The sequence below is a fragment of the Rhizobium sp. PDO1-076 genome, assembly GCF_000247475.1.
Taxonomy (GTDB): Bacteria; Pseudomonadota; Alphaproteobacteria; order Rhizobiales; family Rhizobiaceae; genus Allorhizobium.
This window is the reverse complement of the sequence record NZ_AHZC01000333.1, coordinates 1-57,240: the sequence shown is the minus strand read 5'-3', so window position 1 is coordinate 57,240 and position 57,240 is coordinate 1. Positions and strand designations below refer to the sequence as shown.

The window sequence follows — 57,240 nt, the reverse complement described above, 5'->3', positions numbered from 1 at the left end:
AGCGGCAACTCGCTTGGCATCTGACCACAGGCGATTGCACCGACCGCAGGAGTTAGGACAAGGCGGGTTTGCATGGCAATAGCCAAGTTCCGCGCCGCCGCGACGAGCAGCACAACGGTTCGCCCCTCATTCCGCGTCCTGGATCGATTGCAGCAGCGTCTCGCGAGCCGACTTCAGATGCCGCCGGCAAGCCTCCTCAATCTTCTTTGCATCCCGTGAAAACAGCGCGTCGATATAGTCGGTATGCTCTTCCAGAGCCCGTGCGTTGCGGGCTCGCGCATTGGTCTTGTTCCACTGGTAATGGTAATGGAAGACGATCGAAATGATGTCGTAGAAATCGATGATGAACCGATTGCTCGACGCTTTTTGCACCAGCAGATGGAAACGCTCGTCGAGTTCGGAGAATTCGGAATAGCGTTTGTCGATATCCGCCAGCAGTTCGCGATGCTGGGCCTCGACCTCTTTCAACTCGGCCCAGGCAGGATGATCCTCAGCCAGATGGCCAAATCGCGCCGCCGAGCGCAGTTCGAACATCTCGCGGACTTCCGTCAGCTCCAACGCAAATTCGCGGGTAAACCCCTTCAGCACCCAGTGGCTGTTCGGCCGTTTCTCGATCAGCCCGAAGCGGCTGAAGCGGATCAGGAACTCGCGAACGCTCGTCGTCCCCGTGCCGATCTCGCGTGCCAGTTCCAGCTCGTTGATCTGCATGCCAGGTTGCGCGCCGCCGGCAAGAATGCGGCGCATGAAGCTGCGCTCGATGATTTCCGACAAGGAATCCGTTTCCTCCGACGGAAAATAATCGCTCTTACTCGGCCGCCGCAAAACCGTTTTCGCCCGCTTGTCCCAGACGATCAGGCCTGTTTCGCCAAGCCGCGTCAGCACGGCGCGCACGGTTGTCCGACTGACACCGAGAGCGCCGCCGAGTTCCGGTTCGGACGGCAGGGAGTCAGTCTCCTCGATCAGTTTCAGTGTGCGGTTATACGCATCCTTGAAGACGGTATTTTGCTTGGCCATCTGTCTGCCGTATCTGGGTTGGTTGTACCGCCGAATCCGTATCCGGGGCCCCTGCCCCGATCTACCCTTGATCGGCACCAAAGAGAACCATCAAGCGCAAAGGCTTGAAAATTCTGAACTTCCCGAAATTTCGATCATCTCCCGTTGCCTCGCCGGTGCGGTTTTCTGCTTTGTCCGCATCATGGCCATTGACGTCAATCTGTCTATTGTAGATAAAAGACAAAAGCAATGATCCGACTTGAAGGTCGGGCTTTAGGGAGAGAGAACGGGTGAGCAAGACTGCCTGCATTCTGCTGTCTGCAGACGACAATGTCGCTGTCACGACAATCGCAATCGAAGCCGGCGAAGTGCTTCCCGGCGGCGCGGTGGCGCACATCAGGATCGACCCCGGCCACAAGGTTGCTGTCCGCGCCATTCGCAAGGGTGAGCCCGTGGTGAAATACGCCCAGGCCATCGGCCGCGCGACCATCGATATCGCCGCCGGCGATCATGTCCACTCCCACAACCTTGCATTTGACGAGGACCGACTGTCGGTCACCGGCCTTGCCCAGCCCGAGGCCGCAACCCCGGCCGACAAAGCCCGCACCTTCATGGGCTACCGCCGCGCCGATGGTCGCGCCGCGACCCGCAATTTCGTCGGCATCATCGCCAGCGTCAACTGTTCCACCACCGTCTGTCGGGCCATTGCCGAAGCGGCCAATCGCACCATCCTGCCGCATTACGACGGCATCGACGGGTTCGTGCCGATCGTCCATGACCAAGGCTGCGGCATGAGTTCGACCGGCGACGGCATGCGCACGCTTCATCGCACGCTGGCAGGCTACACCCGCCATGTGAATTTCGCCGGCGTGCTGATGGTCGGCCTCGGTTGCGAGGTCAACCAACTCACGCTCTATGGCCAGAGCGGCGCAGGCGCAGGAAAACGCCATTTCAACATCCAGGATGCTGGCGGTTCGCGCCGCGCGGTGGAAAATGCGCTGGGCATCCTGCGCGAGATTGCCGCCGAAGTCGGCACCGCCCGCCGCGAGCCGATTTCGGTCAGCGAGATCATCGTCGGCTTGCAATGCGGCGGCTCGGACGGCCTGTCCGGGATCACGGCCAACCCGGCGCTGGGCGTCGCGGTTGATCTGCTCGCCGGTGCGGGTGGCACGGCCATCCTGTCGGAAACCTCGGAAATCTACGGGGCCGAGCATCTGCTGCGCAGCCGCGCGGTGAATGACGCCGTCGCCGTCAAGCTCGATGGACTGATTTCCTGGTGGGAGGCCTATGTCGCCCAGCACGGCGCTTCGCTCGACAACAACCCTTCGCCCGGCAACAAGAAGGGCGGCCTGACCACCATTCTGGAAAAGTCGCTCGGTGCCGTGGCCAAGGGCGGCCGCTCGCCGCTGACCGCCGTCTACAACTACGCCGAACGCGTCACCGAACACGGCCTCGTCTTCATGGACACGCCCGGCTACGATCCGGTATCGGCGACAGGCCAGGTTGCCGGCGGGGCCAATGTCATCGCCTTCACCACCGGCCGCGGCAGCTGTTTCGGCAGCCGACCCGTGCCGTCGATCAAGCTGACCAGCAACACAGCACTCTACCGTGCGATGGAAGAGGACATGGACATCGACTGCGGCGTCATCGCCACCGGCGAGGGCTCGGTATCCGGCCTCGGCCGCGAGATCTTCGACCTGATCATCGACACCGCCTCGGGCCAGAAGACCAAGAGCGAGCTGTTCGGGTACGGCGACAACGAATTCGTGCCCTGGCATCTCGGCGCCACGCTCTGATTTGTAAAACAGAAACCCGGAAGAGAAGCATGAAGACCAGACGCATCGGCAAAACGACCCTGGAGGTCACCGAATACAGTTTCGGGACGGCGCCGCTCGGCGGCCTATATCGCCCTTGCCCGCGCGAAGCTGGCCTGGCTACGCTCCAGGCAGCATGGGACCACGGCATCCGCTACTTCGACACCGCACCGCATTACGGCTTCGGCCAGGCCGAACGTTATGTCGGCGATTTCCTGCGCGACAAGCCGGAGGACAGCTATGTACTCTCCACCAAGGTCGGGCGCCTTCTAGCGCCAGTGCCCCGCGACCAGGTGCCCAATGTCGGCTTCGTCGACGCGCTGCCGTTCAAGCTGGTCTATGACTACAGCTATGACGGCATCATGCGATCGGTCGATTTCAGCTATGCACGGCTCGGCCTCAACCGCATCGACATGCTCTATGTCCACGACATCGGCGTCTACACCCACGGCCGCGAGGTCAACGACCGTTATGTGAAGCAGCTGCGCGACGGCGGCTATAAGGCGCTCGACGCACTCAAATCCTCCGGCGCCATCAAGGCCTTCGGCCTTGGCGTCAACGAAGTGCCGTCCTGCCTGGATATGATGGCCGATATCGATATCGACGTCATCCTGATGGCCGGCCGCTACTCGCTGCTCGACCGCTCGGCTGTCGAGGAACTGCTGCCGCTCTGCGAGAAACGCGGCACCTCGATCACCGCAGGCGGCGTCTTCAATTCCGGCATCCTGGCGACCGGTGCTGTCGCCGGCGCCCATTTCGACTACGCGCCGGCGACCGAGGAGATCCTCACCAAGGTCAGCGCCATGGAAGAGGTGGCGAAAGCCGCAGGCAAGCCGCTCGCGCAGTATGCGCTCCAGTTCCCGCTGCATCACGCGGCCGTCGCCTCCGTCATCATCGGGACCGCGAAACCGGAAAGCCTGAACCGCAACATGGCGCTGACCGAGGAAGAACTGCCCGCTTCCGCCTTCGCGCCCTTCGAGCCTCACACCCTGGTCGCCCCGCCGCTCGGCGATGCGCCGGTCCGCGAATAGGAGTATGCCATGCTGAAGGGAATTCATCCTCTGCTTGGACCGGAACTGCTTCACGCAATAGCCACCATGGGCCATGGCGACGAAATCGTCATCGCCGATGGCAATTTCCCCGCAAGCACGATCGGACCGCCCGTTGTACGGGCCGATGGCCTAGGCGCCGTGGCGGTCCTTGAGGCCATCCTCGCGCATATGCCGCTCGACCAGTTCGTCGATGAGGCAGCCTGGTACATGCAAATCGTCGGCGATCCGGTCACCGTACCGGAAATCTGCCAGGAGTTTGACGACATGGTCAAACGTCTCAGCGGCGACTTCAAGCTGACGTCGCTCGAGCGCTTCGCCTTTTATGAGCGCGCCGCCAATGCGGCCTTCATCGTCGCTACGACGGAACTCAGGATCTATGGCAATATCATCCTGAAAAAGGGCGTCGTCTATCCGGAGGAAATCCACCGGGTCTAGCCGCAGGCTTGCGCGGGCACCTGCCCGAACGCCTGCAAAACAAGGCATTTGACGCAAAGGGAGCGTGTGTTTTCTGCCTGCTTGATTTCTCCAGAATGCTGGAGTAGCGTGCCTCGGTAAAATGTTTTTTATCGATAAAAGATCGTCTCGGTCGCGTTCTGCGGGACGATCTCACTGGAGGAACAGGACGCAAATTGAGAGGAGAACCACATGTCTATTCTGAAGAGCATGACGCGCCGCGCCCTGATCGGGGTCGCCGGTGCTGCAATGATGGTATCGGCAATGCCGGCCGCGTCCTTCGCGCAGGACGTTACCATCCCGATCATCGTCAAGGACACCACATCCTTCTACTGGCAGATCGTGCTTGCCGGCGCTCGCGCCGCTGGCAAGGATCTCGGCGTCACCGTTCCGGAACTCGGCGCGCAGTCGGAATCCGACATCAACGGCCAGATCAGCATTCTTGAAAACGCCGTCGCCGGCAAGCCGGCTGCCGTCGTCATTTCGCCGACCGAATTCAAGGCGCTCGGCAAGCCGATCGATGAAGCCGCCAAGTCCGTTCCGATCATCGGCATCGACTCCAGCGCCGACTCCAAGGCATTCACCTCCTTCTTGACCACCGACAACGTCCAGGGCGGCCGCATTGCCGCCGACGGTCTTGCCGCGGCTATCAAGGAAGCCACAGGCAAGGAAGAAGGCGAAATCGCCGTCATCACCAGCCTGCCGGGCGTCGGTTCGCTCGACCAGCGCCATGATGGTTTCATGGAGCAGCTCAAGGCCAAATATCCGGGCCTGACGGTCGTTGCCGACAAATATGCCGACGGCCAGGCAACCACCGGTCTCAACATGATGACCGACCTGATCACCGCCAACCCGAACCTTGTCGGCGTCTTCGCCTCCAACCTGATCATGGCGCAGGGCGTTGGCCAGGCGATCGCTGAAAACAAGCTCGGCGACAAGATCAAGGTGATCGGCTTCGACTCGGACGAAAAGACGGTCGGTTTCCTCAAGGAAGGCGTGCTCGCAGGCCTCGTCGTGCAGGATCCCTACCGGATGGGCTACGATGGCGTGAAGACCGCGCTTGCCGTCTCCAAGGGCGAGAAGGTCGAAACCTTCGTCGACACCGGCGCCAATCTGGTGACCAAGGCCAACATGGCCGAGCCGAAGATCGACGCCCTTCTGAACCCGAAGGTCAACTGATCCGAACGTCCGTCACGCGCGGCTCTAGCCGCGCGTGACTTTCATGCAGGGACGGCAAGGCTTTGGGAGAAGGTCAGCCTGCCCTTGAGACAACCGCGATCGCGGGAGGAAACGATGACGGGACTGCACGATCTCAGCCACAGGCACGACGACACGCCGGAGCTTCTGGAGACTGACCGGATTCCACCGGGAACGCCGATCCTCGAGCTTGTCGGCCTGCAGAAGAAATACGGCGCCGTCGAAGCCCTGAAACCCGCGACCATCACCTTCCTGGCAGGCGAGATCCACGCCATCGTCGGTGAAAACGGCGCCGGAAAATCCACCCTTATCAAGCTTCTGACCGGCGTCATCCCCCGCACGTCCGGCGAGATCCGCTGGTGCGGCAAGCCCGTGCCGCTCGCCGATCCCAACGAGGCGATCCAGCGTGGCATCAATGCCGTGCATCAGGAAGTCGTGCTCTGCCCCCACCTGTCCGTCGCTGCCAACATGTTTCTCGGCGACGAGATGTCGTCCGGCGGCCTGATGCGCAAGGGCGCCATGACCACGGCAGCCCAGAATGTCCTGGACGACCTCGGCTTCAACCTGCCGGCCGGTGAAACGCTCGCCAATCTCACCATCGGCCAGCAGCAGCTGGTCGCCACCGCCCGTGCCGCCATGCGCGGTATCCGCTTCCTCATCTTCGACGAGCCGACGGCCTACCTGACCCGCCAGGAATCGGCCCAGCTCTTCCGCCTCATCCGCCGCCTGCAATCCGAAGGCGTCACCATCGTCTATATCAGCCACCGCATGGAAGAAGTCTTCGAACTCGCAGACCGCGTCTCGGTCCTGCGCGACGGCACCCATGTCGGCACCCGCCTGATTGGCGAGACAAATGACGCCGAACTGATTTCCCTGATGATCAACCGCACGATCGAGCAGATCTACCACAAGGAAAAGCTGCCGATCGGCGCGACCATCCTGGAAACGAAAAACCTCAGCGGTCCCGGTTTCAACGATGTGTCGATTACGGTGCGCGCAGGCGAGATCGTCGGTCTCTATGGCCTGATCGGTGCTGGCCGCAGCGAATTTGCCCTTGGCCTCTACGGTCGCCATCCCTGTACGGGCGGGGAAGTCTATTGGGACGGCAACAAGGTTACCATCAACAGCGAACGCAAGGCCATGGATCTCGGCATCGCGCTTGCCCCGGAAAGCCGCCGTGACCAGGGGCTCTGCCTCAATCTGCCGATCGGCCTGAATATCAACCTGCCGGTCTTCAAGCGCCTGAGCCGCGGCCTGACCATCAGTCGCAAGCTCGAGACCACCAATGCCGACAAGCAGATCAACGACCTGAAGATCAAGACGCCGACCCGTGCGGTCCTCGCGTCCGCCATGTCCGGCGGCAACCAGCAGAAGATCGTCATAGGCAAATGGCTGAGCCACGGCGCCCGCCTGTTCATCTTCGACGAGCCAACCGTCGGCGTCGACGTCGGCACCAAGGCGGAGATCTACCGCCTTTTCGCGGAACTCCTGAAACAGGGGGCGGGCATCATCCTGATCTCCTCCTACCTGCCGGAAGTCTATGAACTCGCCGACCGCCTGCATGTCTTCAGGCAGGGCAGGCTGGTCGCCAGCCATGATTACCGGGCCGCCTCGCATGAGGACGTGCTGACCGAAGCGATCGGCGTGTAAACCGCTTTCCATCCGGCATTGCCAGACGAACGACATCAAAAAAGACGACAGGGAGAACGACAATGAGCCTGGACACCACCGAAACGAAGGTTGCGCCGAAAAGGGGCATGAGCATCCTGTTCAGTCTGACCTTGCTCGGCCTCCTGTTGTTCCTCTGGTTGCTGCTGGCTTTCTCGACCAACAGCTTCTGGACACCCAACAACATCAGCAACCTGCTGCGCCAAGGCGCAATGACGGCGATTCTCGCCGTGGGCCAGACCTTCGTCATCATCACCGCCGGCATCGACCTCTCGGTCGGTGCAGTGGTCGGTTTCGCCAGCGTCATTCTGGCCTGGCTGCTCGCCGCCGGGGTACCGCTCTGGATCGCCATGGGCATCACTCTGCTCGTCGGCGTGGCGATCGGCATGTTCCATGCTTTCGGCATCGTGCGCATGGGCCTTCCGCCCTTCATCATCACGCTGGCGACACTGACCTCGCTGCGTGGCATCGGCCTGCTGATCACCAATGGCTCGACCATCTCGATCTCGAACGACGCTTTCACCAATTTTGCCCGCGCCGATTTCCTCGGCGTGCCAAGCCTGTTCTGGATGGTGATCGTGGTTGCCATCCCGGCCTATGTCTTCCTGCATCTAAGCCGCTGGGGCCGCTATCTGTTCGCCGTCGGCTCCAACAGGGAGGCTGCCCGACTGTCCGGCGTCAACGTCAACCGAACGATCTATCTCGCCTATATCCTGTCTTCCACCTGTGCTGCCTTCGTCGGGATTCTACTTGCCTCGCGCATCGGCATCGGCAACGCCACCCAGGCCGAAGGCTGGGAACTGCAGGCCATCGCCTCATCGGTCATCGGCGGCACCAGCCTGTTCGGCGCGGTTGGTTCGGTCCAGGGTCCGCTGCTCGGCGCCTTCATTCTGGCAACCATCAACAACGGCGCCAACCTGCTGAACGTCAACTCGTTCTGGCAGCGCATCATCACCGGTGCCCTGATCATCCTGATCGTCTATTTCGACCAGTTGCGCCGCCGCGGCAGTCGCTGATCGCCATACGCCCGGGAGCGGGTGTCCCCGCTCTCGTTTCTGACCAACATCCCGGGTCTTCCGGAAGGACATGCCATGAAAGCCGCGCTCTGCCTCGAACCGGGTCGCCTCGAAATCGTTGATCGGCCGTCGCCGCAGACGCCAGCTCCGGGCTTTGCCCGCCTTGCGGTCAGCCATGTCGGCATCTGCGGCACCGACTACCACATTTACGAGGGCAAACACCCCTTCCTCGCCTATCCCCGCGTCATGGGGCACGAAATTTCGGCAACCGTCGTCGAAGCCGGCGCGGGCGTCGATCTGGCGCCGGGCACAGCCGTCATCGTCAACCCCTACATCGCCTGCGGCACCTGCATTGCCTGCCGCAAGGGAAAGCCGAATTGCTGCACGGCCATCAGTGTGCTTGGCGTGCACTCCGACGGCGCCATGTGCGAAGAAATCATCGTGCCTGCGGGCAATCTGTATCCGGCAGGCGATCTCTCCCTTGAGGCTGCAGCAACAGTCGAGTTTCTCGCCATCGGCGCGCATGCTGTACGCCGCGCGGCGATGCCGGCCCCTGGATCTGAGCCGATCCGCGCACTGGTAATCGGTGCCGGCCCTATTGGCCTTGGCACGGCAATCTTTGCCCGCATCGCCGGCCAGGAGGTGACCTTGCTCGACACCAGCCCCGAACGGCTGTCCATGGCCGCCGAACGTCTGGGCTTCAACTCGGGCATCCTTGCCGGCGATGGCGCCAGCGCCGCGGTTGCCGCAGAGACGCAGGGTGACGGCTTCGATGTCGTCTATGACGCCACCGGCTATCGCGGTTCGATGGAAAAAGCCTTCGCCTACGTCGCCCATGGCGGCAGCCTGGTTTTCGTCAGCGTCGTGAAGGAAGAGATCAGTTTTTCCGACCCGGAATTCCACAAGCGTGAAATGACCCTGATCGGCAGTCGCAACGCGACCAGGATCGATTTCGATCATGTCCGGGATTCAATCGCCAAGGGTCTGGTGCCGATCGACCAATTGATTACCCACCGCACGACGCTCGACAAGGTCTCAGTCGATCTGCCGCGTTGGGCGAAGGAAAAGACGGGGCTGATCAAGGCAATCATCCGCATCGGCAACGGCTAGAACAGACAAAACCACCTGCAAAATAGGCGGCACCGGAGAAACCGGTACCGCCTTTTCGTTTTATGCCCGAAGGAAAGTGCTGATGGCCTCGATCTCGCCCTGCGAGATCTCGTGTCCGCCCGGATGCAGCACGGTCTGGACGATGGCGCCCTGCCCCTCAAGATAAGCGGCAAGCGCTTCCGTCAGCGGCAGCGGGCAGATCGGATCCCGCTGGCCCGCCGTGATCAGAACATTGCGGCCGGCAAGGCCTGGCTGCGCGGCCGGCGTCCACGGGATCAGCGGATGCATCAGCACGGCCCGATCAAACAGATCAGGCGCCTTAAACATCACCGAAGCCAGGATGTTGGCACCGTTGGAATAACCAAGCGCCTGGAACGCACGGTCCGGATACCGTTCCTTGTATGCCGCGACAAAGGCGATCATTGCATCGGTGCGCTTGGCGAGATCGGGCATGTCATAGACGCCCTCGCCGGTGCGACGAAAGAAGCGATTGGCGCCATATTCGGAAACATCGCCGCGTGGCGAGATAATCCCGGCCTTCGGCTGGATGCGAGCGATCAAGCCCGGAAACTGGTGCTCGTCGCCACCCGTGCCATGAAAGGTAAAGACCACCGGGGCATCGCCCTCGGGCGCCTGATGAAGATGTTCATAGCTATCGATGGACATGGAAGATCCTCGTGCTGGAGAAATGGTGGACGTTTTGGTGCCGGCCCTGGTCGGGCCGGCAAAGGCAAATCAATCCTTGATCGGTGGCAGATGAGCCTCGATCTGCGAGCGATACTGGGTGTAGCGGGTAGGCAGCTTCAAGGCCTCGCCAAGATGCGCGGTATCCTCGTCACGGTTGAAGCCTGGCTCGTTCGTGGCGATTTCGAACAGCACACCACCTAGTGTGCGGAAATAGATCGCCCAGAAGTAGTCGCGGTCGATCACCGGCGTGACCTGATAGCCCGTATCAAGCAGCGCCTTGCGCACTTCGAGCTGGGCTGCACGGTCATCCACGGCAAAGGCAACGTGGTGGACCGAACCGGCACCGGACTGAGCATGCTTGGCACCCGGCAGCACTTCCAGGTCGACATAGTCGGCCCCGTTGCCGCCCGGAATGGCGTAGCGCACCATCTCGCCCTGCTTGTCGATCTCCTGGTAACCCATGAACTTCAGCAGTTCACCGGTCGCACCTTCGTCACGCAGCCGCATGGTGACGCCGCGAAAGCCATGGATGCCTTCGGACGAAGCCACCGGGCCACGATCAAACGGAATGCGCTGATCGCCATCAACTTCCGCCAGCGAGAAACCATCGCCATCCGGACCGGCAAAGCGCAGGCGGTTTTCGCCAAACAGGGTGTAAGGCGCCAGTTCAGCCACGCCCTGGCTGCTCAGGCGCTCCTGCCAGAAAGGCAGCGTGCCCTTCGGAACGGAGAAGACGGTATCGGCGACTTCGCCGCTGCCGCGCTTGCCAGCACCCATGTTGGCGAAGGGGAAATAGGTCATCACCGAGCCGGCATTGCCGACTTCATCACCGTAATAGAGGTGATAGACATCCGGTGAATCGAAGTTGACCGTCTTCTTGACGCGGCGAAGGCCAAGCGTCTTGGTGAAGAAGTCATTGTTGGTCTGGGCATCGGCGGCCATCGAGGTGACGTGATGCAGTCCTTTGATCTGGGTAATCATGGTTTTGATCCTTCCCGTCCAAACGGTTCGTGTTCAGTGTTGAAGCGAATATGGGGGATGGATAATTTTCATAGAATAGGCATAATTCGGCAAAGACTATTGCGATTTACGTAAAGGTTGTCTCGTGGGCGAACTGGAATCCATCCGCACCTTCCTGACGGTTGCCGAAGAACGCAGCTTCAGCGCAGCGGCACGGCTGCTCAACAGCACGCCTGCATCGATCACCCGCACGGTCGCAGCACTCGAAGACCGGCTCGGCATCCAGCTGCTTTTGCGCACGACCCGGAAGGTCTCGCTGACGTCTGCAGGTGCCGCTTATGCCGCCCGCGTGGCACCCTTGGCCGAAGGGCTGGCGCGCGCCACCGAAGAGACCAAGGACCTGCAGAAGGTGACGGCCGGATCGCTGAAGATTTCGGCACCGATGTCACTCGGGATGAAAGTCCTGCCCGCCGTTCTTGGCCAGTTCGGCATCATTCACCCGCAGACCCAGGTCGCAATCGACCTTTCCGACCGCTTCGTCGATATCGTCGAGGACGATTACGATCTGGCGATCCGCATTTCGGGACCACCTAGCGACAAGTCGACGATCTGGCGCAAGATCTGCCCTGTGCCGCGTCTTCTGGTCGCTTCGAAGCAGTTCCTCGAGACCCATGGCACGCCGCAGGTCCCCGAAGATCTGGTCAAGCTCGAATGCCTCAGTTACCAGGAGCATTCGATGAGCGAAATCTGGGAGTTGAGCCGGGCCGGCACCACGCGCAGCATCGAGGCGCGCGGCCGCTTTACCGTCAACAATGGCGATTTTCTCACCCAGCTCGCGGTCGCCGGCGAAGGCATTGCCCTGCTGCCGCATTTCATCGTCGAGGAATTCCTTGACACGGGCAGGCTCGTCCAGGTCCTCGAGGGCTGGTCGACACCGGAAATCTGGCTCACTCTCTACTATCCGCCCTATGAACACCTGCCGCTGAGGGTCGCGACCTTCTCGGACTTCTTCGAGGCCTATATCCGGGAAAACTGGGGTGGCGCCTGAGCGACCAAGCGCCCGCCCATCATCCGCCGACCTCCGCCCCGGCCAGAAGCCAGCCGTCGGACAAAGGGTGATCGGCACGAAGCGGCAGAGAAACCACCTGCCCGTTCCGTGCCGATGCATAGATCGCGGTCATCAGTTCGACAGAGTGATATCCCTCCTCCAGCGACGGCAGATAGAGATCGGCTCCTCCGGTGAGGCGGGCATGCATGTCGCTGAACTGACCGGCAAACCGATGCGGTATTTCTGCAACGGACGCCACAACGGCATCGATCACGGCCTGCCGCGCCGGATCGCTTGCCTCGAACGTCCAGGGTCCAGCACCGATCTGATAGGGATTGGTGCTCGATGTCAGGGTCACATGTTCGAACGTGGCCCTGAAACGCGAAGCATTTCCAGCAGCCCCCAAGGTGATCGACGACGTCACAAGCGCGCCTTCGGCAGTGCGCATGCTGATCGCCGCACAATCCTCCGTTTCGATCGGGTTGACCCGTGTGTCGAGAAATGCCGCCACCTGCACGATATTGCCAACCAAATGGCATACCAGGTTATGCGCATGACAGGCATGACTGACGATCGCGCCGCCCAACTCGCCTGTCCACGTGCCGCGCCAGCGCTCGGCATAATAGTCCGGCCCGCGCTGCCAGTGGGTCTCCAGCGCAAGAACATAGGGCCGGCCCAGCAGCCCGCGCATCTTCAGTTCATGTGCCGCGCGGTAACCTGCACCGTATCGGTACTGGAACACCGGGAACACCTGCCGCCCCACCTGTGCGGCCAATTCGACGATCCGGCGCACATCCGACAAGGACCCGGACAACGGCTTCTCGCAGACCACGTGTTTGCCAGCCTTCAGCGCGGCAAGCGTCATCGGCGCGTGCAGCAATGGTGGCAGGCAGATATCCACGATATCCACTTCCGGATCGGCGAAAACCTCCTCTATGTCGGTGACCGGACGGCTGCCGGGCGCCTGCGCTGATCCTTCCTGCGCGCGGGCAGCGTTGAGATCGCAGACATAGCGAACCTCGAAAAGGTCGGGCAATGCGGCATAGCCGGTCAAATGATCCTTGCCGATCCCCGCGCCGACGACCGCCACTCGAATGCGTTTTCTCATTGGCCTGCTCCCGTTTCCGCCATTCTTTGCGCCTGAAGCGCCAGATCCGTTGCCAGAAATGCGTGGGCCTGGGGCATGGCGGTTTCCGTACCCTGCTCGAGATCGCGTGCCAGCCGCCCGAAGAATGGTGTTCCGGCACCCGCCGCATCGACGCGAGAGACCCCCGCCTTGTCGACCACGAAGACATGATCGGTCCCAGGCTGGCCGGCAATGTCGATATATTTGCGAAGCTCGATATAACCTTCGGTGCCCACGATGGTCATCCGCCCGTCGCCCCAGGTCGGCAGGCCATCCGGTGTCAACCAGTCGACACGCGCATAGCCACGTCCGCCATTCCCGGCCAGAATGACTTCGCCAAAGTCCTGAAAATCCGGTCGATCGGGATTGGCGACATTGCCGATATGCGCCGTTACCACATTGGCCTGCGTGGATCCGGTAAAGTGCAGGAACTGGTCGAACTGATGCGCGCAGATATCGGTGAGGATCCCACCGAAGCGGCCCCTGTCCCAGAACCACGGCTGCCGCAGATGCGCATTCAGCCGGTGCGGGCCGAGCCCGACGGTCTGCACCACCTTGCCGATCCGCCCCTCGGCGATTATTTGGTCCGCAACGGTCACGCTCTGCACCAGCAACCTTTCGGAGAAACACACCGTCCACCGCCGTCCGGTCTCGGCAACCGTCTTTCGGATATCCGCCAATTGCTGCTGCGAGGTGCAACCCGGCTTGTCGACGAGCACATCCTTGCCATGCCTCATCGCATCCATCGCGGTGCCCGCGCGTTCGCTGTTGATCCCGGCGCAGAGAACGAGATTGATGCTCTCGTCCTCAAGGATCGCCTCGACCGACATTTCCGGCACGCCGGGATAGGACTGGCGAAAAACGTGCCGCAGGGTCTCCGGCGTTTCTCCACCGGTGGACCAACCGACAACGACCCCACCGACGTTCAGCATTCCGTTCAGCATGCCGTAGATATGGTTGTGATCAATGCCGATCACCCCGATGCGTATCGCGAAAGCCATCTGTTCTACCGCTCCAGTTTGATGCCGCGGGCGCGTAGCATCGATTGAATGTTGACCACCGAGCCGGTCTCGATCGACGCATTGGCCGCAATACCAGTCAGGATCGACCAGGCGCCGCCGATATGGTCGGAAGCGCGATCAAAGCGATCCAGCTCCATGCCGTCCGGATCGAAGATATAACCGAGCATGACCGGGTCGGCGCCGCCATGATGGCCCTTGGCCTTGGGCACCTCGACCAGCCGCGGCGCTTCTCCTGCCAGATGCAGTTCCGTCGTGATCGCATCCTCGTCGGCATGCGCTCGTTCGCCGCCGAACACGCCATGCACTTCCACATGCCGATGGGTGATGTCGCCCTTGGTACCCTGGAACTTGATCTCCAGTCCCTCCCAAGGCGAATAGGCCGTCAGCGTATAGTTTGCGGTGACGCCGGACGCGTAGCGGATATGGGCCTGCATCGTGTCCTCGATCCCGATCTCCTCGTCGAAGACGCAAAGATCGCGGAAATAGCCGTCCTCACCCTCGGCATCCAGATAGAGTTCCTTCAGGCTCGGATCCGCCGCCAGATCGAGTTCGAAATCGCATCTGTCCGCCACCGGACAGAGATGGCAGCGCGGCCCGCGTCCCGAAAGCCCCAGATCGACGGCTGTCTCCGGCCGATAGAAGGCACGGCGGCCGGACGCCAGAACCTCGATCGGCACCGTGCCCAGCCACCAGTTGAGCAGGTCGAAATGATGGGTCGACTTGTGCACCAGGAGCCCGCCGGAATTCTCCTTCTGCCGGTGCCAGCGGCGGAAATAGTCCGCCCCGTGCACCCGGTCGAGATGCCAGCGAAAATCGACCGCCGTCACGGTTCCGATCGCCCCCGACGCGATCAGTTCCTTGATCTGCGTGCGCGCCGGCGAATAGCGATAGTTGAAGGTGACCTTGACCTGGCGCCCGGTGCGCTTTTGCGCATCGACGATCATCTTCAGCCGGGTAAGATCTATCGTCAGCGGCTTTTCGCAGATCACGTCGCAACCGGCCTCGAATGCCCGCACGATATAGTCCGCGTGCAGGAAATCAGGTGTGGCCACGACGACCGTGTCCGGCCTCTGCTCGGTGAGCAGCCGGTCGAAATCACCGGCGAGATAGGTTGCGACACCATTCGTACCGGGTTTTGACGCAGCCTTGGCGGCCTCGTTCAGGCGATGGACATTGCTGTCGCAGACGGCGACGATCTCATGCCTGTCGGCATAATCCTCAACGACGGAATCGCGAAACATCTTGTGCCGCGAACCGCATCCTACAATCGCGATCTTCACTGGGCCTGGCTCTCGTGCTGGACGGCTTCGACGCGCTGGCCGTTGCTGTCGAAATAATGGAGGTCTGAAAGGTTGAAGCCGATCGTCACCGGATCGCCCATGCGATAGGCCGTGCGGCCGTTGTCGCTGACCAGCAGCGTCTGGCCGGAGGACAGGGCGATATGCAGCAATGTTTCGCTGCCGAGATATTCGACCAGCTTGATCGTGCCTTCCGCAGTCACCTCACCGCCGCCGACCTGCACCGATGCCGGGCGCACGCAGAGCGTCAGCGCCGGATCGGCGGTCGGCAGGTCGGGGATCACGAACGCCGGCATACCGGCAATTCTCGCCGTCGCAACACCATTGCTATGGGCGATGGTGGCCTGCAGCATGTTGATCTTCGGCGAACCGATGAAGCCGGCAACGAAAAGGTTCTGCGGCCTTGTATAGAGTTCCTGCGGCGTGCCGACCTGCTCGATCTTGCCGCCCCGGAGCACGACGATCCGGGTCGCCATGGTCATCGCTTCCACTTGATCATGCGTCACATAGATCATCGTCGTGCCGAGCCTTGCATAAAGCGAGGCCAGTTCGGCGCGCATCTGGACGCGCAGTTCGGCATCAAGGTTGGACAGCGGCTCATCGAACAGGAAGAGCTGCGGCTCGCGCACGATGGCCCGCCCGATCGCCACGCGTTGCTTCTGCCCGCCGGACAGCTGGCGTGGCTTGCGCTCCATCAGATGTTCGATCTGCAGGATACGGGCCGCCTCCGCCACCCGACGCTCGACCTCGTTCCGCGCCATCTTGAAATTCTGCAGACCGAAGGCGAGGTTCTTTCGTACGCTCATATGCGGATAGAGTGCATAGGACTGGAACACCATCGACAGCTCGCGCTTGGAAGCCGGCAGGTCGTTGACCACCTTGCTGCCGATAGACACCGTTCCCTCGGAGATCTCCTCGAGACCGGCGATCATGCGCAGCAATGTCGACTTGCCGCAGCCGGAGGGCCCGACGAGCACAAGGAACTCGCCGTCGTGGATATCCAGGTTGAGCCCCTGGATGATGGAGAGCGCTCCATAGCGCTTTCCGACGTTTCGAAGCGTCAATCCTGCCATGCGTCTGTTCCCTACTTCATTCCGGAGGTGGCGATGCCACGAACGATCATTTTCTGGAACAGGACGAAGAAGATCACGACCGGAACCAGCGAAAGCACCGACATCGCGAACATCTGGCCATAGGCGGACTTGCCTTCCTGATCGAGGAAGAGGCGAAGCGCCAGCGGCACGGTGTAGCTCTTGATGTCATTGAGATAGATCAGCGGCGCGAGGAAGTCCTCCCACACCCAGATCAGCGAGAAGATCGCCGCCGTCCCCATTGCCGGCAGCGACAAGGGCAGGATGATCGCCCAGTAGATCTTGAAGGGCGAGCAGCCGTCGATCATCGCCGCCTCGTCGAGTTCGCGTGGCAATTGCCGGAAGAACTGCACCATCAGGAAGATGAAGAAGGCGTCCGACGCGAGGAAGCGCGGCACTACCAGCGGCAGATAGGTGTCGACCCAGCCGAGCCTCAAGAACTGCACATATTGCGGGATGAGAACGACATGATACGGGATCATCAGGGTCATCATCATCAGGGCGAAGAAGAAGCTGCGCCCGGTAAATTGCAGCCGGGCAAAGGCGTAAGCCGCAAACGAACAGGACACCAGGTTGCCGATCACCGAAAGGCCGGTGACGATCGCCGAATTGACATAGAAGACCGTGAATGACTTCGGCAGCGCGTTCCAGCCCTCGGTATAGTTGTCGAAGCGGAATTCGGACGGCCAGAGTGTCAGGCTGCCGAAGATCTCGTTCTCCGGCTTGAACGACGAGGCGAGCAGCCAGAACAGCGGATAGAGCATCACGCAGGACACGCCGATCAGGAAGACATGCTTCAGGATGCGGCCATTGCGCTCGCGCCGGTCACGCCGCAGCTTCAGCGCGTGGGCGACCCTTGCCGCCTCGTCCACCTGGATCGCGAGGTCGAGATCAGTCGCGCTCGTTTTCATAATGCACCCAATATTTCGAGGTGAAGAAGGCCACCGCCGTGAAGACCGCGATGATGATCAGCAGCACCCAAGCCAGCGCCGAGGCATAGCCCATGCGGAAGAACTTGAACGCCTCGTTGAACAGGTAAACCGTGTAGAACAGCAGGCTGTCGGCCGGCGCACCTGTTCCGTTTGAGATGATGAAGGCGCTGGAAAACGTCTTGAAGGCGTCGATGGTCTGCAGCACCAGATTGAAGAAGATCACCGGAGCCAGCAGCGGCAGGGTGATCCGGGTGAACTGGCGCCAGCGCGGCGTCCCGTCGATTTCCGCCGCCTCGTAGAGGTCGCGCGGAATACCCCTGAGACCGGCGAGAAAGATCAGCATGGGCGAGCCGAACTGCCACATGGCAAGGATCACCAGCGTATAGAGCGAGGTATTTGGATTGGTGATCCACGATGCGCCCTGAATACCGAAGGTCGCCATGATCTGGTTGACCACGCCGTCTGCGGCAAACAGTTGACGCCACAGGATAGCGATCGCGATCGACGCGCCCAGCAGCGAGGGCAGGTAGAAGATCGCCCGGTAAAGCCCGATCGTGCGCAGACCCTTGTCGAGCAGCATGGCAACGCCGAGCGCCATGATCAGCCGAGCCGGCACGGCCAGCGCGACATAGGTGAAGGTCACGTCGAGCGCCTTCCAGAAGCGCCGGTCGCGGGTGAACATGTAGACGTAATTGTCGAGACCGACCCATTCCGGAACGTTGACCATGTCGTAGCGGGTGAACGACAGATAGAGCGACGCCAGGATCGGCCCAAGCGCGAGCAGGAAGAACCCAATCAGCCAAGGCAGAAGGAACACATAGGCCGGCGCATTGCGGGCGAAGAAACGTCTCATGGAAACGACCTTGTTCTCGGTGGTCGGCCCGGGCGGTAGAAGCCGCCCGGAACCATTGGCGCAGGACGTCTTACTGGGCGCGCTCGACGATCGACTGCGCCTCTTCGATAAACGCGGTGGCTGCATCGGCCGCCTGCGCATTGCCAAGCACCACATCGGTGCCGACCCGCATGAAGGCGTCGCGCACTTCGCCGGCGCCCTTGGGAGCCGGCAGCGGCAGTGGTCCGACCCTGCTCTGGATCGCCTCGAAGTAATCGACCGACATCTTCTCGACCTCGGTCAGATTGGGCGCCAAGGCTGCACGCACCTTCGGCGAGCAGGGAATGCCGCGTTCCAATCCGAGGATCGCGGTGGTTTCCGGATCGTTGACCCAGGCATTCATGTAGGCCATCGCAGCATCCGTATCCTTGGCATCGCGGCTGAGCGACATGAACATCGATGGCTTGATGAACTGGCCCGGCTTGCCGCCCGCCTTGTGCGGCACCATGGCGGCGCCGATCTTGTCCTTGGCAACCGCCTGGATGCCGACCAGCTGGTTCGACCAGTAATGCGACATCGCGGTATCGCCGACGGCAATGCCGGATTCGGCAATCGGCGGATCGAGGATGACGGTCTTGTCCGCATCTCTGACCGCACCCTTCTCGCGCAGATCGGCCCAGAACTGCCAATAGCTGGCGACGTCGTCGACGGTCGCAGTCACCTTGCCGTCTGCATCATAGAATTCACGGCCGTTTTGGCGCACCCAGGACTCGAACGTCTCGATCATCAGCGACAGGTCGTCCGATCCCTTGACCGCGCCATTGGTCTTGGCGGTAATGGTTTCACAGGCCTTGGCGAAATCATCCCATGTCCAGTTGATCAGGTCGGCATCGATACCGGCCTCCTGGAACACCCGCGTGTTGTGCACCATCACCTGGCTGTTAGAGCCGATGTTCAATGCATAGAGCTTGCCGTCGACCTTACCGCCTTCCAGCGGTCCCTGGTCAAAGTCGGCGATCATCAAGCTCTTGCCGATATGCTCGTCGAGCGGCAACAGCGCGCCACGGCGCACATATTCGAACAGGAAGCGGTAATCCATCTGAACCAGATCGGCCATGTTGCGGCCGGCGGTCTGGGTTGCCATCTTGGTCCAGTAGTCGCCCCAGCCGATCGTCTCGCCGGAAACCTCGATAGCGGGATTGGCCTTCTGGAACACGTCGATCACGGCAAAGGTGCGTTTGTCACGCTCCGGATTACCCCACCAGAAATGCCGGATCGACCGGTCGGCAGCCCATGCCGGAATGGCCGAAAACGCCGATGCGGCAGCCGCCGCACCCATCGCGCCCAGCATGCTTCGTCTTGTCAGTTTGGTCATTGCATCCTCCTCCAAGGAACACGAGCGTCATCTCCTGACGCCCCCTTTTGCCTCACCATGTCCCGCACCATGCAATCCGTCTCCTCCTGACCGGACCCATGCCGCCTGTTCTCCAGCGCAATCTCTCAGATGTGACTGCGCAAAAGCTCCGTCAGGCAGAGCATCGCCATTGCCTGCCCATAGGGCATCGAGGTCCGCTTGATCTGCCGGTAAAAATCAAGATCGCTGCCCATCGCCGTGCCGAAGGACACCTGCTGCAACTCGCCTTCGGGGCTGATATTGTCAACGACGCCCCTCATCGCCCGTTCCGCCGTTTCCAGATATTCGGGTCCGAGATAACGCTTGCGCACGCCCTTCATCAGGCCATAGGCGAAGCCCGCCGTGGCGGATGCCTCCAGATAGCTTTGCGGATCGTCGAGCAACGTGTGCCACAGGCCCGAAGGATCCTGGCATGCCTTCAGCGCGGCTGCCTGCCGCCCGAGCAGCGAAACGAGATGCCGGCGAACGGGATCGCCATCCTTCATGTCGACCAGTTCGATGAACTCCGGAATGGCGATCGTTAGCCAGCTATTGCCACGCGCCCAGCGCGCCCTGGCAAAATTATGGTTGCCGTCGAAGGTCCAGCCGTGGAACCAGAGGCCCGTCTCAGTATCGCAGAGATACTGGGCATGGGCCAGAAACTGGTACTTCGCTTCCTCGACGAATTCCGGACGATTGAGGATGAGCCCGATCTTCGCCAGCGGCAACACGCTCATCATCAGCGTATCGTCCCACAACTGCTGGTCGTTGACGCTGTTATAGGTAATGTGCTGCAGTCCGCCTTCGCGGGTGCGCGGCATCTCGTACATGACCCATTCGGCCCAGGTTTCCAGATAGGGCAGCCAACGCGGATCCGGCTTCAGTTCGTGAAGATGCGCAAGCGTGAGAAACGGCGCAACGGTGTTGATGTTCTTGGTCGGCGTGCCTTCCGAAAGGCGCGCCTCGAACCAGCAAGTGATGATCTCCATCGCCATGGCATTGCCGGTCTGCTGCCAGTATTTCAAAAGGCCATAAAGCGCGATGCCGTGAGTCCATTCCCACCCGGCCCAGCCCTTGGTGTCGATGACCCGCCCGTCATCGAGACGCAGCAGGAACTCGCCTGTCTTGTCCTCGATATGGATCAGATTGTCCGTCAGCCGGTCGATCAGCCCGCACACATCGCTGCGCTGAATAAAATGGTCCTTCTGCTTCAGCAGCGAATGCATGTTTCAACTCCTCCCAGGCTGAAAATTTTTCGGAACATAATTCCGGATTTTAAGAAATCACACTCCTGTCCACTTTTCAACGCTGTTTTTTGCGCGCAGAGTTGGAAATATCATATTGGTCAAAAGACGGGATTGCTCGGCCATTCCCATCTTGACACAATCGGCCTCAAATTCCAGAATGGAATTCCAAAAAAAACAGAACGGCAAAGATGTTAGATTCCCAGACCAAGACCGAAAACGTTGCTGCCGTCCTCAAGGTCTTTGCGGTGGTCGAGGCACTTGTCGAAGACAAGCGGGTCAGCCTCGCCGATCTCGCTCAGCGGGCCATGACCTCGAAGACCACCGCCCACCGGCTGCTCCAGACCATGGTCGAGCTCGGCTATGTCGAGCAGGACCCGGAAACCGAAAAATACGGCCTCACACTCAAGCTTTTCAGTCTCGGCGCACGCTCGCTCACCGAACAGGCCGACCTGCTGCGCGTGGCCGATCCGGCGATGGGCAAGCTCTCACGGGCAACCGGCGAATCGATCAATCTCGGCATTCTCGATGAGCGGGACCAGAAGGTCGTCTACATCCACAAATACGATTCCGCCTTCAGCCTGTCGATGAAATCGACCCTTGGCCTGCGCAACCCGTTGCACAGCACCTCGCTCGGCAAGGCGTTGCTCGCCTGGCGCGACGAGGATGAAATCCACGAGCGGATCGGCAGGATGGACATGGTCAAACTCGCCCCCCGAACCATCACCGAGCCGGATGCCCTGTTCGAACAACTGCGATTGACCCGCAGCCGTGGCTACTCGGAAGAAGTGGAAGAGAGCGAGGCAGGCGTACGCTGCATGGCCGCACCGATCTTCAACTATATGGGCAAGCCGATTGCTGCAGTGTCGATCGCCTTCCCGCTGTTCCGGTTCGATGAAGCGCGCAAGCCCGACTATATCGACCTTCTCACCACAGCCGGCATGACGGCGTCCCAGGCCCTCGGCTATCAGCCGCCCAGGAACTGAAAGTCAGGTCGTCACGAAACGATAGCCGACACCCGGTTCGGTCAGGATGATCGCCGGCTCCGCCTCGTTTGTCTCGATCTTCGCCCGGATCTGGCGAATGAATACCCGCAGATACTGCAAATCATGTTCATGCGCCGGTCCCCAGACCTGTTTCAGCAAAGCGCCATGCGTCAGCACGCGACCGGCATGGGATGCCAGCAGCAACAGCAGGTCGTATTCCTTCGGCGTCAGTTTAACCGTCCGCTCTGCCTTGCTGACCAGCCGGTGCTCGACATCGATGACGAGATCGCCGCTGCGGATGGTCGAGGGTGCAGGCTCGGAATGCGTCTTGTGACGCAGCGCGACCCGAATGCGCGCCGTGAGTTCGCCGATGCCGAACGGCTTTTCCAGGTAGTCGTCGGCACCGAGATCAAGCGCCGCGATCTTTTCCGTTTCGCGGTCGCGGGCCGACAGGACGATGATCGGAATCGTGTTCCAGCTGCGCAGCTGCGCAATCACATCCTTGCCGTCCATGTCCGGCAGGCCCAGATCGAGGATCAGCAGGTCCGGGGCGACTGTCGCCACCAGCGCCAGCGCCTGCTTGCCCGTCTCGGCCTCCACCACATCATAGCCGGCAGCGGTCAGCGCCGGGCGTAGAAAACGCAGGATCTGCGGTTCGTCATCGACCACGACGATGCGCTGGCCCTTCATGGTTCCCGCCTGTCCTTGAGTGCGTCCTCGATCGGGAAGCGCAGCGTGAACCGCGTACCGCGTCGTTTGACGGCCGGGCTCTCGACCGTGATCGTTCCGCCCATCGCCTCGACAAATCCCTTCGCAATCGCCAGTCCCAGGCCGGTCCCAGGCTTGCGGCCATCCGCCTTCTTGCCGCGACGATAGAACTTCTCGAAGATCCGGTCGATATCCTTCTCCGCAATGCCACGACCAAGATCGGTGATCGACAATGACACAGATCGAGCGTCGAATTTGGCATAGAGCGTTACCGGCTCGCCGCCGCCATGTTTGAAAGCATTGTCGAGCAGGTTGAACAGCACCTGGCCCAGCAGAACGCTGTCAGCCCGAACCAGCGGCAGATCAGGGGCAATGCTGGTGGATATGTCGAGATCCGGCCAGATCCGACGCACACGGGCAACGCTGTCGAGAATGACATCGCCGAGATCGACCCAGTCGCGAACCGGTTCGAGCGCGCCCGCCTCGATGCGGGTCATGTCGAGAAGATTGCCGACGAAACGAGACAGTCTTTCACCTTCCTCCTCGATCGACAGCAGCAGGTCGCGACGGCTTTCCGCCGGCATGCGGTCGCCGAACTCCTTGAGACTGGTCACCGCTCCGGTAATCGTCGCAAGCGGCGTGCGCAGGTCGTGGGAAATCGAAGACAGAAGCGTCGACTGGAAACGTTCCCGTTCCAGTCGCGCCTTGTCCTCGACGCTGCGCGTCGTCAGCATGGCACGATCGAATGCGATGGTGACCTGGTCGAGAATGGCCCCGAGCGCCCGTTCCTCGACAGGGTCGAGCGCATGTCCGTCCATGCCGTAGCCGCATACGGCAAGCGTCCCGACCGGACCGCGCAGCGGCCGAAACTGCAGGGTCGAATTGGGCAGCGTTCCGGTGCCGGCCCCCGCCGCCTCGCCCTTCTCATAGGCAAACCTGGCAGCCGCCATCTCGGCCACGCCAAGCTCGGTATCGGGTGGCCAGCAGGAGCGCAATGACAGGACCCCGTCGATCGGCGACAGCAATGCAACCGGTCTCTGGATCGTCCCGTTGAGCTGGCTGACGGCTGTCCACACGATGGCATCCTGGTCCACGGTTCCGGCAAGTTTCGACGAGATGTCGTAGAGGATCTGGGTTTGCGCCGCGCGGCGGGCCGCAATTTTCCCCTGCTCCCGGATCCGGGATGCGATGCCGCCGGCAATCAGCGCCGCGGCAATGAATATGATAAAGGCGAACACCTCGTGCGGCGCGGCGATGGTCAGCGTGCCGACCGGCGAAATGAAGAAGAAATTATAGGCGACCGCCGACAGCACGGAGGCGAGAACCGCTGCGAAATAGCCGCCACGCAAGGCCGAAACCAGCACGGCCAGCAAAAACAGCATCGACACGTTCGGCAGTGACACGATTTCGACCATCGCCCGGCCGCCGAGTGTCGCAACCGCTGTAGTGGCCAGCGCCGTCACCACGTCTTTTGGCCGGACCTTCAGCCGATTGGCGGCCAATCTTCGCTTCAGTGGGGCGAACCAGTCATGGGTCGGCTGGTCTTCCGTGGTGATTAGATGAATGCTGATCCCGGACAGCTCTTCCAGCAGCGCATCGGTCAGCGACTTTCGCAGGAGCCGCTGCCACAAGGACCGTTGCGGCGCCCCGAGAACGATCTGCGTCACATGCTCGCGCTTGGCGATCCGCAGGATTTCCTGGACGAAATCGCGCCCCTGCACGCGCCTCGTCTCGCCACCCAATCGCTCCGCCAACCGGAAAAGCGCATCGATCCGCATCTGCCGCGATGGATCGTCGTCAACCATGTCCGACTGCTCCAGCGACACGACGATCCAGTGGGCGTTCATGCCGGAGGCAAGATTGCTTGCAGTCCGCACGACCTTTTCGGAGAGCGTGTCCGGGCCGACGCAGACCAGAAGCCTTTCGCTCGTCCGCCACGGCCCCTCGATCGCATTCTGCTTGAGGAAATCGACCATCTGGTCATCGACGCGGTCGGCGGTTCGCCTGAGCGCAAGCTCTCGCAGGGCGGTCAGATTGCCGAGGCGAAAGAAGCTGTCGGCCGCCCGCCGTGCATTGTCGGGCAGATAGACCTTTCCCTCTTTCAGCCGGTTGATCAGTTCCTCCGGCGCCAGATCGATCAGGATCACTTCGTCGGCCTGCTTCAGCACCCGGTCCGGAACGGTCTCGCGCACCTGCACGCCGGTGATCTGGGCGACGATTTCCGACAGGCTTTCGAGATGCTGGATATTGAGCGCCGTCCAGACGTCGATCCCGGCCGCGATCAGTTCCTCGATATCCTGGTACCGTTTGGGGTGCCGGCTTTCCGGCGCGTTCGTGTGCGCCAGTTCATCGACGATCAGGATCGCCGGGCGCCGGACGAGCGCCGCATCGATGTCGAACGCGTCGACCTTGCGTCCCTTGTAGTCGATCTGCTTACGCGGCAGGAACTCGAGATTTTCGACCAGCGCCTCCGTCTCGGCCCGACCATGGGTTTCCACCAGGCCGACAACGACATCGGCGCCCGCATTCTTGCGAATGCGGGCGCGCGACAACATGGCGAAGGTTTTCCCGACGCCGGGGGCGGCGCCGAGAAAGATGGTGAGCTTGCCGCGCCCGGCCCGATTGGCAAGCCCGAGAAGGGCATCGGGGTCGGGCCGGTTCAGGTTGTTTCTGGAATCGTCGGGCATGCGACAACCTTATCTTGGCGCCCCGCCTGAATCGAGCGCCATGTTCAGTTGAAGGACGTTGACCCTCGGCTCGCCGATCAGCCCGAACAGAGGCTGCTGAACCTGGGTTTCGACGATGGATGTGACATCCGCCACCGGCATGCCGCGAGCCCCGGCGACGCGGCCGATCTGGCTCATCGCATTGTCCGGCGAAATATCGGGATCAAGACCCGAACCGGACGAGGTTACCGCATCGGCCGGAACCGGAACCGCACCACCAGCGGCCCGCCAGGCCTCGACCGCGGCAGCCATCTGGTCACGCAGCTTCTGCGACGTCGGCGCGAGATTGGTGCCGCTCGAGGCAAGGCCGTTGTAGGTAGAACCGCCGGTCGCCGAAGGACGCGGCCAGAAATAGCGATCGGCGGTGAAGGCCTGGCCGATCAGTGCCGAACCGATGACCGTGTCGCCTTGACGAACGAGGCTGCCATTGGCCTGGGCCGGCATCAGCGCCTGCGCGGCACCTGTCATCGCCAGGGGATAGGCGAGACCGCAGAGACCGGTGAAGATGACCACCATGGAAATGGCGGGACGAAGATAAGACAGCATGGTTACACCCATTGAAGCGTGGTGATGGCGATATCGACAGCCTTGATGCCGATGAACGGCAGGACAAGGCCGCCAAGGCCGTAGACGAAGAGGTTGCGCCGCAGCAGGGCGGCGGCACCGACCGGGCGATAGGCAACGCCTTTCAGCGCCAGCGGGATCAGCGCGACGATGATCAGCGCGTTGAAGATGACCGCGGATAGGATTGCCGATTGCGGCGAGGCGAGCCCCATGACGTTGAGCGCCGCCAGCCCCGGATAAGCCGAGATGAACAGAGCCGGGATGATGGCGAAATATTTGGCCACGTCATTGGCGATCGAGAAGGTCGTCAGCGACCCGCGCGTCATCAGCAACTGCTTGCCGATCTCGACGATCTCGATCAGCTTGGTCGGGCTGGAGTCGAGATCGACCATGTTCGCCGCCTCCCGGGCTGCCTGCGTGCCGGTCTGCATGGCGACACCGACATCGGCCTGGGCCAGCGCGGGCGCATCATTGGTGCCATCGCCGCACATGGCGATCAGCCGGCCGCCTTCCTGCGCCCTGCGGATATAGGCAAGCTTGTCTTCCGGCGTCGCCTGGGCAAGGAAGTCGTCGACACCGGCCTCAGAGGCGATGGCAGCAGCCGTCACCGGATTGTCGCCCGTCACCATGACGGTGCGAATACCCATCGCACGCAGCGCCGAGAAGCGCTCCTTGATCCCCGGCTTGATCACATCCTTCAGATGAATGACACCCAGCAAATGTGTGCCGTCGGCAACGGCAAGCGGCGTACCACCCGATTGCGCGATCCGGGCGACGGCATCGTTGAACGCCTTTGGCGCGGACGCCTCGTCGAGGCCGGCAAATTTCAGCACCGAATCGACGGCCCCCTTGCGCAGACGCTGGCCGCCCATGTCGACGCCCGAAAGCCGCGTTTCGGCAGTGAACGGAATAACGGCATCCGGCGCGGTTTTCGGCTGGACCTGGCCATACTCGCCGGTGGCAAGTGCCACGATCGAACGCCCTTCCGGCGTCTCGTCGGATTGGCTGGCGAGCAGTGCCGCCTTGGCCAGTTCCGCCGGCGAAATGCCCGGAACGGCCAGGAAGTCGCTTGCCATGCGGTTGCCGAAGGTGATCGTCCCGGTTTTGTCGAGCAGCAGCGTATCCACGTCGCCTGCGGCCTCGACCGCACGACCGGAGGTCGCAATCACGTTGAACCGCACCAGACGGTCCATGCCGGCAATGCCGATCGCCGACAGCAGGCCACCGATCGTCGTCGGAATGAGCGTCACGAGAAGTGCGGCGAGCACAGTGACCGACAGCAGAACGCCGGAATAGCTGGCGAGCCCGAACAGCGTCACGACGGCGATCACGAAGATCAGCGTCAGGCCCGACAACAGGATCGACAGGGCGATCTCGTTCGGCGTCTTCTGCCGTTCGGCGCCTTCGATCAGCGCGATCATGCGATCGACGAAGGAAGATCCCGGGGCAACTGTAATCCGGATGCGGATCTCGTCAGACAGGACCTGCGTGCCGCCAGTGACCGCCGAACGGTCGCCACCGGCTTCACGGATGACCGGGGCGGATTCACCCGTGATCGCGCTTTCGTTGACCGAGGCCACGCCTTCGATCACTTCGCCATCACCGGGAATAAGTTCGCCGGCGGCGACCACCACCACATCGCCGATCTTCAGCGACGTGGCTGGGATGGTGGTGATGTCGCGGCCATTACCGGTGACCTTTCGGGCGGAAAGTTCGCTCTTGGTCCGGCGCAGGCTGTCGGCCTGCGCCTTGCCGCGCCCTTCGGCAACGGCTTCGGCGAATGTGGCAAACAGCACGGTGAACCACAGCCATGCGGCGATCTGACCGGAGAAACTGGCCGGCATGCCGGATGTCAGATCCCGCAGGAACAGGATCGTCACGACCACGGCGACGATTTCAGTGACGAACATCACCGGATTGCGGATCATCTGGCGCGGATCGAGCTTGAGCACGGCATCCTTCAGCGCACCCTTGATGATCTTGGGCTCAAACAACCTTTGGCCCTGTTTGGAGTCGGAAGTGGAATGGGACGGTGTCATGATGACAGCCTCTTTCAAAAGGTTTTGCCGGCGAGCATGCTGACATGCTCGGCAATGGGACCAAGCGCCAGCGCCGGGAAATACTGCAAGCCGCCAAGGATCAGGATGATCGCAACAAGCAGACCGACGAAGAGCGGTGTGTGGGTCGGGAAGGTACCGGCCGACGGCGTGCCGCGGGTCTTGCCAACCAGCGAACCGGCGATGGCGAGAACCGGAACGGCATAGGCGAAGCGGCCAAGCGCCATGGCGATGCCGAGCGTCGTATTGTACCAGGGCGTGTTCGCCGAGAGACCGCCGAAAGCAGAGCCGTTGTTGCCGGCAGCGGACGTATAGGCATAGAGGATCTCGGACAGGCCATGCGGACCGGCATTGCCGAGCGAGGCGATCGCCACCGGCAGCACGGCTGCAATCGCCGAAAAGCCGAGAATGGCAAACGGCAGGACAAGCACTGCCAGCATCGCATACTTCATCTCGCGGCCCTCGATCTTCTTGCCGAGGAATTCCGGTGTGCGGCCGACCATCAGGCCGGCAACGAAAACGGTCAGCACGCAGAAGATGATCAGGCCGTAGAGACCGGAGCCGACACCGCCGGGCAGGATCTCGCCAAGCTGGATCAGAAACATCGGCACCAGGCCGCCCAGCGCCGTCAGCGAGCCGTGCATGGCATTGACGCCGCCATTCGAAATGCCGGTGGTGATCGCCACATAGGCGGCACTCATCGCCTGGCCGAAGCGCACTTCCTTGCCTTCCATATTGCCGAAGGAGGGATCGAGGCCCAGCGCAAGATGGATCGGATTGCCATAAGTTTCGGCGACATAGACCGCAGCAATACCGGCAACCAGCAGGATGGCGACGCTGGCAATCAGCGCCCAGCCCTGGCGAACATCGCCGACCATCTTGCCGAAGGCATAGATCAGCGCCGTGGTGATCGACAGCATGGCCAGGATATTGAAATAGTTGCTGATCGCCGACGGGTTTTCGAACGGATGGGCCGCGTTGACGTTGAAGAAGCCGCCACCATTGGTGCCCAGCTGCTTGATTGCCTCCTGGCTGGCGACAGGGCCGAGACCGATAGCCTGCTGTGCACCTTCCAATGTGGTCGCCGTCACCGATGCATCCATCGTCTGCGGCAGGCCGAGCCAGATGAAGACGAGGGCGAGAACGATCGACAGCGGCAGCAGCACATACAGCGTAGCGCGGGTCATATCGACCCAGAAATTACCGAGCGTATTGCCAGCCGAGCGGGCGAATGCGCGGGTAACAGCCAGGGCAATGGCGATACCGGTGGCAGCCGAAAGAAAGTTCTGCACGGCAAGTCCGGCCATCTGCGAGAAATTGCTGACGGTCGTCTCGCCACCATAGGATTGCCAGTTGGTATTGGTGACGAAGCTGATCGCCGTGTTGAAGGCGAGATCCGGCGCCATGCCGGCAAAGCCCTGCTGGTTATAGGGCAGATACGCCTGCAGGCGCAGGATCGCATAAAGCGCCAGGAAGCCCATGGCATTGAAGGCGAGCATGGCGAGCGTATAGGCAAGCCAGCCCTGCTCGCGGCGCGGATCGACGCCGGAGGCCCAGAGCATGCCGCGTTCGACAGGCCCCAGAACAGGGGACAGAAATGTGCGCTCACCCTCGAAGACGCGCGCCAGATAGAGGCCGAGCGGCTTGATGGTGACGAGCGCGAGGATGAGCAGCAGGCCGATTTGCAGCCAACCGTTGGAAGACATGATGTGCTCCGGATGTGAGGTCTAGAAACGCTCGGGACGGATGAGTGTCACGACGAGATAGACGGAGATGAAAATTGCGGCGGCGAGGCCAAGGAGAGGCTCAAACATGGCAAACCTCACAGACGGCCGAGAAGGCGCGCATAGACGGCGAGAGCAGCGAAACTGCCAAGGCCGAGCGCAATGAACAAAAGATCGGTCACGATGGACTCCTGCTGTTGAATTCAGCCTGCACCATCGCGCCGATGCGCATTAAATCTCGATAGGGAATCGGGCTTGCGGGTATAAGGATTTCATAAGGATGTCTTCGACACGGGCTATCATGGCGATATTTTTACACCCCGGCTCAAAGCGATCGACAGGCGCGCTGCGCCAAGTAGAAATCTTGCCATCCCGCGGCACATGGCCTACGACCGGCAGGCATTTGCATCACGCTTTGATTGCGCGCTTTGAGCCAAGGCAAGGAACCCGTCAGTGAACGTTACGATCTTTGGAACAGGCTATGTCGGTTTGGTCACGGGCGCGTGCCTCGCCGATGTCGGCCACAATGTCATGTGCATGGACATCGACCAGGGCAAGATCGACCGGCTGAACAAGGGCGAGATCCCGATCTACGAGCCGGGCCTGCAGGCGATCGTCGAGCGCAACATCAAGGATGGCACGCTCGTCTTCACCACGGATGCTGCCAAGGCCGTGTCGCATGCGGACATGCAGTTCGTGGCGGTCGGCACGCCTCCCGACGAAACCGGGGCCGCCGACCTGCAATATGTCCTCGCTGTCGCCGAGACAATCGGCAAAGCCATGGCCGGCTTCAAGCTCGTCGTGGTCAAGTCGACGGTGCCCGTCGGCACCTGCGACAAGGTCGCCGAGCGCCTGAAGGCCGTGCTGGGGGCACGCAGCAATGCTCCCGCTTTCGAGGTCGTGTCCAATCCGGAGTTTTTGAAGGAAGGTGCCGCGGTCTCGGACTTCCTCAAGCCCGATCGCATCATCGTTGGCACGGATTCGGCAAGAGCCCGCGCGATGATGGCAGAGCTGTATGAACCGTTCAACCGCAATCACGAGCGCACGATCTACATGGACCGGCGCTCGTCCGAACTGACCAAATATGCCGCCAATGCCATGCTGGCGACGAAGATCTCCTTCATCAACGAGATCGCCAATCTGGCCGAGAAGCTGGGCGCCGACATTGAGCATGTCCGCCGCGGCATCGGAGCCGATCCGCGCATAGGCTATCATTTCATCTATCCCGGCATCGGCTATGGCGGCAGCTGCTTTCCGAAGGACGTGCAGGCACTCGCCCGGACGGCACGGGAAGTCGGCTATGACGCCCATCTGATCGAGGCGGTCGAAGCCGTCAACAACCGCCAAAAACATCGGCTTTTCGACAAGATCTCCAATCACTTCGGCGGAGAGCGCAATCTGGCCGGCAAGACGATTGCCATCTGGGGCCTGTCGTTCAAGCCCAATACCGACGACATGCGCGAAGCCTCCAGCCGCGTATTGATGGAAGCGCTCTGGTCTGCCGGCGCCAGGGTCAGGGCCTTCGATCCGGTAGCCGGCGAAGAAGCGGCCCGGATCTATGGCACACATTCGCACCTGACATTGGTCGGTGACAAATATTCGGCGCTCGATGGTGCCGATGCGCTGGCCGTCTGCACCGAATGGCAGCAGTTCCGCGCGCCCGATTTTGGCGAAATGGCCTTGCGCATGACGACGAAGACCATCTTCGACGGCCGCAACCTGTTTGCCCCCGAGAGGCTTCGGGACGACGGTTGGACCTATCTGAGCATCGGCCGTGCCACCGCCTTGCCGCGACCACGCGCCGTGGAGCAGGCGCAATGAAAGTCCTCGTCACCGGCAATGCCGGCTTCATTGGCTATCACGTTACCAAACGGCTGATCGAACGCGGTGACGAGGTGGTCGGCTTTGACGTCGTCAACGACTATTACGATACCGCCTTGAAGGAAGCGCGTCTGGCACTGCTTGAGGAAGCGGCAGGCAGGCAGGGCGGTCGCTACAGCTTCATCCGCGCCAATTTGGCCGATCGCACAGCCGTCGAAACCTGCTTTGCCGAGCATGACTTCGACCGGGTCATCCATCTGGCCGCCCAGGCTGGCATACGCTACAGCCTGGAAAACCCGCATTCTTATGTCGAAAGCAACCTGATCAGCTTCACCAACATTCTCGAGGCCTGCCGCCATGCACAGGTCCCCCACCTGACCTATGCTTCCACGTCGAGCGTCTATGGTGCGAACACAAAGATGCCGTTCAGCGAGCATGATATGGCGGATCATCCGCTGCAGTTCTACGCCGCAACCAAGCGCGCAAACGAACTGATGGCACATAGCTATTCGCATCTGTTTGCCATGCCGACCACCGGCCTGCGCTTCTTCACCGTCTACGGTCCCTGGGGCCGGCCGGATATGGCACTGTTCAAGTTCACCAGGAACATTCTCGAAGGCCAACCGATCACTGTCTACAACAACGGCAATCACACCCGTGACTTCACCTATATCGACGACATCGTCGAGGGCGTTATCCGCGCCAGCGACGCGATCGCGCAGTCGAACCCGGAATGGGACGGAAGCCGGCAGGATCCGGCCTCCAGTTTGGCGCCCTTTCGCCTCTACAATATCGGCAACAGCGCGCCGGTGAAGCTGATGGCCTATATCGAAGCCCTTGAAGAGGCTTTGGGACAGACGGCAATCCGGGAAATGCTGCCGCGCCAGCCGGGCGACGCACTCGACACCTATGCCGATGTCAGCGATCTCGTTCATGAGCTCGGATACCGGCCGACCGTTTCCGTCGATGAGGGCGTTCGTCGCTTTGTCGACTGGTACCGTGATTTCTACAGGATCGGGAAACCCGCCTGACGCGGGCCCTCCGCGGCTACACCTTGTCGCCGGCCTCGTTGAAGAAATGCAGATTGGCCACCGGCAGTCCGACCGAGACCTCGCCCTGCATGCCGAGGAAACGCCGGTCGAGCGTAAACGCCTTGAAGGCAACCGGGCCAAGCTTGAGATGCACGATGATGCCGAAGCCGGTCGGCTCGACGAGATCGACAGTTGCCTTGAACACATCAGGCCCTTCCGCACCGAGAGCCACATGCTCCGGCCGGATGCCGAGCGTCGCCGCACTGCCGTCCGGCAGGTTGGCCCGGGCGCCGAGCGGCAGGACAACGCCACCATCGAGAGTGAATGCCGCGCCATCGCCGCTGGTCTTGTAGCGGCCCTCGAAAAAATTCATGCCCGGCGATCCGATGAAACCGGCAACGAACAGATTGGCCGGACGGTCATAGAGTTCGAGCGGGCTGCCGACCTGCTGGATCACGCCGCCATGCATGGCGACGATCCGGTCGGCCAGCGTCATCGCCTCGATCTGGTCATGCGTGACGTAGATCGAGGTGGCACCCAGGTCCTTGTGCAGCTTCTTGATCTCGGCGCGCATCTGCTCGCGCAGGCGGGCGTCAAGATTGGACAGCGGTTCGTCGAACAGGAAGGCCTTCGGTTCGCGCACGATCGCGCGCCCCATGGCGACACGCTGGCGCTGGCCACCGGACAGCGCCTTGGGCCGCCGCTCCATCAGCGGATCGAGCCCAAGCTTGCCGGCGGCATTGGCAACCACGGAGGCGATCTTCTCCTTGGCGATCTTCCGCAGGCGCAGGCTGTAGCTCATGTTGCTGGCAACGCTCATATGCGGGTAGAGCGCGTAGGACTGGAAGACCATGGCGATGTCGCGATCCTTCGGGGCGAGATCGTTGACCCGCTTGCCGTCGATGCGGATCTCGCCATCGGTGACGCCTTCGAGGCCGGCGATCATCCGCAGCAGCGTGGACTTGCCGCAGCCGGAAGGACCAACCAGAACGACGAATTCGCCATCCTTGATCTTGAGGTCGATGCCATGCAGCACCGGATGGATGCCGTAGGACTTGCGGACGTCGGCAATATCGATGGATGCCATGGGATCAGCCTTTCACGGCGCCGGCCGTCAGGCCCTGCACGAGATAACGTTGGATCAACAGGAAGAACAGGCAGGCGGGAACGAGCGCCATGACGCCCGCCGCCATCATCTGTCCGAAGTCGACCGAGAATTTCGAGACGAAGGACAACAGGCCGACCGGGAATGTGGCGGCGGCATTGCCGGAAATCAGCATCAGCGAAAACAGCAGCTCGCTCCAGGCGGCGGTAAACACGAAACCGAGTGTTGCCGCGATGCCGGGCAGCGTCAGCGGCAGGATGATCTGGCGAAACGCCACGAACTGCGTCGCCCCGTCGATCATCGCCGCCTCTTCGAGATCCTTCGGAATGCCATCGAAGAACGACTGCATCAGGAACGTGGCAAACGGCACATTGAACGCGGTGTAGACGATGACGAGGCCGGTCAGGCTGTTGGTCAAGCCGAGCGGCGACAGCATCTTGAAGATCGGCGCGACCAGCATCACCAGCGGGAACATCTGGGTCAGCAGCATCAGCGTCACGATCCAGTATTTGCCGCGAAAGGTGAACCGCGACATCGCATAGCCGGCAAGCGAGGCAAGCACCGTGACGATGATCGCCGTCGACCCGGAAACGATCAGGCTGTTCTTGAAGAAGATCGGAAAGTCGCTGTGGCGCAGGACAAATTCGAAATGCTCGAACGTGGTCCGCGACGGCCACATGCGAATGCCCTCGGAATAGAGCAGCTTGTTGGGCGTCACCGAGACCTTGAGCAGCCAGTAAAGCGGGAAGAGCGCGAACACCACATAGACAAGGATGGCGACCCTATGGGCGAGTATGGAAATTACGCGTTTGCCGGTCATGGTCTCAGTCCTTGCTCAACAGCCATTGCCGCAACACGACGATCAGCATCGAATAGGTGATCAGCAAGACCAGCAGCACCAGTGCGATGGCCGAGGCGTAACCGAAATCCAGCCGCTTGAACGCCTGGGTGAAGATATAGCTGGCAACGATCTGGCTGCGATCGGCCGGCCCGCCATTGGTCATGACGATGATCAGGTCGGCGAAATTGGAGATCCACACCGTGCGCAGAAGAACCGTGATGGCAATGGTCGGCGCAAGAAACGGCAGCGTGATCGACAGGAAACGCTGAACCGGACCGGCGCCGTCGATGCTGGCTGCCTCGTAAAGATCCCGCGGGATCGCCTGCAGCGCTGCCAGCAGCGTGATGGCAAAGAATGGAATGCCCCACCAGACATTGGCAATGATCGGTCCCCACATCGACAATTGCGGGTCGGCGAGGATATTGGCCGGTTCGCTCATCAGGCCAAGCGCAAACAGCCAATGCGGCAGAGGGCCGACAAGCGGATTGAACAGCCACGCCCAGTTGAGGCCGGCGAGGAAGCTCGGCACAGCCCAGGGCAGAAAGACCAGCGCCTGGACGAGACCGCGGCCATAGAACGGCTTGTCGAGCAGCAGCGCCAGCGTCAGTCCGAAGGCAAACTGCAAAACGACTGACCAGCCCGTCCACCACAGCGTGTTTCTCAGCGCGCGGTAGAAATTCTGGTCCTTTGCCAGTGCGGCAAAATGATCGAGGCCGATGAAGCCGCCGGAAAACGGCTTGAGCAGCTGGATATCGCGGAAGGCATAAGAAATGCCCAGAACCAGCGGCACCAGCATCACGGTCACGATCAGGATCAGCGCCGGTGCGCTGTAGAGATAGGGCGCGGAGGCATCCGCCAGGCGCTTCTTCAGCGGCCGCTGGTCTCGTTGTGAGCCGCTGCCACGGGCTGCAAGTGAAGCCATCGTCAGGATATCCGTTTCGCGGCGGGCCGATTGGCGGGCCGTGTTTCCAGTCGGGAAGGAGCCGGCAGGCGGCGGGTTCGAGGCCGCCGCCTGCCGGTCGTCAATGGCGAGACTTATTTGCTCGCCAGGAACTTCTGCTGGGCGGCCGTCAGATATTCGGCCCACTGCTTGGCCAACTCTTCCGGCGTGATGTCGCCGAGCAGGGCTTCCTGCGTGGTCTTGATCGCCAGCGAATCCTTGAAGAAGGCAAATTCTTCCAGATAGGTCGGCATGACGGTCGGAACGGCATCCTTGTCAGCCAGTTCGTCGAACCAGCCCTTGAACTGTTCGCCGGCATAGAAGGGATCCTTCTCCGCCGCCTTCAGCGCCGGAAGTGCGCCGATCCGCTTGTTCCACTCGATATTGCCTTCCGGACCTTCAAGCGTCGCGATCAGCTTCCAGGACAGATCCTTGTTGGCGCTGGCCGACATCATCGACCAGCCGGCATAACCGATAGTCGGGAACGACTTGCCAGCCGGACCCTTGGGCATCGGCACAACCGCGTAGTCGGCGGCATCCATGCGCTCGCTGATGGCGATCAGCGCATCCGGGTCCTGGTCGAGCATGGCGCAAGTCCCGGTATAGAAGCCGGCGACGATCTCGTTGAAGCCCCAGTTGACGCTGTCCTTCGGCGCATAGCCCTTCTTGTAGAGGTCGACGACCCATTCGATGCCCTTGACCCAGTCCGGCTCGCTGAATTTCGAGGTGCCGTCGGCATTGAAGAACTCGTTGTTGCCGGCCATCGTGGCGGCAAACATCATCCAGCCGTTCAGGCCGCCCGGGCCGCCGCGCAGGCAGTAGCCGTATTTGCCGGGCAGCTTCGAGATCTTCTCCGATGCTGCGACGAACTCGTCCATCGTCTTCGGCGGGCCGTCGACGCCGGCTTCGGCGAAGATCTTCTTGTTGTAGAACATGGCGCGCAGATAGAAGCCGTAAGGCAGCATATAGGCGGTGTCCTTGACGTCACGGCCAAGTTCCAGCGCGCGGTCCGTCATGCCGGCCGTGTGTTCCCAATCCTTCAGATAGGGCTCGAGGCTTTCCAGCATGCCATTGTTGGCATAGAGCGACAGCCAGGTGTCCGGCATTTCCATGACGTCGGGAATTTCGCCGGCAGAAACCATGGTGGCGAACTTCTGGAAGGCTTCGCCCCAGGGCAGCGAGATGATCTCGACCTTGGTGCCGGGATTTTCGGCTTCGAACTTGCCGACGATCGATTTCAGCGTTTCGGTGCGCTCCGGGCTGGTGATCACTTCGACCAGCTTCAGCGTCGTATCGGCCATGGCGGTTCCCGCCATCATGGTGGCGAACAATGTCGCCGTAATCAGTTTTTTCATTGTTTATTCCCCTCTGTTTTGATGTTGCTTGTCGTGGTGTCAGCCAGACGAGGCGGCAGTGATCGCCGCATCGAGATCGCTCCAGAGGGCCTCCGTTCCCTCCAGGCCGACATGGAGCCGTACCGACCGCGGGCTGATGCCGAAGGCTTCCGCGGAATTGGGTTGTGCTTTTTGTGACAGGACGACTTCGCCCGGCACGATCAGGCTTTCATGGCCGCCCCAGCTCACACCCAGCTTGAACAGCCTGAGATGGTCGGCAAAGGTGCGGGCATTGACACCCTCCTTGAAGATGAAGGAAAACAGGCCGGACGTGCCGGACAGGCCGGGCGGCAGCTGGTTGGCGAGCCCCGGATAGCAGACGGTTTCCACCGCATCATGCCCCTGCAGCCGCTGGGCAATCGCAATCGTCGAGGTCTCGTGCGCCCGCATCCGGATCGGCAGGGTGCGCATCCCGCGGATCAGAAGCCAGGCGTCGAACGGCGACAGCTTGCCGCCGAGATAGGGATAGGCTTCTGCCCGGATCCGGCCGATCAGCTCCTTCGAACCGGCAACGACACCCGCGACAACGTCGCTATGGCCACCGAGATATTTCGAGGCCGAATGGATGACCAGATCGACACCCAGCGCGATCGGCTGCTGGAAGATCGGGCTCGCCCAGCTGTTGTCGATCGTGCTGATCACCCCATGGCTTCTGGCTAAAGCCGCCAGCGCCCTGACATCATGGGTCTGCATCACCCAGCTGGTCGGGCTTTCCATGTAGAAGAGCTTGGCGCCCGGCAGCGCTTTGGCCACCTCTTCCTCGTCGCGCCCGTCGACATAGGTGACCTCGATCTTCATCCGCTTCAACAGCGTGCCGAACAGCCGGAAGGCATCGGGATAGAGATGCTTGACCGCAACGATACGGTCACCCGGTTCGACGAACGACAGGACGGTGGAGGAGATTGCCGACATGCCGCTGGCAAAGCCGATCGCGTCTTCCGCACCCTCAAGTTTCGCCAGCATCTCCTCGAACATGCGCACGGTCGGATTGAGACCGCGCGTGTAGATCGGCCGGACCTTCTCGCCGCGATAGGACGAAACCATGTCGTCATAGTCGGTGAAGGTGAAAAGCGAGGTCTGCACGATCGGCGGAACAACCGCGTCATAGGCATTTCCCTCGTCATGAGCGACGATGAGGGAGGCATTCTCGAACGGATCAAAGCCGTTGCTCATTGGGACATTTCCTTGATGTCTTGCTCGACGATGTCGAGGATCTTCAGTGTCTCGGCGCGGGCAGCCTCGGGATCCTGGTCTGCGATCGCGTTGAACAGGGTGCGGTGAAACGGAAAGGACCGACGGGCAAAATCCGGCCGGTCGAACGGCTTGTCCCAGAAGCGCTCGAAGGCGTCGCGCATCTGTTCCAGCAGCTGACGAAACAGCGGATTGTGGGTCGCATCATAGATGGCGAGGTGGAATTGCAGGTCCTCGGGCCCGGACGTGCCCTTGGACAGATGCACCCGTTCCATCTCGTTGAGCTTCAGCTCGATATCCTTCAGGTCCTCGGCGGTGCGTTTGCGGGCGGCCACCATACCGGCCTCCGCCTCGATCCCGCGACGAACCTCGAGCGTCTTCAAAAGCACGTCGCGCAGATGCGTCGTGTCCAGCGACAGCGGCATATGGATGGTGGTGCCGGAAATCGGCTTGAGCAGATAGGTGCCGCTGCCCTTGCGCGCCTCGACGACACCGAGCGCCTGGAAATGCCGGATAACCTCGCGGATGGTCGAACGACCGACCGCCAGCGCCATCATCAGTTCGCGCTCCGCCGGCAAACGGTCGCCCGGCACAAGGTTGGAACCCTTGATATAGTCCGCCAGAGCCGCCGTGACCTGCTGAACCCGATCGACCGGAGGCAGTGGCGACAATACCGCCCTATCGTCCCTTTGCCTGCTCATCAGCGCCGTGTCTTCCGGTTAAATTGGTCTGACATCTGATCAATAATGCAAATTGCACGAAACCCGTCAAGCCCTCGATGCTGCCTGCGCGATGCCGAAAAGACCCTTTCCAAAAGATCAACGGCGCAGAAACCGCACGCCGGACCTTTCAGGTCCCTCGGGCCAGGGAGCCCTCCCCGACCTCAGCCAGAAGATGTAAAACATGGATCATGTCGACATGCCGAAGCCCCGCCATAGCCGCAAAAATTCGGCCGGCTCTCGATCCTGCAGACAAAAGTCAAGTGAAATACCCACAGAGGCTGCGCGGCCCGAGCGCGCGCCCCAATCAACGATGCCTTCCGTGACCCGGACGTCCTCGTCACCAACCGCGGACGGGCTTGCACCTATCGAAAGGCAATCAATATCTCGACCGTTCTGACCAGGCCGAAACGCGCAAAAGGAGGTCGACGACGGCATTCAGCTTTTACGCGTCGCACCCATTGATCCCGGATAGATCGATCTTGAACGGAGAACCTTGCAAACCATCGACAACCCGTTCGGCGCGAGGTTGTCACCCATGCCTTAGGCACAAACTGGTACCTATGTCTACGGTATGGACAAATGAAGTTATGGCGGAGAGGGTGGGATTCGAACCCACGATACGGTTGCCCGTATGCCGCATTTCGAGTGCGGTGCTTTCGACCACTCAGCCACCTCTCCGCTTTGCTGGTCGGCGCAAGTTGTGCGCGGGCTGTCTCTTAGCGACAGTTCACCCCCCATGCAAGAGCGAATGTGACGGTTTCAAAAGCTTTTATCTTGACAGCGTTGGGGCCCTCACGTATGCGACCCGTGACTTGAAGCGTGGGATACCTGCGCCTTTCGTTCTTCGCCACAGGCGGAGCCCCACCGGCAGGACAAAGGCGCATGCGTCGTCCTGCCATCCGACTGACAAAAAGACGGCCACCCCAAGGGCAGAGCCGGAACGAACATGAAAGGATAAAAAATGTTCGCAGTCATCAAGACCGGCGGTAAGCAGTACCGCGTGAACGCCAACGACGTGCTGACCATCGAAAAGCTGGAAGCCGAAGCTGGTGCAACCATCGAATTCACCGAAGTTCTCGTTGTCGGCGAAGGTGCTGATGCCACGTTTGGCGCACCCTTCGTTGCTGGCGCGTCCGTCAAGGCAGAAGTTGTCGAACACAACCGTGGCAAGAAGGTCATCGCGTTCAAGAAGCGCCGTCGCCAGAATTCCAAGCGCACGCGCGGTCATCGCCAGCATCACACGGTCGTCCGTATCACGGACATCGTGGCAGCCTAACGGTCAACGAGAAACACGGTTTAAAGGAGAAATCCCATGGCACATAAAAAAGCTGGCGGTTCATCGCGCAACGGTCGCGATTCCAACTCCAAGCGCCTTGGCGTGAAGAAGTTCGGCGGCGAAGTCGTCATTCCAGGCAACATCATCCTGCGCCAGCGTGGCACGCAGTGGCATCCGGGCGCCAATGTCGGCCTCGGCAAGGATCACACCATTTTTGCTCTGACCGCCGGCAACGTCGCCTACCGTACGAAGGCCAATGGCCGCGTATACGTGTCTGTGATGCCGAAAGCGGCCGAAGCAGCAGAATAAAAGCCGGTAGCGTTTTAAACCAGCCGGCGTCTCATCGACCCGGCTGGCCGTACCAGGTTCAGTCTAGAAAAAAGGGGAGATGGGGCGCCATCTCCCCTCTTTTTTATGCCTTTTTTCAACCAGAAGGAGACTGAACCATGGACAGCTTACTGTTAAGGGACGACCAATCGCGGTCGCCCGAAGATCGGCCAAGGCCCGATCGGTCGAGAACCGATTGCCCCGTCTTGTTATCGCAACGGCTCGTTTTGCGCAGCCCGCACGTAGAAGACATCGACGCCCTTGCCCATCTCGCCAACAATGCCGCGATCGCCACCATGGTCTCGCGCATGCCGCATCCCTACACGGCAAAAGACGCCGCCGATTTTGTGCGACGCACGAATATTGGCGAGATTGGCAAGTGCGTCTACGCCATCACCAAAGCCGAAAACGGCGAATTCCTCGGTTGCTGCGCGCTGGAGCCGCATGCGGCGGATGAAGACACGCTGGAAATGGGCTACTGGCTGGGCGAACCCTATTGGAACCGCGGTTATGCCACGGAAGCGGCCCATGCCCTGATCGACATGGCCTTCCGCACCCGTGACATCGCCCGCATCGATGCGCGATGCCGGGTGACCAACATCGCCTCGCGCCGGGTCATCCAGAAATGCGGCTTCCAGTTCCAGGGCTCCGGCATGGTCGGCAACCTGGCCATGGGCGGCATGGTGCCGGTCGAATGGTACAGGCTCGATCGCAAGACCTGGCTGTCCCTGAAGAGCTGGGGGGAAATGCGATGAGCGCGCTGTTGAGCAAGCCCCGCAGCCGGACGCAGCGGACCGACATGCCGATGCCCGGCCCCTGCCCGGTCATCGAGACGGATCGCCTCGCCCTGCGCCCGCACAAGATCGGCGATGCCGATCCGATCGCAGCTTCTCTGGGGGATTTTGCCGTCGCCCGCATGCTGACGCGTGTGCCGGTCCCCTATGACCGGCAGGATGCGCTCGACTGGCTGAACACGGTGACATCCGGCCTGAAGCCGGACTGGTTCTTTGCCATTACCATGGCCGATGACGTGCATATCGGCACGGTGTCGGTCGAGTTGCGCCATGGCCTCTGGCATCTCGGCTACTGGCTGAACCGTTTCTACTGGGGCAAGGGGCTGATGAGCGAGGCGACGCAAGCCGTGCTCGATCATGTCTTCCGCCGCATGCCGCAGGCCGAAATCGCCGCCGGCGCCTTTGCCGACAATCCGGCCTCGTTCAAGGTGCTGGAAAAGCTCGGCTGCACGATTGTCGGGGTCAGCGACGTCTATTCCCTGTCGCGCAGCGCCATGGCACCGATGATCGACATGCGGATAACCCAGTCCGGCTTTCAAAGCCGCAACCGGGACCGCTAGTCCACCGATATCCGGGCGGTTCGCCGCCCGGGCAAACCTCAGGCGAGCTCCACCCAGACCGGGTAATGGTCGGAGGCGGTCGTCTCATTATCCACAAAGGCGGTCTTCAATCGTGAAACCAGGCCGCCGCTGACGAAACAGTAGTCGAGATGTTTGCGCACCGCACCGTCGGGACTGATCCAGCTATAGCCGTCCGCCGTCCGCGCCTTCAGATGCGCGGCCGCGTCGATCGGCCGGTCGGCGCGTGCCACACGGCCATAGAAAGCATCGTCCCGGCCGACCATCGCGATACATTCCGGCCCCTCCGGCTCCATGTTGAAATCGCCCATCAGCAGGTAGTCGGCGGGCAGCGCCGGATCCGGCACGGCGAACTCGCTGGCGCCGGTCAGCGCGCCGCCTTCGTCGACAAAGCCGTTGGCCCGCGCCTTCAGATAGGCGATCTGGGCCATGCGCTCGTCGGGAGAGACATGGTCGAGATGAACCGAATAGACACGCAACGCCCCGCCCGGCGCATCGATCACCGCCTCCTGCGCGCCACGCTGCAGGTTGAGCTTGTCGAAGGTGCGCGCTCGAGGCAGCAGAAGATTGCGCGCAGCCAGAACAGGAAAGCGCGACAGCACCATATTGCCGAACTGGAAACGCCGTTCGCGCAGCCGGCCCTCGACCATCGCATGATCGACCAGCACGTCGCTGGCCGCGCCGAAGGACGCGAAATACGCCGGAAACAGCGACGAGAAGGTTTCGACAAGATCGGCATGGCCATTGCGGACAAATCCGCGCGTCACCTCCTGCAGCGCGATCACGTCAGCCCCATCGACGGCGCGCGCAATGCGCTCCGGGTCAAAACGACCATCCTGGCCAATGCCATACTGGATGTTGTAGCTGACGAACTTCACGATACTCTTTGACCTCCGCCTCAACCGGCTATATCGATTGCCCCATCCATCCGCAAAACCAGACAGAAGATCAACGGCACCAAGATGAAATTTCTCGACGAAGCAAAAGTTTACATTCGCTCAGGCGACGGCGGCGCCGGCGCTGTGTCGTTTCGGCGCGAAAAATTCATCGAATTCGGCGGTCCGGACGGCGGTGACGGCGGCCGCGGCGGCGATGTCTGGGTCGAGGCCGTCAATGGCCTCAACACCCTGATCGATTTCCGCTTCCAGCAGCATTTCAAGGCGCAGACCGGTACCCATGGCATGGGCCGCAACCGCACCGGTGCCAATGGCGGCGATGTCACGCTGAGGGTGCCGGTCGGCACGCAGATCTTCGAGGAAGATTTCGAAACCCTGATCATCGACCTGACCGTGGAAGGCCAGCGCTTCCGGCTCGCCGCCGGCGGCAATGGCGGCTTCGGCAACGCCCATTTCAAGTCCGCCACCAATCAGGCGCCAACCTGGGCCAATCCGGGCCTCGAAGGCGAAGAAAAGAATGTCTGGCTGCGGCTGAAGCTGATCGCCGATGCTGGCCTTGTCGGCCTGCCCAATGCCGGCAAGTCGACCTTCCTTGCCGCCGTCACCCGCGCCCGGCCGAAGATCGCCAATTATCCCTTCACCACGCTGCATCCGAACCTCGGCGTCGCGACCATCGATGAGCGCGAGTTCATTCTGGCCGACATTCCCGGCCTGATCGAAGGCGCCCATGAGGGCATCGGCATCGGCGACCGGTTCCTCGGCCATGTCGAGCGTACCCGCGTGCTTCTGCATCTGGTCTCGTCCCAGGAAGAAGAGGTCGGCAAGGCCTACAAAACGGTCAAGCACGAGCTCGAAGCCTATGGCGGCGGGCTGGAAGACAAGGCCGAGATCGTCGCACTGTCGCAGATCGACGTGCTCGACGAGGCGGAACTGAAAAAGAAGATGGCCGAATTGAAGAAGGCCAGCGGCCAGACGCCGCTTCTGCTCTCGGCGATCACCGGCAAGGGCATGACCGATGCGCTACGTGCGCTGCGCGACGTCATCGTCTCGGCCGGCGGCAATCGCGAGCAGCCCCAGCGCCGCGAGAAAAACCGCAAGCACAGCCGTCCCGACAACCCTGCCGAGACAGAGGACGACCTCGACGGAGAAGGCGACGCGTAATGGCCACCAAGCTTCGCTCGCTCTCTCGCTGCAAGCGGATCGTGATCAAGATCGGCTCGGCGCTGCTGGTCGATCGTGCGTCCGGCCTGAACAAGGCCTGGCTTGATGCCATCTGCGACGATATCGCCGCCCTGAAGGCGCGCGGTACCGATGTTCTGGTCGTGTCCTCGGGCGCCATCGCCCTTGGCCGCACCGTGCTCGATCTGCCGAAAGGCGCTCTCAAACTCGAGGAAAGCCAGGCGGCAGCAGCCGTTGGCCAGATTGCGCTCGCCCGCCACTGGTCGGAAAGCCTGTCGCGCGCGTCGATCGTGGCCGGCCAGATCCTGCTGACCCTGGGCGACACGGAAGAGCGCCGGCGTTATCTCAACGCCCGCGCCACGCTCCAGCAACTCCTGAAGATCGGCGCCATACCGATCATCAACGAGAACGACACCGTCGCCACCACCGAAATTCGCTACGGCGACAATGACCGGCTGGCCGCCCGCGTCGCCACCATGGCGGGCGCCGACCTCTTGATCCTGCTGTCGGATATCGACGGCCTTTATACCGCCCCACCGCATCTCGACCCGAATGCGCGTTTCCTCGAGACGATCGACGACATCACACCGGAGATCGAGGCCATGGCCGGCGGTGCCGCCTCCGAACTGTCGCGCGGCGGTATGCGCACCAAAATCGATGCCGGCAAGATCGCCACCAGCGCCGGTTGCGCCATGATCATCGCCTCGGGCAAGACCATGAACCCGCTGGCAGGCATCGAGAATGGCGCGCGTCATTCCTGGTTCTCCGCCTCGAAGTCGCCGGTCACCGCCCGCAAGACCTGGATCGCCGGCCAGCTCCAGCCGGCAGGCGAACTGCATGTCGATGCGGGTGCGCAAGGCGCCCTGAAGGCCGGCAAGAGCCTGCTGCCCGCCGGCATGCGCTCCGTCGCCGGACAGTTCCATCGGGGAGACACCGTCTCCGTCATCGGCGTCGAAGGTCGCGAAATTGCCCGTGGGCTCGCGGGCTACGATGCCGAGGAAGCGCGCCGCATCTGTGGCCGCAAGTCCAATGAAATCGAGGCCATTCTCGGTTATGCCGGCCGTGCCGCCATGATCCACCGGGACGATCTCGTCATGACCGAACTCGGCGGCCGCCAGGACACCCTGGCCAAGGAACCGGCCGACAAGAAGCTGGCGGACAGGGAACTGGCCGAGAATGACAGGAAAGATGCAGCCCATGCTTGAGACCGCAGCCAATGGCAATTCCGTCGAAGCCCTGATGCTGGATATCGGCCGGCGCGCCAGGGCCGCGGCCAGGCCACTGGCCAACACATCGACCGACGCCAAGAATGCTGCGCTGCGCGCCATGGCCGATGCGCTTGTCGCGGCCGAAGCCGACATTCTCGCCGCCAATGTCATCGACCTGAAGAACGCCGCCGACACCGGCGTCGCCGCCTCCTTCATCGATCGTTTGACGCTGAACGCATCGCGCATCGCCGGCATCGCACAGTCTTTGCGCGAAATCGCCGAGCTGCCCGATCCGGTCGGCTCGATCATCGCCGAATGGGATCGCCCCAACGGCCTGCATATCGAACGCGTGCGCACGCCGCTTGGCGTCATCGGCGTCATCTATGAAAGCCGCCCGAATGTGACGGCCGATGCCGGCGCCCTGTGCCTCAAGGCCGGCAATGCCGTGATCCTGCGCGGCGGCTCGGACTCGGTCAATTCCTCGCGCGCCATCCATGCCTGCCTGGTCAAGGGCCTGGTCGCAGCCGGCCTGCCCGCCGATGCCATCCAGCTCGTGCCGACCACCGATCGCGCCGCCGTCGGCGCCATGCTGTCCGGCCTCGACAATGCGATCGATGTCATCGTGCCCCGCGGCGGCAAGAACCTGGTCGCCCGCGTCCAGTCGGAAGCCCGGGTTCCGGTCTTTGCCCATCTCGAAGGTCTTTGCCACGTCTATGTCGATGCGTCCGCCGATCTCGACATGGCGACCAAGATCGTCGTCAATTCCAAGATGCGCCGCACCGGCGTCTGCGGCTCGGCCGAAACGCTGCTCATCGACAGCGGCGCGATCGCCACGCATCTCAAGCCACTGCTGGAAGCACTGACCGAAGCCGGCTGCGAGATCCGCGCCTCGGCCACGGTCCTGCGCGTTTTTCCCGGTCTGAAGACTGCAACTGAGGAAGACTGGCGCACCGAATATCTCGATGCGATCATCGCGGTTGCCATCGTCGACGGCGTTTCCGGCGCCATCGACCATATCGCGCGCTATTCGTCCAATCACACCGAGGCAGTGATCGCCGAGGATCCGCAGGTGGTCGAACGTTTCTTCAACGAGGTCGATTCCGCCATTCTGCTCCACAATGCCTCGACCCAGTTTGCCGATGGCGGCGAATTCGGCATGGGCGGCGAGATCGGCATTGCCACCGGAAAGATGCATGCCCGCGGCCCCGTCGGCGTCGAACAGCTGACATCGTTCAAATACCGGGTGCGCGGCACCGGCCAGGTCCGGCCCTGAACCCGGCCCCGAACATCGTGGAACAGGAACAGGTCGCCCACCGCCACCGCGTCATGCCCCATGTCGAGCGGGGCATGGTCGTCGGCCTGTTCGGCGGCTCGTTCAACCCGCCGCATCAGGGCCATGTGCTCGTGGCCGAGATCGCCCTGCGCCGCCTCGGCCTCGACCAGCTGTGGTGGATGGTCACGCCCGGCAATCCGCTGAAGAGCCGCCGCGAGCTGGCGCCGCTCGCGCAGCGACTGGCGCTCTGCGAGGCCATGGCCGCCGATCCGCGCATCAAGGTCACCGCTTTCGAGCAGGCGCTGGGCACCAGCTACACCGCCCGCACGCTGGATTTCATCCGCAGCCGCAATCCGCATGTGCATTTCGTCTGGATCATGGGCGCCGACAATCTCGCCGGTTTCCACCACTGGCAGCGCTGGCAGAAGATCGCCACCACCTTCCCGATCGCCGTGATCGACAGGCCCGGCTCGACGCTGTCTTATCTCTCGTCGAAAATGGCCCGCACCTTCGACTATGCCCGCATCGATGAGGATGATGCCGGCGTGCTCTGGCGCAAGCCCGCGCCGGCCTGGACCTTCATTCACGGCCCGCGCTCGACGCTCAGTTCGTCGGCCCTTCGCGCCGCAGCCGAAGCGTGAGCGGACGGTTGTTCCAATTCATTTGTCTGTCTTGAAAGATTAACGGATCGATGCCACCTTTTACTGTGATTTCCTCATCAGGGAATCACAGACGTGCTGTTCTGTTATACCAAGGAAAGGAAGACCTCTGACAACAGTGCACACCAAGGGAAGAGCGCATGGCGCGATCCCGAAAAGCCCGGAACGTGGCGTCGATGCCGCAGCCCGCGCGCTTGAGCTGGTCCTCTCGAGCCTCGAGGACTCAAAGGCAGAAGACATCGTCTCGATCAACATCGCAGGCAAGTCCGCACTGGGCGACTACATGGTGGTCGTATCCGGACGGTCGAACCGGCATGTGACGGCGATCAGCGAACACCTTATCTCCGACATGAAGGACGAAGGCCTGGGTTATGCCCGCGTCGAAGGTCTGGAAGTGGGCGATTGGGTCCTGATCGACATCGGAGACATCATCGTGCATGTATTCCGTCCCGAAATCCGCGAGTTCTACAATATCGAAAGAATGTGGGCCGCTCCGGACATCGAGGAAGGACGCCTGCACTAGCGCAAGTCCAGCAGAACTGCACAGCGGTTTTGCAGCCGGAATTGCGTGCAAAAACACAGATGGAGCATTGCGGGTGATGCTGTTTTCACCGGAAATGTTCTAGCAACGGCCAGCCGTCCCTCTGGACGGTCCCGAAGCCGGAGTGACGCGGCAAGCGCCTGCTTTGCCGGACAGTTGGTTTTGTGACCCAAGGACGAGGAACGCCGTCATGAAAATTGGCATTTACGCCGTGGGCCGGCTGAAGGCTGGACCGGAGAAGGAACTCGCATCCCGTTATCTGGACCGCTTCGCCAAGGCTGGTCCCGCCTGCGGGCTGGAATTTACCCGCTCCGTCGAGCTCAACGAAAGTCGCGCCGGCAATGCCGACACCCGCAAGCGCGAGGAAGGTGCCGAGCTTTCCCGCAATGTGCCCGACGGTGCCCTGATCGTCGTGCTCGACGAACGCGGCAAGGCCTTTGACAGCCCGGAATTCGCAAAATTCATCGGCGATGCCGCCGACAATGGCCAGCGCGACATGGCCTTCATCATCGGTGGTGCCGATGGCGTCGATCCCGAATTGCGCGACCGGGCAAGGCTCGTGCTCAATCTCGGCCGCCTGACCTGGCCGCATCAGCTGGTCCGCATCCTGCTGGCCGAACAGCTCTACCGCGCCGTCACCATCCTCACCGGACACCCTTATCACCGCGTTTGACGGCACCGGCGCAATGCCGCTTTGCCTGCGCGGCAAATCAGCGTATTTTCCCGCCGAACCGGGATCATCCTTTGCCAGCGAAAACCATCCAGACTGCCCTGCCTGCCCAGACTGGCATGAGCGAACCGCGTCGCCGAAAGCCGCGCGCGTGGCCGCCGATGGTTTGCAGCGTCACCGTTTCGACCATCGCCGTGTTGACGCTCGCCCTTTCGTCCGCCACGCCGCTGTCCGTCGTCAGGGCGCAGGAGCCCGCGGCAACCACCGGCTCCACCCCGCCGGCCGCAGAGACCGGCGCGCGCAATCCGTCAGCCGCCGCTGCGCCGACAAATGCGGAAGTCGAACTGCGGACAAAGCGTGACCAGATCGGCCGTGAACTGCAGGAAATCTCGCAGAGCATGCGCCTGTCGAATGACAAGTCCGCCGAACTGCAGAAAAGCATCGACGCGCTGGCCAAGACCACCGAAAGCCTGAAGACGGCGCTGATCGAGTCCGCCACCCGTCGCAAGGACATCGAGAAACAGATCACCAGCGGCGAAAAGCGGCTCGCCGGCATCGGCATCAAGGAGGATGCCATCCGCGCCTCGTTCCGCGAGCGGCGTGCGATCCTGGCCGAAGTACTGGCTGCCCTGCAGCGCATGGGTCGCAACCCGCCACCCGCTCTGCTGGTCAGCCCCGAGGATGCGCTGGCCTCCGTGCGCACCGCGATCCTGCTCGGTTCGGTGGTTCCGGGCATGCGCCAGCAGACCGACAAGCTTGCCGCCGATCTCAAAGAGTTGATCGACCTTCGCCAGGCCGGCAAGACGGAAATGGACCAGCTCGTTGCGGCCATATCCAGCCGCCAGGAGGAGGAACGGCGCATGGATCTGCTGCTTGCCGAAAACGATCGGCTGGCGCGCACCAACACCCTGCAGCTGCAGGCGGAACGCAAGCAATCAGAAGCACTTGCCGAACGCGCATCGACCATGGAAGCGCTGATTCAGTCACTGGAAAACGAGATCCTCTCATCGCGCCAGGCGGCCGAAATGGCCCGCGCCGAAGAGGCGAGACGCGACCAGATGACCGAGGAACAGAGGACCCGCGCCCGCGAACTCGCGCAGTCCGGATTGCCCGATAAAAACCGTATTGCGCCAGCATATCCCTTCTCGGAACTGCAGCAGAAACTGGAATTGCCGGCCGCCGGCGAGACCCTGCGGCAGTTTGGTGATCCGGACGGAACCGGCCATCAGGCGCAGGGCATGGTCATTGCCTCGTCGCCGGGAGCGCTGGTCACTGCACCGGCAGACGCATGGGTGGTATTTGCAGGAAATTTCCGCAGTTACGGTCAGATGATCATTCTGAACACGGGCGACGGCTATCATATGGTGCTGTCCGGAATGGACCGGATCAACACCAGTCAGGGCAAGTTCGTGCTTTCCGGTGAACCCCTCGCGACCATGGGGGAAAAAAGAGTGGCAAGCGCCACTGCTTTGGCGCTGGAAACCGATCGCCCGACACTTTACATAGAACTTCGGAAAGACGGAAAACCGGTTGATTCCCGCCCCTGGTGGGTCGGAGGCGATTCTGGAAAGGCACAGAATGATTCGTAGAGCTTCTCTTCTACTCGTCGGCGCACTGATGGGCGCAACCGCGATGAGCGTCATTTACTCGGCTGGTGTCCCCGCGCAGGCGGCTGGCCCTTCCACCTACAAGGAACTGTCGATTTTCGGCGACGTGTTCGAGCGCATCCGCGCCCAGTATGTCACGCCGCCGGATGAGGAAAAACTGGTTGAGAGCGCCATCAACGGCATGCTCACCTCGCTGGACCCGCATTCCGTCTACATGAACGCCAAGGACGCGGCCGACATGCAGACCCAGACCCGCGGCGAGTTCGGCGGCATCGGCATCGAGGTGACGATGGAAGAGGAACTGGTCAAGGTCATCACCCCGATCGATGATACGCCTGGTTCCAAGGCCGGCATCCTCGCTGGCGACTTCATCTCCGAGATCAACGGCGAATCGGTGCGCGGCCTCAAGCTTGAGGAAGCCGTTGAGAAGATGCGTGGCGCGGTCAACACCGCGATCAAGCTGACCATCCTGCGCAAGGGTGCCGACAAGCCGATTGAGCTCAGCGTGACGCGCGAAATCATCCCGATCCGCGCCGTCAAGTCGCGCGTCGAAGGCGACGTCGGTTATCTGCGCGTCATCTCGTTCACCGAGAAGACCTATGACGACCTGGAAGCTGCGATCGAGAAGATCAAGAAGGACGTTCCGGCCGACAAGCTGAAGGGCTTCGTTCTCGATCTGCGTCTCAATCCGGGCGGTCTGCTCGATCAGGCGATCTATGTCTCGGACGCCTTCCTCGAGCGTGGCGAAGTGGTTTCCACCCGTTCGCGCGATCCGGAAGACACCCGTCGCTTCAACGCCAGCGCAGGCGACCTCACCGACGGCAAGCCGCTGGTCGTTCTCGTCAACGGCGGCTCGGCCTCGGCGTCTGAAATCGTCGCCGGCGCCCTGCAGGACCTGAAGCGCGCCACCGTTCTCGGCACCCGCTCCTTCGGCAAGGGCTCCGTCCAGACCATCATCCCGATGGGCGAAAAGGGTGCGCTGCGCCTGACCACGGCGCTCTATTACACGCCGTCGGGCAAGTCGATCCAGGGCACCGGCATCGAGCCGGACATCAAGGTCGAACAGCCGCTGCCGGAAGAACTGCAGGGCAAGGTGCGCTCCGAGGGTGAATCGGCTCTGCCGGGTCACATCAAGGGCCAGAACGAAAACGACGAAGGTTCGGGTTCTGTCGCCTATGTTCCGCCGGAAGCCAAGGACGACGTCCAGCTGAACTATGCCCTCGACCTGCTGCGCGGCGTCAAGACGGACCCGGCCTTCCCGGCCGATCCGCAAAAGGCCTCGCTGCAGTAATCGAACAAGCCATCGCCTGCGCCCCAACGGGCGCGGGCGCCTGGGTTTTGACCCGTCGATAGCCGTTGGAATTCCCGCATGGATCTGCATGCACCGCTCGGCCAGGAGCGAAAAGGCGGAAGTCGCGTCAAGCGACGGTTCCGCCTTTCGGTATTGGGCTCCACGGCAGCCGTGCTGGCGCTTGTCGGCTTTTCCGCTCTGACCGCCCTATCCCCGCTTCCCCTTCAGGGCACCCCGCCGATCAATCTGGCCGGCGCCGACAAAGAAACCCCGATTGTCGTCGCCGAAGAAAAGACCGCCCTCGACGAAGCAGGCTCGGGCCTCAGCCGCAGCCGACCGCAGGACGGCGCCAACGTCGAGCGCACCGTGACCGACGACGGCTCCGTCGTGACCAAATACACGCCCAAGCCACGCGACGGCGAAGGCCCGGTGATCATCGGATCGCACATCCAGGATCCGCGCCTGGCCGGCCAGCCGAATGACGATCTGCTCGAGGACAGCCCTGAAGGCCGTCTGCCGATCATTGGTACCGATGGTTTGAAACCGGTCGAATTTTACGCCCGCCCCTGGTCCGGCGCCCGCGGCAACCGCATCGCCATCGTCATCGGCGGCATCGGGCTCAGCCAGACCGGCAGCCAGAAGGCCATCCGCGAGCTGCCCGACGACGTGACGCTCGCCTTTGCCGCCACCGGCAACAGCCTCACCCGCTGGATGCAGGAAGCCCGCCGCAAGGGTCATGAAGTCGTGCTCCAGGTGCCGATGGAGCCTTTCGACTATCCCAACAACGATCCCGGTCGCGGCACGCTGGTGGCCGAAAAGAACAAGGCCACAAATCTCGCCAACCTGCATCAGGCAATGGCCCAGATCACCAACTACACCGGCATCATGAACTATATGGGCGCCCGCTTCCTCTCCGACGAGAAGGCCATGGACCCGATCATGCGCGATATCGGCAATCGCGGCCTGCTTTTCCTCGACGATGGCTCGACCGCCCGCTCGCTTTCTGGCGACTTCGCCAAGGCGATCGGCATTCCCCATGCCTTCGGCGACGTGATGATCGACGCCCAGTTGGATCGCAAGGCGATCCTCGCCAAGCTCGATGAACTGGAACGCATTGCCCAGCGCAACGGCCAGGCGATCGGTATCGGCTCAGCCTTCGACGAGACGATTTCAGCCGTCGCCGAATGGCGCGAAGAGGCGGTCGCCCGCGGCATCGAGATCGTCGGCGTCTCGGCCCTGACCACCGACAACAAGCCTTGAGGACATCATGAAAAAATCCCCCGCCCCATCGGTCAAGGCCGAGGATCTGCCCTACCGTCCCTGCGTCGGCATCATGGTGCTGAACGGCCAGGGCCTGGTCTGGGCCGGCCGCCGTTTGGTCGAAGGCAATTCGGAATATGACGGCTCGCCGCAACTCTGGCAGATGCCGCAGGGCGGCATCGACGCCGGCGAGGATGCCCTGCCGGCCGCCATCCGCGAGCTATACGAGGAAACCGGCATGAAGACCGTCTCGCTGCTTGCCGAAGCCAGCCGCTGGATCAACTACGACCTGCCCGCCGAACTGATCGGCATCGGCTTGCGTGGCAAATACCGGGGCCAGACCCAGCGCTGGTTCGCCTTCCGCTTCGAAGGCGACGAGAGTGAGATCGCCATCAACCCGCCCCCCGGCGGCCACCAGGCCGAATTCGATGCCTGGGAATGGAAGCCGATGCAGGATCTGCCAGGACTGATCGTACCGTTCAAGCGCGGTGTTTATGAGCAGGTCGTGGCGGAATTCGCCCATCTGGCCGGCTGAATTCGAACACCCTGTCCTCGGCAGATCTCGACCCGGTAGCGCTGGACGCCCCTGAGACATTTCGCACGTCGCACACAAAACGCGATGCGCCATAGCATCTCAATGCAGCGTCAGCACCCATGCCAGCACCCCTGCACCGGCTGTGCAACACCCGCAGCACAAGCGAGCGCGTTTCCGTTCCGAAAGTCAGGTCCGGGGCTTGCGATTCCAGCAAAAGCGTGAACCGGTTTTCGCCGGAAATGCCCCAGTTCGGTAGGCTCCACCGACACTTGGTATCTCGCCCGGATGGCAAGTCGAACAATTCCAGATATTTGCCAAACTAAATATTGACAGTCCTACTCATATTTATCCCCCGGTTAACATGACTCTTTGAGTCATGTTAACCGGGGGATAGGTTATGCGTTCGACTGTCGGGCCGCTTGCTGCGGTTCTCGTGGGAATGGTGGGCACTGCGGCAGTGTATGCGCAGGAGGCCGACACGGTTCTCAATCCAATCGTGATTTCAGGCAAGAGCGACCGCCTGTGCCTGCCGGCGGGACAGACACGCGTCGAGGGTGACAGACGTCCGCTCTGCGTCGGCGAAGGCATTGCCCGCGGCAACGTGCCGGGCGACACATTCGACCGCAATCAGCTCGACCGCCTGCCAAGCGGCTCGCAGGCGCAGGATTTCGTCAAGCGGCTTCCCGGTGTCATGACCGGCGGCGCACCGGGCGAAGACAAGGATGCCCGCGTTCTCGGCATGGACAAGGAATATACCCGCACCTCGATCGACGGCATCGTGCTGCCGGACGGCGGCGAAAAGCGCGAGTTCAATCTCGACAGCCTGCCGGCCGGGCTTGTCGACTCCGTCGAGGTGATCCGCGGTCGTCGCGCCGACATGGAAGCCGATGGCCTTGCCGGACGCATAGAGGTCAAGCTGGCCGAAATCCCGGAAACACCGCGGTATGAGGTCCACAACGCGATCGGCGGCAGTTCCGACGGCTTGACCCTGTTTGATCTCGGCGCGATCGGCGGCGGCATGTATTCCGACAATTTCGGCGCCCAGGGTGGCCTGACACGGGCGCGCAATTCCAACAGCAAGACCAAGGAAAAATTCACCGCGACCGGACTTCTTTCCGAAGCCGAGGACGAAAACAAGTCGATGAATACCTTCGGCGCGCTCGCCGATATCCTGTGGCAGAACGATGCCAATGCCGTCCATTTGAAACCTTTGCTTCTCGGACTCGATGAAGACAAGGACAAGATCAAATACAAATACAAGGCCAACGGCTCCGGCAACGGAAGCGAGACGGAAGTCGAGCAGAAGGAAAAGCGGACCTATGGTGCGAGCGGCTCCTGGCGGCACGATTTCGACACCTGGGTCGGCGCGAGCGTCGAGGTGCTGGCGGGCAATTACCGCACCACCGAAAAGAAGGACAAGGGCAAGCGCATCTTCAACGCTGCCGGCGTTGAAACGACCAACAAATACGAGACGGAAATCGAGGACAAGCTCGACCGCGTCACCTTTAGCCAGGTTGATCTGCTGTTGCCGTTCGAGCTTGGCGGCGTGCAGCATGATGTAAAGACCGGCGCTCTGGTCCGTATCCGCGACCGGACCAAGGAAAAGCAGAAGACGGTCGGTGGCGTTGTCCAGGCACTGGATGCCAAGGAAGTCTATGCGATCGATGAAACGGTCTGGGCCGGCTATGTCCTCGATGAAATCACCTTCGACAACGGATTGACCATCGCGCCGGGCCTGCGTTTTGAAGCAAGCGACCTCGACGCCGCGATTGCCGATGGCACGACCGGTGGCGGCAATGTCTTCGACGTCCTGCCGTCCTTGCCAGTGCATTTCCAGGCGACCGAGGAATGGGCCGTCGATGCCAGCGTCGCGCGCCTGGTCAACCGGCCGAAATTCGACAACCTGATCCCGCAGAATTCCGACACGCTGCTCGGCAATCCCGATCTCGACCCCGAGCGCGCCTGGGCTTTCGATGCAAGCGTCACCTACGAGACGAGCGACATGGAACTGTCCTTCGGGCTTTTCCACCGCGCGATCGAGGACCTGATGGAAACGGTCGATACCGGCACGCTCAACAGCGATGGTGACAGCGTCTACCAGTACCAGAACGTCGGCAATGGCTGGACCAATGGCATCATCCTCAGCCAGCGCATCAGCCTCTCGGCGCTGGACGTGCCTGTCGTCAGCGGCTTCTCCGTATTTGCAACGCAGACATTTGCCCGCAGCAAGGTCACCCAGGCTGACGGCACGACACGCGAATTCAAGGAACAGGCGCCGTTCTTCGCCGATGTCGCGCTGGAATGGACGGATCCGAGCGACAGACTCTCGCTGTCCGCCGGCCTCGGCTACACCGCCCGGATCGATTCCGCCGGTGACAGCGCCAATGAAACCCGCGACGCGGAACTCTCGCTCGACCTTGCGATGAATTACCAGCTCACCGAGACATTCGAACTCTATGCACTCGCCAAGAACGTCACCGGAACCGAGCGTGTCAGCCACAAGGCGGACGGCACGACGGAAATCCAGGAAGGCGTGAAGAGCTATTTCGCCGGCATCCGCGCAAAATTCTAACCCAACTCAGCCCGGCCCGTCATCTCCGGCGGGCCGGGCAAGCCAACATCACTCCCGTCTGGAATGGTCATGCAGGTGCTGGAAAAAGAAGGACAGATCGCAGCGACAGCGGGCAGCAGCCACTGTCCTCGCGCGCCGCTTCCAGCGCTGATCTGGGAGTTGCTCACCATGATGCTGGCGCATCCATGGCTTCTGGCGCTGACCGTTCTTCCCAATATCGTCACGCCGGCCATCGCCCCGGTACAGGCCTGGTTCGCCAAGGAAGTCCTGCTTGAGATTTCGCAAGGGGAAAGGCTGTTCAGCCTGGTCGAACTGCTGACCTATACCCCCTATGCCATCGCAATCTTTCTCGGCCTCTCGCTTCTGCATATCGTCGAGAAGGTGACCAACCGCATGTATGACGATCGCCTGTTGATCGACGTCCAGCGCCGATGGTTCGAAATCCGCGGCGATGGCGATCCGGGCAACCATGTCGCCAAGGCGACCAATGACTGCAAGAACGTCGTCAAGCTCTTCGACCTGGCACAGAAGGACATGTGGGTCGTCCTGGTCGGCGTCCCGGCCGTGCTGATCTGGCAAACGACCCTGTCTCCCGAATTGCTGCCGGCATTGCTGGTATCGGCGCTCGTGCCATTCCTCGCGTCGCTGACATTCGGCACCCTGATCCAGCGGCTCAGCCATACCGGGCTGGTGCTGTTCGGCAGCGTCAGCTCCGCCGTGGCCGATGGCGACCGGCTGAAGCTCCACCGCGAGCAGGAAAAGCTCTATTCGAACCGCATCCGCTTCGAGCTCTACAAACAGGCCAGCGAGGCGATCAGTGACTTCGCCTTCTGGGTTTCGCTGGTTTTCCTGCTCATCATGTCGCTCAGCGGCCTGTGGAAACTCCTGCCGGAGCAACTGTCGGCCGTCCAGATCGGCGTCTTCCTGGTCAATTTGAAGCTGCTCAACCAGCCCTTGAGCGCGGTCACCAAGATGCACAACAAGATCCGCGAATGCTGGCCATCGGTCAGGCGCGCGCTTCGCCCGCATGAAACCCGCGCAGAGGAGATCGCCCTGTGACCTGCCGGACAAGATGCACCTGCCACGACATTGACGAGGAGACCTTCCGCGCCGCCTGCCGCGCCGGGGCCCACAACGTCAAGACCTGCTTCAGATCCATCGGATGCATGCCCAAGTGCAACAACTGCATTCCGCTGGTGAGAAGTGTGCTGAGCGAGTTTGATCACTCGGCACAGACAACAGTCGCTTTAGTGGCGACTAAACTGCAAGCTTCAAAAAGTGAGGATACATATGAAGCAGATGTTCAAGACCAAAATCGCCCACATGCTGGACAATGGGGACAAGCTGGAGCTTGAAGCCTTCGTCGAGGCCACCGGCCATGACGATGCTTTCGCTCAGGCACAGCAGCGGCTGCAGGCCGTTGTTGCGGAACTGGCCGGCAAGGGTGAAATCGATATCGACAAGAGCAAGGTCGAACTCGGTGCTCACAAGCACTAGGACGGGCCAGATCATGACGATGCACGAAAGCAAAGTTCTTCTGAACTCGTTCTGGGATCTCTCGGTCGATGTTCAGCAAGCCGTTGCCCGCTTTCTCGTCGGCTCCAAACTCGGGGAAATCATCGTCGCAAAGGCGCATGGTGTCACCGAGGTAGAGATCAACTATTTCCGCCATGGCGCGGTCTATAAGCTGATCTGGGACGACACCACCGGGAAACTCCTGGGTGGCACGGAAGCAGTCGTGATCAACGACGTTCTCTCCCGGCTGACGCCGGAGGCGCGCAAGATCGTCGAGGCGGGTGGCCACTCCATCCGCAACCTCAAGATCAAG

The 57,240-nt window shown here is 61.7% G+C and carries 54 protein-coding genes and 1 tRNA gene; 30 read left to right on the top strand and 25 right to left on the bottom strand.

Annotation, left to right across the window (positions count from 1 at the left end; genetic code table 11):
* Positions 1-126: 126 nt before the first annotated feature.
* Complete coding sequence (locus PDO_RS16570) at positions 127-1,014, bottom strand: GntR family transcriptional regulator (protein ID WP_007604341.1); 888 nt, start codon at positions 1,012-1,014, stop codon at positions 127-129.
* Positions 1,015-1,081: 67 nt separating this feature from the next.
* Here PDO_RS16570 and PDO_RS28405 point away from each other — a divergent pair, with 67 nt between their 5' ends.
* The 8 genes from PDO_RS28405 to PDO_RS16535 all read left to right on the top strand — a co-directional run bounded on the left by PDO_RS28405 (position 1,082) and on the right by PDO_RS16535 (position 9,303).
* Positions 1,082-1,246, top strand: a complete 165-nt coding sequence (locus PDO_RS28405; protein WP_160167043.1) for a hypothetical protein — start codon at positions 1,082-1,084, stop codon at positions 1,244-1,246.
* Between the two features lie 37 nt (positions 1,247-1,283).
* Positions 1,284-2,789: a UxaA family hydrolase gene (locus PDO_RS16565; RefSeq protein WP_007604339.1), complete on the top strand. Its 1,506-nt coding sequence runs from the start codon at positions 1,284-1,286 to the stop codon at positions 2,787-2,789.
* Between the two features lie 29 nt (positions 2,790-2,818).
* Positions 2,819-3,838, top strand: a complete 1,020-nt coding sequence (locus tag PDO_RS16560) for an aldo/keto reductase (RefSeq protein ID WP_007604337.1) — start codon at positions 2,819-2,821, stop codon at positions 3,836-3,838.
* 9 nt (positions 3,839-3,847) lie between these two features.
* Positions 3,848-4,294, top strand: a complete 447-nt coding sequence (locus tag PDO_RS16555; protein ID WP_007604335.1) for an RbsD/FucU family protein — start codon at positions 3,848-3,850, stop codon at positions 4,292-4,294.
* A 210-nt stretch (positions 4,295-4,504) separates the two neighbouring features.
* Positions 4,505-5,491: an ABC transporter substrate-binding protein gene (locus PDO_RS16550; RefSeq protein WP_007604333.1), complete on the top strand. Its 987-nt coding sequence runs from the start codon at positions 4,505-4,507 to the stop codon at positions 5,489-5,491.
* 114 nt (positions 5,492-5,605) lie between these two features.
* Complete coding sequence (locus PDO_RS16545) at positions 5,606-7,159, top strand: sugar ABC transporter ATP-binding protein (RefSeq protein ID WP_007604331.1); 1,554 nt, start codon at positions 5,606-5,608, stop codon at positions 7,157-7,159.
* Between the two features lie 62 nt (positions 7,160-7,221).
* The gene (locus PDO_RS16540; protein WP_007604322.1) at positions 7,222-8,193 is read left to right on the top strand and encodes an ABC transporter permease; all 972 of its coding nucleotides are present in this window, start codon (positions 7,222-7,224) and stop codon (positions 8,191-8,193) included.
* A 75-nt stretch (positions 8,194-8,268) separates the two neighbouring features.
* Positions 8,269-9,303: a zinc-binding alcohol dehydrogenase family protein gene (locus PDO_RS16535; RefSeq protein WP_007604321.1), complete on the top strand. Its 1,035-nt coding sequence runs from the start codon at positions 8,269-8,271 to the stop codon at positions 9,301-9,303.
* A 60-nt stretch (positions 9,304-9,363) separates the two neighbouring features.
* On the opposite strand, the gene PDO_RS16530 is transcribed toward PDO_RS16535, so the two are convergent.
* Positions 9,364-9,969 (bottom strand): alpha/beta hydrolase, encoded by a 606-nt coding sequence (locus PDO_RS16530; protein WP_007604320.1) that lies wholly within the window; start codon positions 9,967-9,969, stop codon positions 9,364-9,366.
* A gap of 69 nt (positions 9,970-10,038) precedes the next feature.
* Positions 10,039-10,971: a VOC family protein gene (locus PDO_RS16525; protein WP_007604319.1), complete on the bottom strand. Its 933-nt coding sequence runs from the start codon at positions 10,969-10,971 to the stop codon at positions 10,039-10,041.
* A 124-nt stretch (positions 10,972-11,095) separates the two neighbouring features.
* Here PDO_RS16525 and PDO_RS16520 point away from each other — a divergent pair, with 124 nt between their 5' ends.
* Positions 11,096-11,998 (top strand): LysR family transcriptional regulator, encoded by a 903-nt coding sequence (locus tag PDO_RS16520; RefSeq protein ID WP_007604318.1) that lies wholly within the window; start codon positions 11,096-11,098, stop codon positions 11,996-11,998.
* Between the two features lie 19 nt (positions 11,999-12,017).
* Here PDO_RS16520 and PDO_RS16515 read toward each other — a convergent pair whose 3' ends face one another.
* The 8 genes from PDO_RS16515 to bglB form a co-directional block, all read right to left on the bottom strand.
* Positions 12,018-13,106, bottom strand: coding sequence for a Gfo/Idh/MocA family protein (locus PDO_RS16515; protein ID WP_007604317.1), 1,089 nt, complete (start codon positions 13,104-13,106; stop codon positions 12,018-12,020).
* Positions 13,103-14,125, bottom strand: coding sequence for a Gfo/Idh/MocA family protein (locus PDO_RS16510; protein WP_007604309.1), 1,023 nt, complete (start codon positions 14,123-14,125; stop codon positions 13,103-13,105). Before PDO_RS16510 ends, PDO_RS16515 begins: the two co-directional genes overlap by 4 nt.
* 5 nt (positions 14,126-14,130) lie before the next feature.
* Positions 14,131-15,387, bottom strand: a complete 1,257-nt coding sequence (locus PDO_RS16505) for a Gfo/Idh/MocA family protein (protein ID WP_244426469.1) — start codon at positions 15,385-15,387, stop codon at positions 14,131-14,133.
* Positions 15,388-15,422: 35 nt separating this feature from the next.
* Positions 15,423-16,517, bottom strand: a complete 1,095-nt coding sequence (locus tag PDO_RS16500) for an ABC transporter ATP-binding protein (protein WP_007604304.1) — start codon at positions 16,515-16,517, stop codon at positions 15,423-15,425.
* Between the two features lie 11 nt (positions 16,518-16,528).
* Positions 16,529-17,446 (bottom strand): carbohydrate ABC transporter permease, encoded by a 918-nt coding sequence (locus PDO_RS16495; RefSeq protein WP_007604301.1) that lies wholly within the window; start codon positions 17,444-17,446, stop codon positions 16,529-16,531.
* Complete coding sequence (locus PDO_RS16490) at positions 17,427-18,320, bottom strand: carbohydrate ABC transporter permease (protein ID WP_007604299.1); 894 nt, start codon at positions 18,318-18,320, stop codon at positions 17,427-17,429. The genes PDO_RS16495 and PDO_RS16490 overlap by 20 nt, the downstream gene beginning before the upstream one ends.
* 70 nt (positions 18,321-18,390) lie before the next feature.
* Positions 18,391-19,674: an ABC transporter substrate-binding protein gene (locus PDO_RS16485; protein WP_007604297.1), complete on the bottom strand. Its 1,284-nt coding sequence runs from the start codon at positions 19,672-19,674 to the stop codon at positions 18,391-18,393.
* A 125-nt stretch (positions 19,675-19,799) separates the two neighbouring features.
* Positions 19,800-20,918, bottom strand: a complete 1,119-nt coding sequence (bglB, locus tag PDO_RS16480) for a beta-galactosidase BglB (RefSeq protein ID WP_007604295.1) — start codon at positions 20,916-20,918, stop codon at positions 19,800-19,802.
* Positions 20,919-21,127: 209 nt separating this feature from the next.
* On the opposite strand from bglB, the gene kdgR reads away from it, so the two are divergent.
* Positions 21,128-21,922 (top strand): DNA-binding transcriptional regulator KdgR, encoded by a 795-nt coding sequence (kdgR, locus tag PDO_RS16475; protein ID WP_007604294.1) that lies wholly within the window; start codon positions 21,128-21,130, stop codon positions 21,920-21,922.
* A 3-nt stretch (positions 21,923-21,925) separates the two neighbouring features.
* Here kdgR and PDO_RS16470 read toward each other — a convergent pair whose 3' ends face one another.
* The 6 genes from PDO_RS16470 to PDO_RS29475 are packed head-to-tail and all read right to left on the bottom strand — an operon-like array spanning position 21,926 to position 29,791.
* Positions 21,926-22,612 (bottom strand): response regulator, encoded by a 687-nt coding sequence (locus PDO_RS16470; RefSeq protein ID WP_007604293.1) that lies wholly within the window; start codon positions 22,610-22,612, stop codon positions 21,926-21,928.
* Positions 22,609-25,317, bottom strand: a complete 2,709-nt coding sequence (locus PDO_RS16465) for a sensor histidine kinase (RefSeq protein ID WP_007604292.1) — start codon at positions 25,315-25,317, stop codon at positions 22,609-22,611. The genes PDO_RS16470 and PDO_RS16465 overlap by 4 nt, the downstream gene beginning before the upstream one ends.
* 9 nt (positions 25,318-25,326) lie before the next feature.
* Positions 25,327-25,902: a potassium-transporting ATPase subunit KdpC gene (gene kdpC, locus PDO_RS16460; RefSeq protein WP_037074486.1), complete on the bottom strand. Its 576-nt coding sequence runs from the start codon at positions 25,900-25,902 to the stop codon at positions 25,327-25,329.
* 2 nt (positions 25,903-25,904) lie between these two features.
* Entirely contained in the window at positions 25,905-27,959 is a 2,055-nt protein-coding gene (gene kdpB, locus PDO_RS16455) for a potassium-transporting ATPase subunit KdpB (RefSeq protein ID WP_007604290.1), read from the bottom strand.
* Between the two features lie 14 nt (positions 27,960-27,973).
* Positions 27,974-29,683: a potassium-transporting ATPase subunit KdpA gene (gene kdpA / locus PDO_RS16450; RefSeq protein ID WP_007604289.1), complete on the bottom strand. Its 1,710-nt coding sequence runs from the start codon at positions 29,681-29,683 to the stop codon at positions 27,974-27,976.
* A 21-nt stretch (positions 29,684-29,704) separates the two neighbouring features.
* Complete coding sequence (locus PDO_RS29475) at positions 29,705-29,791, bottom strand: potassium-transporting ATPase subunit F (protein ID WP_037074485.1); 87 nt, start codon at positions 29,789-29,791, stop codon at positions 29,705-29,707.
* A 363-nt stretch (positions 29,792-30,154) separates the two neighbouring features.
* Here PDO_RS29475 and PDO_RS16440 point away from each other — a divergent pair, with 363 nt between their 5' ends.
* Entirely contained in the window at positions 30,155-31,522 is a 1,368-nt protein-coding gene (locus PDO_RS16440; RefSeq protein WP_007604286.1) for a UDP-glucose dehydrogenase family protein, read from the top strand.
* Positions 31,519-32,553: an NAD-dependent epimerase gene (locus tag PDO_RS16435; RefSeq protein ID WP_007604284.1), complete on the top strand. Its 1,035-nt coding sequence runs from the start codon at positions 31,519-31,521 to the stop codon at positions 32,551-32,553. Before PDO_RS16440 ends, PDO_RS16435 begins: the two co-directional genes overlap by 4 nt.
* Before the next feature lie 16 nt (positions 32,554-32,569).
* Here PDO_RS16435 and PDO_RS16430 read toward each other — a convergent pair whose 3' ends face one another.
* From PDO_RS16430 to PDO_RS16400, 7 genes are all read right to left on the bottom strand, one after another.
* Positions 32,570-33,640, bottom strand: coding sequence for an ABC transporter ATP-binding protein (locus PDO_RS16430; RefSeq protein WP_007604282.1), 1,071 nt, complete (start codon positions 33,638-33,640; stop codon positions 32,570-32,572).
* Positions 33,641-33,644: 4 nt separating this feature from the next.
* Positions 33,645-34,478, bottom strand: a complete 834-nt coding sequence (locus tag PDO_RS16425) for a carbohydrate ABC transporter permease (protein WP_007604280.1) — start codon at positions 34,476-34,478, stop codon at positions 33,645-33,647.
* Positions 34,479-34,482: 4 nt separating this feature from the next.
* The gene (locus PDO_RS16420; protein ID WP_007604278.1) at positions 34,483-35,421 is read right to left on the bottom strand and encodes a carbohydrate ABC transporter permease; all 939 of its coding nucleotides are present in this window, start codon (positions 35,419-35,421) and stop codon (positions 34,483-34,485) included.
* Positions 35,422-35,534: 113 nt separating this feature from the next.
* Entirely contained in the window at positions 35,535-36,794 is a 1,260-nt protein-coding gene (locus PDO_RS16415; protein ID WP_007604276.1) for an ABC transporter substrate-binding protein, read from the bottom strand.
* A 39-nt stretch (positions 36,795-36,833) separates the two neighbouring features.
* On the bottom strand, positions 36,834-38,006 hold the full coding sequence (locus PDO_RS16410) for a PLP-dependent transferase (RefSeq protein WP_007604275.1): 1,173 nt from the start codon (positions 38,004-38,006) through the stop codon (positions 36,834-36,836).
* Complete coding sequence (locus tag PDO_RS16405) at positions 38,003-38,725, bottom strand: FadR/GntR family transcriptional regulator (protein WP_007604274.1); 723 nt, start codon at positions 38,723-38,725, stop codon at positions 38,003-38,005. Before PDO_RS16405 ends, PDO_RS16410 begins: the two co-directional genes overlap by 4 nt.
* Positions 38,726-39,334: 609 nt before the next feature.
* A tRNA-Ser gene (locus PDO_RS16400) sits at positions 39,335-39,424 on the bottom strand.
* A gap of 283 nt (positions 39,425-39,707) precedes the next feature.
* On the opposite strand from PDO_RS16400, the gene rplU reads away from it, so the two are divergent.
* The 4 genes from rplU (at position 39,708) to PDO_RS16380 (ending at position 41,703) form a co-directional block, all read left to right on the top strand.
* Positions 39,708-40,022, top strand: coding sequence for a 50S ribosomal protein L21 (gene rplU / locus PDO_RS16395; RefSeq protein ID WP_007604273.1), 315 nt, complete (start codon positions 39,708-39,710; stop codon positions 40,020-40,022).
* A gap of 36 nt (positions 40,023-40,058) precedes the next feature.
* On the top strand, positions 40,059-40,331 hold the full coding sequence (gene rpmA, locus PDO_RS16390; RefSeq protein WP_007604271.1) for a 50S ribosomal protein L27: 273 nt from the start codon (positions 40,059-40,061) through the stop codon (positions 40,329-40,331).
* 137 nt (positions 40,332-40,468) lie between these two features.
* Positions 40,469-41,104 carry a GNAT family N-acetyltransferase gene (locus PDO_RS16385; protein WP_007604270.1) on the top strand — a complete coding sequence of 212 codons (636 nt, stop codon included), beginning with the start codon at positions 40,469-40,471 and terminating at the stop codon, positions 41,102-41,104.
* Positions 41,101-41,703 carry a GNAT family N-acetyltransferase gene (locus PDO_RS16380; RefSeq protein ID WP_007604269.1) on the top strand — a complete coding sequence of 201 codons (603 nt, stop codon included), beginning with the start codon at positions 41,101-41,103 and terminating at the stop codon, positions 41,701-41,703. The genes PDO_RS16385 and PDO_RS16380 overlap by 4 nt, the downstream gene beginning before the upstream one ends.
* Before the next feature lie 38 nt (positions 41,704-41,741).
* On the opposite strand, the gene PDO_RS16375 is transcribed toward PDO_RS16380, so the two are convergent.
* The gene (locus tag PDO_RS16375; RefSeq protein WP_007604268.1) at positions 41,742-42,599 is read right to left on the bottom strand and encodes an endonuclease/exonuclease/phosphatase family protein; all 858 of its coding nucleotides are present in this window, start codon (positions 42,597-42,599) and stop codon (positions 41,742-41,744) included.
* Positions 42,600-42,683: 84 nt separating this feature from the next.
* Here PDO_RS16375 and obgE point away from each other — a divergent pair, with 84 nt between their 5' ends.
* The 14 genes from obgE to PDO_RS16305 all read left to right on the top strand — a co-directional run.
* Complete coding sequence (gene obgE, locus PDO_RS16370; RefSeq protein ID WP_007604266.1) at positions 42,684-43,778, top strand: GTPase ObgE; 1,095 nt, start codon at positions 42,684-42,686, stop codon at positions 43,776-43,778.
* Positions 43,778-45,001 (top strand): glutamate 5-kinase, encoded by a 1,224-nt coding sequence (gene proB / locus PDO_RS16365; RefSeq protein WP_007604259.1) that lies wholly within the window; start codon positions 43,778-43,780, stop codon positions 44,999-45,001. The genes obgE and proB overlap by 1 nt, the downstream gene beginning before the upstream one ends.
* Positions 44,994-46,277: a glutamate-5-semialdehyde dehydrogenase gene (locus PDO_RS16360; RefSeq protein WP_007604248.1), complete on the top strand. Its 1,284-nt coding sequence runs from the start codon at positions 44,994-44,996 to the stop codon at positions 46,275-46,277. Before proB ends, PDO_RS16360 begins: the two co-directional genes overlap by 8 nt.
* A 53-nt stretch (positions 46,278-46,330) precedes the next feature.
* Positions 46,331-46,918 (top strand): nicotinate-nucleotide adenylyltransferase, encoded by a 588-nt coding sequence (locus PDO_RS16355; RefSeq protein WP_192814379.1) that lies wholly within the window; start codon positions 46,331-46,333, stop codon positions 46,916-46,918.
* A gap of 106 nt (positions 46,919-47,024) precedes the next feature.
* The gene (gene rsfS / locus PDO_RS16350) at positions 47,025-47,459 is read left to right on the top strand and encodes a ribosome silencing factor (RefSeq protein WP_037074483.1); all 435 of its coding nucleotides are present in this window, start codon (positions 47,025-47,027) and stop codon (positions 47,457-47,459) included.
* A 208-nt stretch (positions 47,460-47,667) separates the two neighbouring features.
* On the top strand, positions 47,668-48,150 hold the full coding sequence (gene rlmH / locus PDO_RS16345; RefSeq protein ID WP_007604242.1) for a 23S rRNA (pseudouridine(1915)-N(3))-methyltransferase RlmH: 483 nt from the start codon (positions 47,668-47,670) through the stop codon (positions 48,148-48,150).
* 158 nt (positions 48,151-48,308) lie between these two features.
* Entirely contained in the window at positions 48,309-49,736 is a 1,428-nt protein-coding gene (locus PDO_RS16340; protein WP_007604240.1) for a murein hydrolase activator EnvC family protein, read from the top strand.
* Complete coding sequence (locus tag PDO_RS16335) at positions 49,726-51,045, top strand: S41 family peptidase (protein WP_007604238.1); 1,320 nt, start codon at positions 49,726-49,728, stop codon at positions 51,043-51,045. The genes PDO_RS16340 and PDO_RS16335 overlap by 11 nt, the downstream gene beginning before the upstream one ends.
* A 78-nt stretch (positions 51,046-51,123) precedes the next feature.
* On the top strand, positions 51,124-52,305 hold the full coding sequence (locus tag PDO_RS16330) for a divergent polysaccharide deacetylase family protein (RefSeq protein WP_007604236.1): 1,182 nt from the start codon (positions 51,124-51,126) through the stop codon (positions 52,303-52,305).
* Between the two features lie 7 nt (positions 52,306-52,312).
* Positions 52,313-52,840, top strand: coding sequence for an RNA pyrophosphohydrolase (locus tag PDO_RS16325; protein ID WP_007604235.1), 528 nt, complete (start codon positions 52,313-52,315; stop codon positions 52,838-52,840).
* Between the two features lie 397 nt (positions 52,841-53,237).
* Positions 53,238-55,412, top strand: a complete 2,175-nt coding sequence (locus tag PDO_RS16320) for a TonB-dependent receptor plug domain-containing protein (RefSeq protein WP_007604234.1) — start codon at positions 53,238-53,240, stop codon at positions 55,410-55,412.
* A 69-nt stretch (positions 55,413-55,481) separates the two neighbouring features.
* On the top strand, positions 55,482-56,471 hold the full coding sequence (locus tag PDO_RS16315; RefSeq protein ID WP_141649928.1) for an ABC transporter ATP-binding protein: 990 nt from the start codon (positions 55,482-55,484) through the stop codon (positions 56,469-56,471).
* Between the two features lie 240 nt (positions 56,472-56,711).
* Entirely contained in the window at positions 56,712-56,909 is a 198-nt protein-coding gene (locus tag PDO_RS16310; protein WP_141649927.1) for a hypothetical protein, read from the top strand.
* A gap of 13 nt (positions 56,910-56,922) precedes the next feature.
* The coding region (locus PDO_RS16305; protein ID WP_007604231.1) for a hypothetical protein at positions 56,923-57,240 on the top strand (318 nt) is incomplete at its 3' end.

What these genes read in the sequence shown, in the direction of transcription:
- obgE (WP_007604266.1), top strand. Translation starts at nt 42,684, where the DNA reads ATGAAATTTCTCGACGAAGCAAAAGTTTACATTCGCTCAGGCGACGGC.
- PDO_RS16535 (WP_007604321.1), top strand. Translation starts at nt 8,269, where the DNA reads ATGAAAGCCGCGCTCTGCCTCGAACCGGGTCGCCTCGAAATCGTTGAT.
- PDO_RS16510 (WP_007604309.1), bottom strand. Translation starts at nt 14,125, where the DNA reads ATGGCTTTCGCGATACGCATCGGGGTGATCGGCATTGATCACAACCAT.
- PDO_RS16340 (WP_007604240.1), top strand. Translation starts at nt 48,309, where the DNA reads ATGGTTTGCAGCGTCACCGTTTCGACCATCGCCGTGTTGACGCTCGCC.
- bglB (WP_007604295.1), bottom strand. Translation starts at nt 20,918, where the DNA reads ATGCATTCGCTGCTGAAGCAGAAGGACCATTTTATTCAGCGCAGCGAT.
- PDO_RS16310 (WP_141649927.1), top strand. Translation starts at nt 56,712, where the DNA reads ATGTTCAAGACCAAAATCGCCCACATGCTGGACAATGGGGACAAGCTG.
- PDO_RS16335 (WP_007604238.1), top strand. Translation starts at nt 49,726, where the DNA reads ATGATTCGTAGAGCTTCTCTTCTACTCGTCGGCGCACTGATGGGCGCA.
- PDO_RS16550 (WP_007604333.1), top strand. Translation starts at nt 4,505, where the DNA reads ATGTCTATTCTGAAGAGCATGACGCGCCGCGCCCTGATCGGGGTCGCC.
- PDO_RS16555 (WP_007604335.1), top strand. Translation starts at nt 3,848, where the DNA reads ATGCTGAAGGGAATTCATCCTCTGCTTGGACCGGAACTGCTTCACGCA.
- PDO_RS16325 (WP_007604235.1), top strand. Translation starts at nt 52,313, where the DNA reads ATGAAAAAATCCCCCGCCCCATCGGTCAAGGCCGAGGATCTGCCCTAC.
- PDO_RS16470 (WP_007604293.1), bottom strand. Translation starts at nt 22,612, where the DNA reads ATGAAGGGCCAGCGCATCGTCGTGGTCGATGACGAACCGCAGATCCTG.
- rlmH (WP_007604242.1), top strand. Translation starts at nt 47,668, where the DNA reads ATGAAAATTGGCATTTACGCCGTGGGCCGGCTGAAGGCTGGACCGGAG.
- PDO_RS16315 (WP_141649928.1), top strand. Translation starts at nt 55,482, where the DNA reads ATGCAGGTGCTGGAAAAAGAAGGACAGATCGCAGCGACAGCGGGCAGC.
- PDO_RS16380 (WP_007604269.1), top strand. Translation starts at nt 41,101, where the DNA reads ATGAGCGCGCTGTTGAGCAAGCCCCGCAGCCGGACGCAGCGGACCGAC.
- PDO_RS16485 (WP_007604297.1), bottom strand. Translation starts at nt 19,674, where the DNA reads ATGACCAAACTGACAAGACGAAGCATGCTGGGCGCGATGGGTGCGGCG.
- PDO_RS16505 (WP_244426469.1), bottom strand. Translation starts at nt 15,387, where the DNA reads ATGTTTCGCGATTCCGTCGTTGAGGATTATGCCGACAGGCATGAGATC.
- PDO_RS16425 (WP_007604280.1), bottom strand. Translation starts at nt 34,478, where the DNA reads ATGACCGGCAAACGCGTAATTTCCATACTCGCCCATAGGGTCGCCATC.
- PDO_RS16420 (WP_007604278.1), bottom strand. Translation starts at nt 35,421, where the DNA reads ATGGCTTCACTTGCAGCCCGTGGCAGCGGCTCACAACGAGACCAGCGG.
- PDO_RS16500 (WP_007604304.1), bottom strand. Translation starts at nt 16,517, where the DNA reads ATGGCAGGATTGACGCTTCGAAACGTCGGAAAGCGCTATGGAGCGCTC.
- PDO_RS16355 (WP_192814379.1), top strand. Translation starts at nt 46,331, where the DNA reads ATGCCCCATGTCGAGCGGGGCATGGTCGTCGGCCTGTTCGGCGGCTCG.
- PDO_RS16490 (WP_007604299.1), bottom strand. Translation starts at nt 18,320, where the DNA reads ATGAGACGTTTCTTCGCCCGCAATGCGCCGGCCTATGTGTTCCTTCTG.
- kdpB (WP_007604290.1), bottom strand. Translation starts at nt 27,959, where the DNA reads ATGACACCGTCCCATTCCACTTCCGACTCCAAACAGGGCCAAAGGTTG.
- rplU (WP_007604273.1), top strand. Translation starts at nt 39,708, where the DNA reads ATGTTCGCAGTCATCAAGACCGGCGGTAAGCAGTACCGCGTGAACGCC.
- PDO_RS16495 (WP_007604301.1), bottom strand. Translation starts at nt 17,446, where the DNA reads ATGAAAACGAGCGCGACTGATCTCGACCTCGCGATCCAGGTGGACGAG.
- kdpC (WP_037074486.1), bottom strand. Translation starts at nt 25,902, where the DNA reads ATGCTGTCTTATCTTCGTCCCGCCATTTCCATGGTGGTCATCTTCACC.
- PDO_RS16530 (WP_007604320.1), bottom strand. Translation starts at nt 9,969, where the DNA reads ATGTCCATCGATAGCTATGAACATCTTCATCAGGCGCCCGAGGGCGAT.
- PDO_RS16560 (WP_007604337.1), top strand. Translation starts at nt 2,819, where the DNA reads ATGAAGACCAGACGCATCGGCAAAACGACCCTGGAGGTCACCGAATAC.
- PDO_RS16435 (WP_007604284.1), top strand. Translation starts at nt 31,519, where the DNA reads ATGAAAGTCCTCGTCACCGGCAATGCCGGCTTCATTGGCTATCACGTT.
- rpmA (WP_007604271.1), top strand. Translation starts at nt 40,059, where the DNA reads ATGGCACATAAAAAAGCTGGCGGTTCATCGCGCAACGGTCGCGATTCC.
- PDO_RS16410 (WP_007604275.1), bottom strand. Translation starts at nt 38,006, where the DNA reads ATGAGCAACGGCTTTGATCCGTTCGAGAATGCCTCCCTCATCGTCGCT.
- PDO_RS16570 (WP_007604341.1), bottom strand. Translation starts at nt 1,014, where the DNA reads ATGGCCAAGCAAAATACCGTCTTCAAGGATGCGTATAACCGCACACTG.
- kdgR (WP_007604294.1), top strand. Translation starts at nt 21,128, where the DNA reads ATGTTAGATTCCCAGACCAAGACCGAAAACGTTGCTGCCGTCCTCAAG.
- PDO_RS16545 (WP_007604331.1), top strand. Translation starts at nt 5,606, where the DNA reads ATGACGGGACTGCACGATCTCAGCCACAGGCACGACGACACGCCGGAG.
- PDO_RS16540 (WP_007604322.1), top strand. Translation starts at nt 7,222, where the DNA reads ATGAGCCTGGACACCACCGAAACGAAGGTTGCGCCGAAAAGGGGCATG.
- proB (WP_007604259.1), top strand. Translation starts at nt 43,778, where the DNA reads ATGGCCACCAAGCTTCGCTCGCTCTCTCGCTGCAAGCGGATCGTGATC.
- PDO_RS16320 (WP_007604234.1), top strand. Translation starts at nt 53,238, where the DNA reads ATGCGTTCGACTGTCGGGCCGCTTGCTGCGGTTCTCGTGGGAATGGTG.
- PDO_RS16525 (WP_007604319.1), bottom strand. Translation starts at nt 10,971, where the DNA reads ATGATTACCCAGATCAAAGGACTGCATCACGTCACCTCGATGGCCGCC.
- PDO_RS16465 (WP_007604292.1), bottom strand. Translation starts at nt 25,317, where the DNA reads ATGCCCGACGATTCCAGAAACAACCTGAACCGGCCCGACCCCGATGCC.
- kdpA (WP_007604289.1), bottom strand. Translation starts at nt 29,683, where the DNA reads ATGTCTTCCAACGGTTGGCTGCAAATCGGCCTGCTGCTCATCCTCGCG.
- PDO_RS16330 (WP_007604236.1), top strand. Translation starts at nt 51,124, where the DNA reads ATGGATCTGCATGCACCGCTCGGCCAGGAGCGAAAAGGCGGAAGTCGC.
- PDO_RS29475 (WP_037074485.1), bottom strand. Translation starts at nt 29,791, where the DNA reads ATGTTTGAGCCTCTCCTTGGCCTCGCCGCCGCAATTTTCATCTCCGTC.
- PDO_RS16360 (WP_007604248.1), top strand. Translation starts at nt 44,994, where the DNA reads ATGCTTGAGACCGCAGCCAATGGCAATTCCGTCGAAGCCCTGATGCTG.
- PDO_RS16515 (WP_007604317.1), bottom strand. Translation starts at nt 13,106, where the DNA reads ATGAGAAAACGCATTCGAGTGGCGGTCGTCGGCGCGGGGATCGGCAAG.
- PDO_RS16385 (WP_007604270.1), top strand. Translation starts at nt 40,469, where the DNA reads ATGGACAGCTTACTGTTAAGGGACGACCAATCGCGGTCGCCCGAAGAT.
- PDO_RS16430 (WP_007604282.1), bottom strand. Translation starts at nt 33,640, where the DNA reads ATGGCATCCATCGATATTGCCGACGTCCGCAAGTCCTACGGCATCCAT.
- PDO_RS16405 (WP_007604274.1), bottom strand. Translation starts at nt 38,725, where the DNA reads ATGAGCAGGCAAAGGGACGATAGGGCGGTATTGTCGCCACTGCCTCCG.
- PDO_RS16415 (WP_007604276.1), bottom strand. Translation starts at nt 36,794, where the DNA reads ATGAAAAAACTGATTACGGCGACATTGTTCGCCACCATGATGGCGGGA.